This window comes from Amaricoccus macauensis, from assembly GCF_049800915.1.
GTDB classification, from domain to species: domain Bacteria; phylum Pseudomonadota; class Alphaproteobacteria; order Rhodobacterales; family Rhodobacteraceae; genus Amaricoccus; species Amaricoccus macauensis_A.
This window is the reverse complement of the sequence record NZ_JBNAFY010000008.1, coordinates 1-57671: the sequence shown is the minus strand read 5'-3', so window position 1 is coordinate 57671 and position 57671 is coordinate 1. Positions and strand designations below refer to the sequence as shown.

Here is a 57671-nt window from a genome sequence, read left to right as displayed (position 1 = left end):
GTCACCTCGATACGAACCTTGAGCGCGCCCCAATGGCGACAGAATGGCGCGATCCGGGCGCCCGCCGTCTCCATCTTGTCGTCGCCCTCGATATGGATCTCGAGGTAGACATCTGGCCGGGGTGCCGGATCGGTTCCCTTGTAGCCGGTGCGTATGAGTTCCTCCTCGACGCTCAACCCGTCGCGGTCGCAACGCGCCAGCGCCCAGTCGAGATCGACCTGCCCTGCGAAGACCGAGGAGCCCAGAAGGCTCGGCTGGAACCGCGCGCCTTCCTCGTTCATCCAGTCGGCGATCACGTAGTTGCAGCTGGGTGGAATGCCAGTCTCGGCAGCCTCGCGGCGCCAGGTCTCGATGGCCGCGAGGGCGGCAATGACGCCATAGGCGCCGTCGAACCGGCCGCCTTTCGGCTGGCTGTCGAGGTGGGAGCCGATCATCACGAGCGGCGCATCCGGGCCAGCGAGATCGATCCGGCCAAAGAGATTGCCGATTTCGTCCACCAGCACCGTGTAGCCGAGTGCCTCGAGCACCGAACGGAACCAGTCGCGAGCCGCCTGGTGGGCATCGGTCAGGGCCGGCCTGTCCACGCCACCATCGCCGGTGGCACCGAATGTGGAGACCGTCTCCATCAGGCTGTTGAGAAGATCGGCGTCGATGCGGGTGAGGCTCAGGGTTTCAGACATGGTCAGGCTCCGTGGGTGCGGCACCCAATGGCGAACGTGGTTCGGAATTGAGAAAGCAGGCGGCGAGCGCATGGTTGCCGCGGGCGGTGAGTGTCGGGTTCTCGACCCGGCAGCGGTCGAAGGCATGGGGACAGCGGCTGGCAAAGGCGCAGCCCGTGGGCAGGTCGATGGGGCTCGGCGGTTCGCCCTCCATCAGACAGTCCTCGGGGCTGTAGCGGCGCTCTTCAAGCGTCGGCGCGGCCGAGAGCAACGCTCGGCTGTAGGGGTGGCCGGGATCGAAGAACAGCCGCTCGTTCGGGGCCACCTCGACGGTCTCTCCCAGATACATCACCGCGATGCGCGAGCAGACCTGACGGACCATGGTAAGGTCATGGGAAATGAAGATGTAGGTGAAGCCGTGCTGGGCCTGGAGCCGCTCGAAGAGGTCGAGAAGCTTGCCCTGTTCGGTCTGGTCGAGCGCGGAGAGCGTCTCGTCCATGATGAGGAGGCGCGGCTCGAGGATCATTGCACGGGCGACATTCAACCGCTGGCGCTGACCAGCGGAAAGCCCGGTGGTGAGCGACAGGTAGAGGCTGTCGGGGAGCCCCACTTCCGACATCACGGCACGGGCGCGATCCCTGCGCTCGGCGGCATTGCCGATCCGGTGGATCTTGAGCGGCTCCTCGAGAATGGCACCGATCGAGGATTGCGGCGGGAGGCAGCCGTAAGGGTCCTGCAGCACGAGCTGGAATTTGCGACGCAGTTCGCGCAGGCGTCCGGGGCGCGCATTGCCGATATTCTCGCCTTCGAACAGGATCGTGCCGCTGTCAGGGCGTTCGAGCCCCGTCAGGAGCCGCATGAGCGAGGATTTTCCGCAGCCCGATTCCCCGACGACGCCGAAATTGTCGCCCGGGAAGACATCGAACTCGACGTTGCGCACAGCCTGCACCAGAGATTTTCCGGCGCTGCCGCGGTTGCGGACCTCATAGGCCTTGGCAATTCCGCGCACCGACATGATGGGACGCACCGCCAGCGGCTGCGCAGCCATCTGGCCCCTGCCCCCGTCCTGCCAAAGTGTCGGCAGCTCGGAGATAAGTCCGCGCGTGTAGGCATGCTCCGGATTCCGCACCAGCGCCTGCGGTGTCTGGCGCTCTACCACCTGTCCGTCATGCAGCACCATCACCTCGTCGGAGGCATCACAGGCCACGGGGAGCGAGGAGCAGATGAACAGGATCGCGGTGGAGAACTCGGCATTGAGCTCACGCATCAGCTTCAGGATCTGGGCCGCCACCGTCACGTCGAGGGGTTGGGTGATGTTGTCGGCGATCAGAAGGGCTGGGTCCGAAATCAGCGCATCGACGATCATCGCGCGCTGCATCATGCCCCCCGAATACTGGAAAGGATATTCATGGAAGCGCCGGTCGGCCGAGGGTATGCGAACCGCTTCCAGCAGGCGGATCGCCTTGGCACGTGCATCCGCCACCGAGATGCCGGGCCGCACGGCACGCAGTTTCTCGACCAGTTGCGCGCCTACCGTCATTGTCGGATCGAGCGCGCCGGCAGGGTTGCCGCCCACATAGGCGATGTCGCGACCGGCAAGCGCCTGCGCATAGGCAGTGTCGGTCACGAGATCGCGGCCGCGGAAGAGGATCTCGCCGCCGGTGATGCCAAGCGGTGGGGAGAGCCAGCTTGCAAGCGCCCGCGCCAGAACCGTCTTGCCCGAGCCGCTTTCGCCGATCACCGAAAGGATCGAGCGCGGCGCGAGATCGAAGGAGATGCCGTTGAGGATCTTGCGGCTTGCCCCGTCGCTTTCCACGCTCACCGAGAGGTTGCGGACGCTCAGAAGCGGCGCGTCGGTCGTGCCGTCGGCTGTGGCTTGTGTTGAGGTATCGAAAGCCATGTCATGCACCTCCGTAGATCGCATTGCGGGCTCGCTCGAGCGAGGCGCCCATGAGGTTGATGGAGGTAAGCGTGAGGACGAGGAACACACCGGGCATCGTGGCGATCCACCAGGCGTTCATCAGGTATTTCCGGCCATCCGCGATGACGTTGCCGAATGTGGGCGTCGGCGGCTGGACGCCAAGGCCCAGAAAACCCAGCACGCTCTCGAAGATCATCATCCGCGCGATGTCGAGCACGGCAACGAAGGCGATCGGTGGCAGGACGAGCGGCAGCAAAAGTGTGAACATGATCCGGAAATCAGTCGCGCCCAGCACGGTCGCGCCGCGCACGTATTCCTTCTTCCGCTCGGACATCACCGTGGAGCGCATGACTCGGGCATAGACCGGCCAGCCCGCGAGACCGAGCACGATGATGATCGAGGGAATGGTTGGGCGTGAGACGCCAAGGATGGTGATTGCGAGGATGATCATCGGGATCGAGAGCTGCGCATCGGTCAGGCGCATGAGCACGGTATCCGTCCGGCCGCCGAAGTAGCCCGAAAAGAGGCCCACCATCGCGCCCACAAGCAGCATCAGCACTGTCGTGGAGATGCCGATCAGCAGGGAATAGCGCAGCCCCACCAGAGAGCGCGCGAGCATGTCGCGGCCCAGCTGATCGGTGCCCAGAGGATGCGCCCAGCTCCAGTCCTCACCCATGAAGAGCGGTGGGGTGAGCTTGGCGCGAATGTTCATCTTCGTCGGGTCGATGCCGCTCAGTTCGGGGTAAAGCAGAGCGGCAAGCACGAGCAGGGAGAAGACGACGAGGCCGATCCTGAACTCGATGGAGGCGAAGGCGGCTTGCCAGATCCGGGACGAGACGCTGCGTTCGCGCGGCTGATCCGGGGCGACGGGAGCCATGTCGATGCTGCTCATCAGTACTCCAATCTCGGGTCGATCGCCGTGGCTGCGAGATCCACGAGGATGTTGATGAGGACGAAGACGGCCGCGGTGACGATGGCAATCCCCTGGATCAGCGGGAAGTCACGCTGCATCACGGCGTTGATGGTGAGCAGGCCAAGGCCCGGGTAGTCGAAGATGAACTCGATCACCAAGACACCACCCAGCAGCATGGAGAATTGCACGCCGAGGAGATTGAGAAGCGGCACGGAGGAATTCTTGAGCGCGTGGCGGAAGATGATCTGGTTGCGCGACAGGCCCCGCAGGCGTGCGATATCGATGAAGTTCTGGCTCATGACGCCCGCGACGGAAACCGTGAGCGTGCGGATGATGAAGGGTGCGATCTCCACCGCCAGGACCAGCGCGGGCAGGATTGTGTAGGCGAACCCGTTGTAGCCGATGGCAGGCAGAAGCTGGAGCTTCACCGAAAGGAACAGGGCCAGCACGATACCGAGCCAGAAGTTCGGCAGGCTCACGAAGAGCGACGAAAGATAGAGCGCCATCCGGTCGGGCCATTGCCCCGGCCTCAAGCCCCCCCAGACTCCGATCGGCACCGCAATCATCAGCGCGAAAACCATGGCCAACAGGGCAAGCTGAAGCGTCATCGGCGCGGTGTCTGCAATCAGATCGAGCACCTCGGCGCGTTCGCCGCGGGTCGTGTCGTCGAAGCTCGCGCCCCCCACTGCCGCACCATTGGCGGGCCGCACGAAGGACTGCCCGAGATCGCCCTGAACAACGCCTGCCATGTAGCGGGCAAACTGGACATAGATCGGGTCACGCAGGCCCATGTCGGTGGCGATCTGTTCGATCAGCGCCTCGGGCGCCATACCGCCTGCCATGAGCCGGACGGGATCACCGGGGACAACACGCAGAAGCGTGAAGATCAGGGCCGAGACCAGAAAGACAATAAGGGCCCCCTGCAGCAGCCTTCGCGCGAGAAACCTCAGAATAAACATCAGCGCAGCTCCGGGATCGTGGTGTTGCGATTGGATGTGAAGCCCCCGGCACTGAGGAGGGGTGCTGGGGGCTTCGACGGCGACTTCTACGGGGGGGTCAGCTCACCGTCGTCTCGGAGGCGTCGGACATGCCATCGGGGTAGATGAAAAGCCCTTCCACATCCGCGCGCATCCCGTGGATCAGCACCGAGGTGAAGAGGCTGAGCGCCGGGGTCTTGTCCGCCAGCAGCGGCATCAGGTTGGTCTGGAGGCTTTCGCGGCGGGCATCGAGCGAGGGGGCATCGCGCTCCGCATCAAGAGCTGCATCGATTTCCGGGTCCTCGATGCCGCAGATCCGCTTCGACGTGGAGTGGAAATGGGTGCGCAGGACCAGATCGGGCTCCGGTGAGCCGGTAGACCATCCGCAATCGACCATGTGGCCGGGGCCACCACCCGGACGGTCATAGAGACGCTCGTTCCAGGCCGCGACTTCCATAACATTGAGGGTGACCGGGAAGCCCTGCTCCTGCATGAGCGCGGTGATGACCTCGCCGTATTCCTTGGTCTTGGGGTAGAAGCCGGTCGAGGTGATGTATTCGAGCTCGGGTAGCCCCTCGCCGCCGGGATAGCCCGCTTCGGCCAGAAGCCGCTGGCATTCCTCGGGATCGTATTCCGGATAATTCTCCAGATCGATGTAGCCGAACTTGATCGGCGAGATGTAGTTGGATGAAGCCTCCCCGGCTGAACCCAGGATTTCCATGATCAGCTCGCGGTCGATGGCATGGCAAGCCGCCTTGCGCACGCGCCAGTCATCGAAGGGCGGCTTCGAGCAACGGAACCAGAGATACTTGTTCTCCACGGAGACGAGCCGGGAAATCTTGATGTCGTCTTCCTGCTCCAGGGTCTCGACCTGTTCGGGCTCGAGACGTTCAATCACGTCGGCTTGGCCGTTCATGAGCGAAAGCATGCGGGTTGTCGCATCGCCGACAAAGGAGAAGGTCACGCCCGAAACGGTGGGCGCACCGCGGAAATAGCCATCGAAGGCTTCCATAACCGTGTCATTGCCACGCTGCTCGACGAAGCGGAACGGCCCGGTGCCGTTGAGCCGCTGGGAGAGCACGCCGTTGGGGCCGTCGGCGATATCCGTCGCCGAGAGCATCGGCAGGTAGGAGGCGAGGAAGATGAAGAGTGAGGCGCCGTAGCCGCCCTTCGAGGTATCAACAATGACCGTGTAGTCATCAGGCGTGGTAACCTCGAACGTATCAGTGGGCCCAGGATAGACTTGCTTCGGTCGGTCGAGTTGGGCGCCGTATTCAAAAGTCGCTTTCACATCTTCGGCGGTGAAGGGCTTGCCGTCGTGGAAGGTCACGCCTTCGCGGAGCTTGATCTCGAGCCGGTGCGCGTCGAGTTCGTTGATCTCGGTGGCAAGCTCGTAAACCACCTCGTCGGGGTTTTCGGGTCGCATCGGGGCGCGGGTAAGGAAGCCCATCACGAAACCCTCGATGTTCGTCTGAGAGAGCGTGGTGTGTGCGGTCGGGTCCCAGTTCCCGGTGATGTTCTCGGCGGAAAGGAAAACCAGCGGCCGCGACTCCTGCGCTCGGGCCGAACTGAAGAAGAAGTCGGGGTTTATGATCGGTGCCCCGAGGGCGGCACCCGCCATCGCGCTGTTGCGGAGGAATCGGCGTCTGTCCATTCTGTTTCTCTCCATGTCCATGTTCGGTTCAAGGCTTGCATCGCGGCGAGGCATCAGGCGGCCTGCCCGGCGCGGATATCGTTCATTCGGTCAAGCATTGCTTTGTGCAGTTCGGGCGTGGCTGCGGCGATCACGTCGCCCTTGGAGCCGACGCGCAGATCCTTGCCTTCCCAGTCGGTGATCACGCCGCCCGCGCCGCGGATCACCTGCACGAGCGGCAGGAAGTCGTAGGGCTCAAGGCCCTTCTCGATCACCAGGTCGCAATGACCCGAGGCCAGCAGCGCATAGTTGTAGCAGTCACCCCCGAAACGCAGCAGGCGCACGGAGCGGCACAACAGTTCGAACACCCTCCTGTCGAGACCGGTGAAATGCGTGGGATCGGTCGTGTAGGCATAGGCCCGTGCGGGATCGGTACAGCCGCTCGTGGTGCAGGCGGCGCCGTTGAAGGTCGTTGCTTCGCCGGCGATCCCCGACCAGCGTTCGCCAAGCGCCGGCATGTCGATCTGTCCAAGCCGTGGCACCCCCTCTTCGAGCAAAGCCATGAGCCCGCCGAAAAGCGGATGGCCGGTCACGAAACTCTTGGTGCCATCGATCGGATCGACCACCCACACCCGGTCCCGGTCAAGGTGCACCGGCGCCTCTTCCTCTCCGAGAATCCCGTGATCGGGGAAGCGGAGAGCGATCTGCTCGCGCATGAAGGCTTCGATCGCCCGGTCCGCGATTGTCACCGGGCTGTCGTCTCCCTTGTGTTCGACGCTGAGCTTGCCCCTGAAGTGTTTCAGGGCAATGCGGCCCGCGCCATCGGCCGTTTCACCTGCGAAACGCAGCGCATCGCCCAATTCTGTCATTCGAGCCCACCTCAGGTCTTCAACTTCGCAACTGCAAACGAGCCTGTGTGGAAAATCCACGGGCATCCACAAAAAACGCACACATCACGAGCTAATTGCCCTGAAAGCCCACAAAATACGCACCATACAAGCTCGCGGTTTGCTTTTTTGTGCAGTTATGCGCATCTCTGGTGGCAATCGGGTCGAATCATGTGGACTTTCTGTGGTAAATCCACAAATCAGGCTTTCATATGTGGCAAATTCAGATTGATTATTGATCCAAACCCAGCCCGCGAGGTGAAGTACAATGTGGTCCCACGAACGACAGTCGAAAATTCTGGAGCTCCTGGGCACCGAGAAGAAAGTCTTCACCAACCAGCTCGCGCAGCTCTTTGATGTCTCGCGCGAGACGGTCCGACGCGATCTCCTGGACATGGAGCAGGACGGCACGCTGGTCCGGGTCCATGGCGGGGCCATGTCGGTGGAGCGCGAGATTAAGCCCGAACTTGCCTTCTCCGAACGCTTGGCGGCGCACGCCGATCAGAAATCCGCAATCGGCGCGATGGCCTGCACGATCATCCCGCGCGGCTCCACGATCTTCGTCGATGCGGGCACGACAACGCGGGCCTTTGCCGAACAACTGGCGCGCGAGGGGGATGTGCGGGTGATCACCAACTCGATCGAGATTGCCCGCATCCTCGGCTCCGCAGGAAACTGCGACACGCTCTTGCTGGGCGGGCGGCCGCACACGGATGTTCCGGCCACATATGGCGAGATGACGCTGTCGGAGATCGACCGGTTCCTGGCTGATTTCGCGGTGATCTCACCGGTTGGAATTCACCCGGACCGTGGCGCGACGGATTACGAACTGCACGAGGCCGAAGTGGCGCGCGCGATGATGCGACGTTCTCGCGAATGCATCATGCTGTGCCACTCGGAGAAGCTTGGCGCGGAAAGTCGGGTGTCGCTCTGCAGGCTCGACGAGATCGAGCACCTGGTAACCGACGGAGATGCGGAGCCATTGATCAACCTCACTCGAGGCCAGATCCACCAAACCACGCGCTCTCCGGCTCAGAAGCTCAGGGCGTGATCCGCTCTCGCGGCTTCCGTTTGCCCGGTCGTTCTCCTGGCCGGACAGGCTTCGGGCCTCGCACATGCTCTCGAAGCGGACGGGAGGTGCGCAATGCAGCACCACCGCGATTGCGCCAATGCAATTGCCCGCGAAGGTCGATACCCATGAGAGCGGAGAGACCCCGGTCTGGACCGATCGAAATGGAAGTATCCGGAAGATCGATGACTTGGACTTTACCGACGCAGTGGGGAAACCTTGAGCGAGACCACATACCGGCAAGCAGGCCTCCCCTGCACATGGTCATTTCGCCGCGAGAATATCACTCAATGTCGGAACCTCGAAACGAAATTGATCCAGAAATTCATTCTCGAGCGTGAGTTCCTTCAGGTAGGCCCTGAGAGTCTTGAGAAGTGCACACCCGGTCGTGACACCCTGATAATTGTGTAGCATAAGCATGGCATGCATCCGATCTGGCATTTCTGCCTCGAAGTCGAACCAATCGTAAGCGAAGACGATCGTGAAATCTCGACAAACCAGCGCACGAAAACTATAACTGTCTAAATCTTTATCTCGCCCGAACTCAAAAGATTCCCTTTTGAATTCCGACTTAACATGAAAGAATATAGATTTCGAATCATTAACTAATTGGCTGAGCAAGTCGAATAACCTGAAGTTATAATCATCTAATTTCTGACTGACATCACAGAAATATTTTGATTTCGGAGTGCTGAATTCATTTGATTCAGCCGCGTAACACTTTCTTACAAAGGATCTTCCCCCGTCACCACACGTAGTTTGCATCCATATATCGATGCCCACCAACGTTCCGTCGGGCACGGTGGCGACATCTCCGAGCCAACTGGCCAGTACTCCAATACTTCCCCCAGTAATCTGTGGGGGCGCAATGATAACCGGAAGCGGTTTGGAAATTGTCTTATGCATGTTTTGGTCTCCCATTAAGAGTTGAATGGGCGGTCAGCCGAAGGGCCTTCTTGCCGTCCCGAACAGCAAGTCGGTCCGCTGGATCCGACGCCAAAACCGAAAAGAGGCTCCAAGTTCAGGGGTGGTTAACGGAAGGTTAGCGCCCCGCAGGATCTGCGCCGCATCAGAGGCACAGGTTTATACCGGAATGGCAGCCTTTCCGGCGCGACCTGGTCCAATGATGGGATCTGTTCCTGCGATCAAGGCCCAAGGCGACCCTGATCCACCCGCGCATCGCACTTTCCTCAAGGGGTTTCGCAGCGAAACCACGCCCGCAAAACAGGTTTCGCTGCGAAACCTCTCCCAACATATGGGCAACGCCCCTGCCCCGACGCGAGATTTCCACAGCAATCAATTCACAGACCTCCCCCCATGTGCCATATTTCCCGTATCGATGCAGAAAACCTGTGCCATAAAACCGGCACGCAAAAAGGGACAATGAGGCATGAACCGCAAGGTGGACCCCCCTCCCCCGCCGTATTTCCATCTCGACCCGGAGCGCGCTGCCGCCAAGCTCAGCGCACCGGTGGACACCGCTCGCTTCGCCAAGGCCGCCGCTTTTGCTACCCGCGGCCGGCAGGATCTGGCGAAGAAAGGCTATGCGCCCGATGGCAAGAAGCGCCTGCGCCGCTTCTCCACCTGGGAGGTCTGCCGCTACCTCTTGCCCATCGCACCCACCCATTTCCGCCGGGTGCTGCGCCAGAACCCCGACCTGCCCCAGGGCGAAGGCTCGGGTGGCACTAAGTGGTTCACGCTCGAAGAGGTGGTTTCGCTGCGAAACCATCTGGCGAGCGAGGGCCTCGCCTCCAAGAACTACCTGCCGTTCCGCCCCGAGGGCCAGCCCGCCAAGATCGCCGCGGTGGCGAACTTCAAGGGCGGCGTCGGCAAGACCTCCACTGCCGCGCATCTGGCAATGGCCGCGGCTCTGGACGGCTACAAGGTGCTGGTGATCGATCTCGACAGCCAGGGGTCGATGACATCGATTCTCGGCGGCGAGGTGCCCGACGAGTGGAAGACCGTCTTCCCCGCCCTCGCCAAGGATTACGCCCGCCACCTCGACGAGGAGAACCGCATCCGCGAGGCCCAGGGTCAGCCCCCCCTGCCCTTCGACGAGACACTGGCCGAGGCCCGCACGCTCTCGGCCGACGACATCATCCAGAAGACCCACTGGCCGAACCTCGACCTGATCGGAGCGCAGCTCAACCTCTACTGGGCCGAGTTCCAGATCCCGGTCTGGCGGATGCAGGCGCGCGGCTGGCCGCTCTGGGATGGGCTCACCAACTTCCTCGAGAGCGAGGGCGTGCTCGACCGGTATGACGTGGTGATCCTCGACACCCCCCCTGCCCTTGGCTACCTCACCATCAACGCGCTCGCCGCTGCCGACATCCTGCTGGTGCCTCTGGGCGCCTCATTCCTCGAGTTCGATAGCACGGGCCGCTTCTTCGACATGCTCTATTCGACCTTTGCCTCCATCGAGACCGGCGAGAATGCGGCGCGGCGGGCGGCGGGCCTCGACGAGGTGAAGTTCGAATGGGACGTGGTGCGCACCATCATCACGCGCTTCGATCCGAACCAGCAGACCGACCTCGCCAATGTCATCCAGGCCTATTTCGGCGATCTGATGAACGCCTACCGCCAGGAGTTCACCGCACTGGTCGGCCAGGCCGGCGAACAGGTGAACGGCATCTACGAGGCCGATTACCGCGACTTCAATCGCGAGACCTATGCCCGCGGTCGCGAGGCCTTTGACCGGACCTATGCCGAGTTCAAGGAGATCCTCATCGGCTGCTGGTGGCGCGACCAGCAGATGGCCCAATCCGAAAAGACCGCAGGAGAGCCGAATGGCACGCAGAAAGCGGGTTGAGGGCCCGAGCGCCGAGGAGCTGCGCGAACTCGAGGCGGGTTTCGCAGCGAAACCTGCCAGCAATCCTTTCTCGGTTCCGCCCATTGCCCAAGTGGCCGGCGATGCCGCGGCCGCGGCCCAGCCGGTGCCGATCGCGGCCCGCGCGGAAGCTGCTCGCGACCATGCCGATGCCGAGCGATTGCGCGAGGCCGAGGCCGCTGGACGGCTGGCAGTGGCGATCCCGCTCTCGGAGATCGAGACCGACGAGATCACCCGCGACCGGCTGGCGCTCGACCGGGAGGAACTCGACGAGTTGAAGGCCTCGATTGCCGCGAACGGGCTGCGGCTGCCGGTGGAGGTGTTCGAACTGACCCCGCCGCGGGCGGGCCGCCGCTACGGGCTGATCTCAGGCTATCGCCGGGTCGCGGCGATGCACGAGCTGAAAGGAGCCGCTGCCGAGATTGCGGCTTTCGTCCGGCGTCCGGGCGATGCGGCAGAGGCCTTCGTCGCCATGGTCGAGGAGAACGAGGTCCGCTCGGAAATCAGCCAGTACGAGCGCGGGCGGATCGCGGCATTGACTGTGGAGCAGGGCACCTTCGCCGATATCGAGACCGCTGTGGCCCGGCTCTATGCCAGCGCCTCAAAGGCCAAGCGTTCGAAGATCCGATCCTTCGCGCTGATCCATGAGGAACTGGGCGACGCCTTGCGCTTTCCGCAGGATCTCAGCGAGCGGGGCGGGCTGCGGCTTGCCATGGCTCTTCGTCTGGGTTTCGCAGCGAAACTCCGCGAGACGCTCGAGACCGCACAGGCGACGGATGCGGAGACCGAGTGGCGGGCAATCCTGCCGGTGATCGAGGAGGCCGAGGCGCGGCCGAAACCCGAAGGGCAGGGTGGTCGCCCCCGGTCTGGCACCCCGATGCAGCCGAGTTATGGCGGGCGCAGCTTTCCGCTCACCGACGGCGTGGTGATGGAAAGCGGGCATGACGGGCAGGGCTTCGTCATCCGGTTTCGCGGCAAGAACGCCGATGCCTCGCTTGTCGAGGCGGCCATGGAGGGCATCGCCCGCGCGTTCGGGGGGAAAGGGTAGCGCATGCCAAGGGTATTCGGCACGGGATCAAGGTGCGCAGCACCTCCGTGCCGGCGCCTGCTGCAAAAGGGGGCAAGGTCGACAGGTTTCGCTGCGAAACCTCGGGGCAGGGGGCCACAACTTTGCTCGGCCTTTACCGTTTTAGGTAAAATTCCATTGCGATCTGTGGCTGGCCATCCCATTTTACCTTAAAAGGTAAAACCGGATCCCATCCCATGGCCGATGATGCAAGCGACCCCATCCTGATCGAGACCGGCAAACGCATCCGGGCCGCGCGCCTCGCGGCCAACCTCAGCCTCACCGATCTCGCGCGCCTCACCGGCATCAGCACAGGTGCCCTCTCGCTGATCGAAACCGGCAAACGAGACTCGCGGCTTACCACACTCGCCCGGATCGCCGAGGCCCTGCGGCTTGCACCGACCACGCTGCTTGCCGCTTCCGATGGAGAGGAAGAACCGCCTACACTGGAGCCTCCGAGCGGCGGCTATGACCTGGACGGCTACGAATGAGCGAGATCCATGTCGGCTCGGGTCTTGAGATACACTTATCGTTTGGCAGGGTCAGCGGCCGTCCGAGGGTGGCGCGCCCATTCGACTGTCCGGCGCGATTTACGGTGCAAACATGGCGTGCGACTGTTCGTGAAGATGCTGGCAGGGTGAGCGCCCGCCCCTGGGGCGGACGGGCGCTGGCCCGGCGGCGTTACACGCCTTGTTCCGGGCCGGGACCGACTGCCGCGAAGATCGCGAAAGACCTGCGAACCGACGGCCACGCATTGCGGGTATGGCCATGAGCGAAAGCGTCCCTGTCTATTTCGATAGCTTTCGCCTGGGCGAGATCGAGGTGGGTGAGGGCGGGGAACTTGATTTTACCTACAGCGAGACATGGCTGGCCACGCGCGGCGCCTTCCCGCTGTCTCTCAAGGTCCCCCTGCGTGCGGGGCCCCATTCCCCGGATATCGTCACGCCGTGGCTGGCGGGCCTCCTGCCCGAGGAGCAGCAACTCACCCTCGTCGCCCGGTCCCTCGGCCTCGCGCGGACCGATGTCCTGGCCATCCTGCGCGAGATCGGCGCGGACACGGCCGGTGCCCTTTCCTTCGGCGCTCCGAGCGATCGCGCGGCCTGGAGCTACACGCCCCTGACCGAGCTTTACAGCGAGGCCGATCCGAGTGCGGCCCTCGAGGCGCATCTGGAAGATCTCGGCCGCCGCCCGCTTCTCGTGGGGGAGGACGGCGTGCGGCAATCCCTCGCGGGCGGACAGAAAAAATCCGCCCTCGCGGTACTCGACCCCGATGGCCACCCCGTAATGCGCCTGCCGCGCGAAGGCGATGTGCTGGCGGTAGCGCGCGGGGGCGCCCCCTCTACCATCATCCTCAAGCCCGACAATCCGGCCCTTCCCGGCATGGTCGAGAACGAGGTCTTCTGCCTCCGGCTTGCCCGTGCCGCCGGGATCGCATCCGTGGAGGCAACCGCGCTCGCGGCCGGCTCCCGCTCGGCCATCTGCGTCCTGCGCTATGACCGGCGCATCACGGCAAGCAGCCGGCTGCACCGGGTCCATCAGGAAGATTTCGCCCAGACCAACGCTCTGCCGCCGGGCCTGAAATACGAGATGGGGACGGTTCCGGGCCTCACCCTCGCGGGCCTGCTGGAGACCGGGCGCGCCCTGCCGCCCGCAGATGCGCTTGCGCTGCTCGACCAGGTGATCTTCAACATTCTCGTGGCCAATTCCGATGCCCATGCGAAGAACTATTCGCTCCTCGTGCCCATCGGCGGAGGCCCCCGGCTGGCTCCACTTTACGATGTCTCGAGCGTGCTGCCCTGGGATCAGGTGAACCAGTATTTCGCTCAGAAGATCGCGGGGAGTAAACGCAAGCCCGGCGACACCGCCGCGCGCCACTGGGACGCCATATCGGCGAGCGCCGGGTTCCGCCCGGCGGATGTCCGGCGCCGGGTGCGCACGCTGATCGACCGGATCGTGGCAAACCGGGTGAAGACAGCCCGCGCTGTCACGGCACTTCCGGGTGTCGTGACCGGCCACGTCACGCAGGTTTCGGAGCTTGTGGAGCAGAACGCCCTGCGCATTGGCGGGCGCCTGCGGGAATAGCCCCGAGGGGGAGGAGGGTTTCGCTGCGAAACCCCAAGCGCGCGAACAGGAGGTTTCGCTGCGAAACCTGCGGGGCAGGGGGCTGCGTGCTCAGCCCTTCAGGATGGCGAAATAGTCTTCCCAACTCAGATGCGGCCGACCGGCTACGGCCTCGTAATCGCCGGGCCGGTCGTAGTCGCCACGCTGGATGCCTTCGTAGATCCCGGCAATGACACCACCGAGGAAGAGCCCGAGCTCGCGCGCGCGATCCTCGGCAAATTCCTCCGCCGTCAGCTCGCGGTAGCGCAGCGCGGTTCCGAAGGTGTCGTTCATATGGACCGCCAATTCCGCCTGCGTGATCGGTCTGCCGTTCAGGTCGACGGTCCGCCCGTCGTGATCGGCGCGCGTCAGCAGGCGGGCATAGGCATGGGCCAGTTCGGAGCGGGTGGTATAGCCGCATTTGCCCGCACCGGCGCAGTTGGCGATCTCACCCGCCGCACGGTAGCTCTCGATGTATTCGATATCGGGCTCGATATAGATCCCGTTCCGCCCGATGGACCAGTCGAGCCCGCTGGCGCGGATGTCGGCCTCGGTCTGACGATTGCTCTGCACCACGGGAGAGAAGCGCGTGCCTGCCTCGGGCCCCTGGATGCTGGTATAGACGATCTTCTTCACCCCCGCGGCGCGCGCGGCCTCGATCACGTTGCGATGCTGGCCGATCCGGTTCTCCGGCGCATCCATGCCGGAAACCAGCAGAACGGTATAGACACCGGCCAGGGAGGCCTTCAGATCATCGGGCCGGGTGTAATCCCCCGGACGGATCTCGATGCCCAGCCCTTCGGCCTTCTTCGGTGTCCGCGCGAGGCCGATGACCGGCCCGGCCTCGGGCATGGCGATGAGCTTGCGAACGATCTCGGCACCGAGATGCCCCGTGGCGGCGGTGACGGCGATGGTCATGTCGGGCTCCTGTCAGGGGTTGGAAGAGGGGAGGGTGGGAAGGACAGGCTCAGGCGTGATAGGCCCGGCTCACCGCGAAGCTGTCCTCGAACCAGTTCCAGAGAACGACCTGGCCGTCGCGCACCTTCGCGCGCAGGGCGAAGTTGAACTCGCCGGTCTCCCGACCGGAATGGGTGGTGATGCCGTTCATGCGGCCGAACACGGCCACCGTGTCACCCGAGGCGAAGGCATCCGTGTTCTCCCACAGGGTCGTCTGGAAGTTCTCCGAGAAGAGGCCGAGGAATTCGAAGACCTTCTCCTTACCTTCCCAGACGCCGATCCAGGGCAGGCTTTCGTCGCCGTCATTCATCCAGACCATGTCGTCGGCCATCAGCGCGGACATCTTTTCCATGTCGCCTTCGCCCATCGCACCCATGTAGGCCATCACGGTATCGAAGGAGGCCTGGCCCTGATCATCGGCGGCCTGTGCACGCGCCACGTTTGCGACAGCCAGTCCGGTGACGGCGGCAGCCGAGGCGGCAAGGATTTCTCTGCGGTTCATCTGGATCTCCGGTGTTCGGTGCCACGGCCGGCGGCCACAGGCTTCGTTGCGGGAGATATTGACCAAATCGAAACCTATCATAAGCTGCGATAGCTTAATAACACTGTTCGGAAAATTTGCATAATGCTCGACCACCTGCGGCAGATGGCGATCTTCGCCAAGGTGATCGACCACGGCTCGTTCCGGGGAGCGGCGCGCGAGTTGCGGCTCTCGCCGTCGGTCGTCAGCCATCACATTTCCGAACTGGAAGACCGGCTCGGTGTGGCGCTGCTCTACCGCACAACCCGCAAGCTCACTCTTACGCCAGAGGGCGCAAAGCTCCTGGCCGCAACCCAGCGGATGTTGGAGGCGGTCGAGGACGAGATCGCGGAGCTGTCGCTTTCGGCCCGCGAACCGAGCGGAGAGCTTCGGATCACCGCGCCGGCCGTGTTGTCGCTCTCGCCGCTGCTCGACTCCATCGCTGCGTTTTCGCAGGCCCATCCGCGCATTCGCCTGTCGCTCGATTTCTCGGATACCCGAAAGGATCTGATCGACGACGGGTTCGACCTCGCGATCCGCTTCGGACCGGGCGGCAAGACAACCGCCACCTCCCGCGTCCTCTTCACCTCGCGGCGCAGGCTGGTGGCGTCCGCGGGATACATGGCCGGACGCGAGCGGCCCGAAACTCCGCGGCAGCTTCAGGACTGGGACTGGATCGCGCTCACCCCGGTCCAGAACGCGCCCATGCCTTTTCGCAACCGGACCGGCGCGCAGGTCTCGCTGAAGCCGGAACCACGGCTTTCCACGAACGACGCCCAGGCCATGTATCGTCTCATGCGCACCGGGGCTGGGCTTGCCATCGTTCCCGAATTCCTGGTGGAGCATGACGTTGCCGTGGGCGACGTGGTTCATGTACTACCCGAATGGGAGCCCGATCCCATCGACGCCTATGCTGTCTGGCCAGCCAACGCACCGCGGCGCGGGCTGATCCGCCTGCTTCTCGGCGCGCTCGGCAGCGAGGCCCTCGCACCGGCCCTGCGCAGGTGATGCCCCGCCGAAACCAAGGGGGTTTCGCTGCGAAACCTCCCCGGTTTCAGCCGCACCCCCCGCCGGTCTGGGGCAGCCCGTAGCCATAGATCTCGTCGCGACCCTCGGGGCCCAGATCCCGGCTCGATTGCGCCAGCCCGCGCCGAAGCGCACTTGCCGAGCCGCCACCCGCCAGCCCCGGCTCGGCCGCGATCATCGCAGTCACGAAGGGGGCCGCGATCGAGGTGCCGCTCATGTAGCCCGCACCCGTGGGCACGAAGACATCGACGCCCGGCGCCGCGAAATCGATATGGCTGCCCTCGGGCGCCCGCGCATATGGCCCCTCCGCCGCATCCACCGCCGTCACCCCGATGGCTTGCGAGAATGCTGCCGGGTAGCGCGGCGCGGTGCCCGGTCCGCTATTGCCCACGGCTGCCACCAGCACCATGCCCCGGTCGCCCGCGGCCTGGATCGCCCGATCAAGGATCTTGTTGTAGGGACCAGCGAGGCTCACGTTGACCAGCCAGACATCGTTTGCCGCCAGCCAGTCCATGGCACGCGTCATCGCATCAACGCCTGCCACCGCATCGCCACCACGTCCCACCACGGCGGCACTGTAGAGCGTGGCGCCCGTGAGCCGCCCCTCGCCGCCGATGAGGGCTGCAATCGCCGTGCCATGCTCGGCTGCCAGCGCATTGCCACCCGTGAAATCCTCCTGCACCACGCGCGTGCCGCTCAGCGCCGGTGTGGAGGGGTCGAGCGCGCCGTCGATCACGCCCACGGCGGTCAGCGCAACGCAGCCGCCCTCGGGCCATTCCATGAGCGCGCCGGCATATTCGCGCGCAGACCCGCTCTCGGCCTGAAGCGTATAGGCGTGGTTGACGCCTGCGGTCGCACTTCGCTCCAGTGCCTCGATCTCCGCGATAGCCCCGAGCGGTGTCTGGTCCGGCGGAAGCCCGAGCACGAACTGCGTCATTCCCAGCGCCCCGAGCCGCTCGCGAGCCAGCACCTGGTAGCCCCGCGCCGTCACCCGCGTTTCCAACCGCCCGGCGGCCTCCTCGGTCGAGACCAGCGCCACGATCTCCCGGTCATCGACTACTGATGTCAGATCGCGGCGCACCTCCGCCTGGGAGGGCGGCGAGAGCGTGGGCGGCTCCGGTGCGCAGGCGACGGTGATGGCAAGAAGCGCACCCGTTCCGGCGAACCGCACACAGGACCACAGTTTGGACTTTACCGACTTCACTCACTCATCTCCCTGCCATCAATGATCTGTCGAGCCACCCCCGGTGGCGGTTCAAATTCACCCCGCGAAAATCTTTGCCCAAGGGCCGCGAAAATTGAACCGCGCTTTTGCCCCGCGCGACCAATATTCGTATACGGGCAGAGCAGGATCAGAATTCTGCCCGTTTCTGCCTCGCGCGAGGGGCGCGTTCGAGGCCGGACTGGAGGATATCGAAATGGTCACGAGACCGGACATGCCCGATGACGAGACACTTGCAGCCTTCGTGCGCGGCGATCTCGATCCTGCGGAGGCGGAGCGCATCTCCGGGCTTGCCCGCGAGGAGCCCCAGCTTGCCGCCGATATCGCGATGATCCGGGGCGTGCGCGCCGCGGCAGAGACGGAAGCGGCGGAGGTGAATGCACCGGGTTCGCTCGGGTGGTCGCGGCTCTCGCGTGCCATCGATGCGGAAAAGCCCGCTGAGGCGGAGACCGGGACGGGGCAGGGCAGGGGGCAGGTGTTCCAGCTTCGGCCCGTCTGGCAGCTTGCAGCCGCAGCCGTGGTCGCCATCGGGCTTTGGCAGGTGGCGGTGGTGCCGCTGCTCACCGAGCGTCCGGGGGACCTGCCAGGCTATGCGCCGGTGAGCGAGGCGCCCGTGGAGGGGTTCAACCTGCGCGTGGCGTTTGCGCCGGAGGCAACGGAAGGCGAGATCCGCGCGCTGCTGCAGGAGATCAGTGCCGAGGTCACCGGCGGCCCCAGCGCCATCGGACTCTGGACCCTCGGGTTCCGCAGCGAAACCGACCGGGCCGACGGGTTGACCGCACTGCAGGCTTCGCCTCTCGTCGAAAGCGCACAGGAGTAGCAGGCCCTCACGGGACTCCGACTGCAAGGTTTCGGAACGAAACCACGGGAAAGCGTGGCTGACTGTCAGGTGAGCAATCGAAACAGAATACGGGCGTCATGATCCTGTCCGCCGAAAAATACGGCGAGAACGCGCAAGATCTGCCGATCATCGTCGACATCGAAATAATAAATAGCGCGCCCCTTGGTGACATTGCGCACACCGCCACCGAGATGCGGCCGCCGCGTTCCCTGATGGGGAATGTCCCCCAGGGTCTCCATGGTATCCTCGATCTGAGCGAGCCGCTCACCAGCGCGGAGAAAGGCCGTATCCGTGCTGTCACCGAAACTTTCCGCTGTCTCGACAAGGAATTCGAATATCAGTTCGAGGTCGCGATCCACATCCGCCGAGCGAATGACCTCATAGGCCACGCTCGGCCCGTTTCCGCGCAATCATGTCCCGTGTATTGCGGCGCCCTTCCTCGAGCGAGACAAAGACGCCGGCGCGGCGCTCGTCGAGAATCTCCCGCAAGGCATCGGAAGCTTCGGATTGCTCGCGCAGCAACTCAAGCCCCTGCTGGAGAACCGCGCTGAGACTGGAATACCGGCCCTGCGCCACGAGACTGCGCGCATAGGCCTCCTGACTTTCGGTCAGCGATATCGAAGCCTTGATGCTCATGATGCCGCCTTTCTGATGCTACTCAGTAGCATATTACGGCGCGCAGCACGCCAGAGCAATGGCGGTGCCTCTACGTCCGCCCGAGGCAGTGTTTCAGGAGCTGCTTGGCGTGGTGGACGCGGGTCTTGATCGTGCCCACCGGCACGGCCTCGGCCTCCGCGATCTCCGGATAGGACATGTCCTCGTAGAAGGCCATGCGCACGGCCGTCCGGTGCGCGTCGCTCAGCTTCTCCATGCAGGCCCGGACCCGGGCGACATCGGACGCGTTCTCCATGACCTTCTCGGGAGAGGGCGCGTCATCGGGAATGGTCTGGTCCGGTTCGCCCAGCACCATCTTCCCCCGGCGGCGCATCCGGTCGATGGCCTTGTTGCGCGCGATTCCGAAGATCCAGGTCTTGGCCGAGGAGCGGCCCTCGAAACGGCCGGCATTGCGCCAGACCTCGAGAAACGCCTCCTGCATCACATCCGCCGCCTCATGGGCATCGCCCAGCCGGAAGCGCAGGAAGTGAAAGAGCGCGTCCGAATGCCGCTCGTAGAGCGCCTTCATCGCAAGCTTGTCGCCTGCGCCCACCTGCCGGATGAGGTCGGCATCCTCCATCACTTCACTCGGCTCCGCACCTGCACACCCATCCGGACACATGAAGGCTCCCTATAGCGCGATTTTACCGCGGCCCAAACCCTTCCTGCCACCTTTGAACCGCCGCGCCACCCCACGCGACAGACCCCTGCATCAATTCGTTTCACAGGCCCGCCCGATTCCGGCATGATGGACCTAAGCAGGAACGGGCCGGATATCTTGCAGGAGCCCGCACATGGCCGCCCAGACCACCGCCCCGAGGGAGGCGACGCTCGTCGATCCCGCCATCCTTCTGAACGAAGACCCGCATGCGGTCTTCGCCCGGTTTCGCCGCGAAACCCCGGTCATCCGGACAAGCGAGCACCGCTTCATGGTCCTGCGCGCCCGCGATGTGGCCGCGATCCTGCGCGACACGCGGACCGTGCAGATCGAGGGCACCGATTACGCCCGCTACAACGGGGTGCCCGAAGGCCGGGCCACGCGCTTCCTCGCCGATTTCTTCCTGTTCTCGAACGGTCAGGACCACCGCACCGGGCGCAGCCTCTTTGCCGCGAGTTTCTCCCATGGCGCGATCCGGGGGCTCCGCAGCGGGATACGCGCCACGGCCGAGACGATCACCGCCGAAATGCCCCGCGGCGAAAGCTTCGACTTCCTTGCGCATGCTGCCTCGCGTGCGCCGGCCGAAATGATTGCCGCCATTCTCGGCCTTCCGCGGGAGGAAGCCCCGCATTTCGCACGGCTGGTCTATATCGTGGCGAACCTTCTCGTCCCGGTCTATCCGGCCGAACGGCATGCAGAGATCGAGGCCGCGGCCGGTGAACTGCATGATTATGTTAGGCTTCACCTCTCGCGGCGGATCGCTGCCCCGCAGGAGGACATGCTGAGCCGTGTCGTGGCGGCCTGGCGCAAGACGCAGGCCATGAGCCTCGACCGGCTCGCCCACCAGGTGATGGGGCTGATCATAGGCGGCAGCGACACCACCCGCGGCGCCATCGCCATGACCACGGCGTTGCTTTTGGAACATCCCGACCAATGGGCCGCCCTGCGGGCCGATCCTTCGCTCATCGCGGGGGCGGTGAACGAAGGGCTGCGGTTCGAGCCCCCCATCGGCTCCACGGTCCGGCTGGCGGCGATGCCGCTGATGGTGGACGGTGTGGAGATCCCGGCGGGACAGATGATCGTGCTCTCCACCCTCTCGGCCCTGCGCGACCCGGAGGCCTACCCGGACCCGAACCGGTTCGACATCCGCCGCGAGGGCCACCCGCGCGACCATCTCGTCTTCGGGGGCGGGGTGCATCGCTGCATCGGCGAGATGCTCGCGCGGGCCGAAATCGAGGAAATGATCGGCGCGATTGCCCGGAATGCGCCAGGGATCGAGCTCACCCGTGCACCCCGGCTCGAGGGGTTTGGCGGTATCCGGCGCATCACGCCGATGGAAACGCGGATCCCGGCCTGAAGACAACCACCTGAAATCATTGGTTTAGATCTGCCCGGCCGTCGGCACTTCCCGGCGGCCGGCTCTTTTTTGCGACTTCCCGCGATTTTTTTCTGAACCGATCGCCGCCCCGCCACGACCCATGATCAGCGATGCACGAGATGAGGGGCCGGAGTGGCCGATTAGCCATCCGGTGAGCATCGCGGAAACAGAAAGTTTTGGAGATTGAAAATGGCGAAGCTCGAAAAGATCCTCCCGAAGGCCGCAACCGAAGGCGACGACTACATCGTGGGCACCGAATGGGCCGAAGTGATCGAAGGCCTCGGCGGCGACGACAAGATCAAGGCCAAGGGTGGTGACGACACCGTCCGTGGCGGCGACGGTGAAGACACGATCAAGGGCGGCGGCGGGGACGACGTGATGCTCGGCGATCGCGGCAATGACAAGATCTATGGCGAGTATGGCAACGACACCAACATCTGGAACAATGGCGACGGCACGGACAAGTTCTACGGCGGCAAGGGCTGGGACACCCAGATCGTCAACGGCTCGGCCGATCTCGGCGACGAGTTCCTTATCCAGGCCTACGGCGAAAAGGTTCAGCTCGACCGGGTCAATTTCGGCCAGTTCGGCGTCACCATGAAGGACGTCGAGGAGCTCAAGGTGAACGGTCTTGGCGGCGACGACACCATCGAAGCCGGCGAGGGCCTGGCCGATCTCATCAAGCTGAAGCTATCGGGTGGCGAAGGGCATGACTTCATCCGCGGCGGTGACGGCGAAGACAAGATCTACGGCGACGAAGGCGATGACCTCACGGTCGGTTTCCGCGGCAACGACAAGATCTACGGTGGTTACGGGGACGACACCAACGTCTGGAACAACGGCGACGGAACCGACGTGTTCAAGGGCGGCAAGGGATACGACACCCAGATCGTCAACGGCGCCGATGCCGCAGGAGACGCGTTCACCATCGAAGCCTATGGCGAGAAGGTCGAGTTCGCCCGCGAGAACCTCGGGCCTTTCGGGATCACCCTGAAGCAGGTCGAGGAGCTGCAGGTCAACGGCCAGGGCGGTGACGACACCATCGAGGCGGGCGAGGGCCTGGCCGATATCATCAAGCTCAAGCTCTCGGGCGGGGAAGGCAATGACGAGATCATCGGAGGCGACGGCAACGACAAGCTCTACGGTGACGAGGGTGACGATGAGCTCGAAGGTGAAGTCGGCGACGACAGCATGTTCGGCGGCGCGGGCGATGACACCATGGAGTGGGACAACGGCGACGGGTCCGACCTGATGGAAGGTGGTGAAGGGTATGACACCGCCGAGGTCGAGGGTGCGCTCGAAGCAGGGGATCACTTCGTCATCGAAGCCAACGGCGATCGAGTCGCTTTCGAGCGGGTCAATCTGGGCAACTTCACGCTCGACATTGGCACCACGGAGAAGCTCGAGGTCGATGGCGCTGGCGGCGATGACACGATCGAAGCCGGCAAGGGACTGGACAAGCTCATCGAGCTCAAGCTCTCGGGTGGCAAGGGCAACGACTGGATCGAAGGCGGTGACGGTGACGACTGGATCGATGGCGGCAAGGGCTATGACGTCATGACCGGTGGCGAGGGCGCGGACACCTTCGTCTTCAAGAAGGGCGAGGACGTGATCACCGACTTCGAGAAGGGCGTCGATAAGATCGTGATGGAAAAATACGACGCCTACTGGGAGTTCGAAGCCAAGATCGAGCAGCATGGCGATGACGTGACCATCGAATACGGCAAGAACAGCCTCACGATCGAGAATGTCGAGACCTGGGAACTGAACGAAAGCGACTTCATGTTCGTCTGAACGCTTCTCGATGGCTCATCTCACATCCCGGTCCGGAGCACCCGCTTCGGGCCGGTTTTCGCGTGCAGGATGTAAGGTAAAAAGGCCGTTGCGCGGATTGGAGGTAGAGTGGTCGGTAAAGTCCAAACTTTGTCGAAGGACTGGACAGGGCTGCTCGAAAAACGAAAACCCCACGCTCGGAAATACAAGCATGGGGTTTTCGGGAAAGCCCTGAAAGGGGATCTCAGCGCAGGGCGTGAACCTTGCGATCACCCACCGGCGCGTGGGATTGATGCAGCACGATACCGGCCTGGCTCAACTCGACCTGGGCCTCCGGATAAGCCGCCAGAGCCAGTTTGAGGCTCTTGGTGAACTCGGGCTTGAAATGTTTCAATGCCTTGAATCCGCTACCGAATTGCCCGTATAGCGCCGGCCACGAAACATTGGTCGGACCGTTGAGCCGGTGCAGTCTGTAGGCAAGCCAAATATAGACATCGAGCGCCATGCTCTTGCCGCTGATCTGGCGAATTGCAGCTTCCAGCACGGGAACCGGGTGTTCCTTCATGGCGCGGAAGAACTTGTCGTTGAGTTCGACAGTGTCTTGCCAAAGCTCGTTCTGGTTCGGCTCCGAGCGGGAGAAATGCAGCGCGTTTTCGACGAAGGCACCGTTGTGGCGAACCTCGCCGCCATCATCGCGTTCATGGAAGAAGGTCAGGTGGCATGCGGAGATCCGACGGCCCTGTTCACGAACCTGGCGGTAGGTGTTCCCACCGATCGAAAGCCCCATGCGGTCGAGCCATGCATTCATTGACCGGCCGATTTCAACGAAGCGGCTGTCGGTCTGTAGCGCACGGGTCTGGAGGTAGAGCAGGATCATCCGTGCGGTGGATCCGTAAGGGATTCCAATGGGATCGCCCTGTCGTGACTTACCGCTTTCAATGAGAAGCGTGATCCGGTGCCCGTCCCGGCGCCAGGTTTCGATCTTCGGATTACGGTGGGGGAGTGCCGTCAGGCAGAAACCGGAGTAGGTGAAGCCCATGCGACCGGTCTCGTCAGACATTACCGCAGACGCGATATCGGCGAGGACGCGATCTGTTCCGAGCAAATCCTTGGTCTGGGTCTTCCCGTGCTTCAGGATGAGCTCGTGGACATCACCCATGGGTCACCTCGGTTCTGGTTTTCGAATGTGGGCTGAGACTGCCTAAGCTTTTCCAATCTGTCTACTTGGACTCTACCGACCGAACTATTTGAGAATCTTTTTGTCTTTCTTTTTGTACAGCGTCGGTAGAATCCAGGGGATAAGCCGGTTTTCGTCGGGAAGGTCCAAATTTGGGGTCGGTAGAGTCCAGTGGATAATGGCTCTACCTTGTGGATAGTCGAAAACCGGTCGGTAGAGTCCAGTGGATAAGACTTTACTGGAAATTGAAAAAACGAATCACCTTGAGAACGAAGAAACTGGGGCCTTGCGCCGTGGAACGCTGCCGGTTGAACCCGACATGCGGGCCGGTTCTGATCCGAAGATCATGGGAGGACTACGACAGATTCCGAGCTTCGGTCGGGAAAGTCCAAACTTTGAGCACCCAATCCCGACTGCAGGGGCATTTGGGATCATGGGGTAGCATTCGGTTTGCTAACCGAGTTTGCGCTTTGAGATGAAACACTACCTCTGGAGGTTGGCGGATTGTTGCCGTTTGTGTTAGTAGCCGTCGGATACGTGCTTCCGGAAAGTTATTGATACGCGGAGAAATTTTTATGTGCTTTGCAGAAATGCCCCATCGTAACGATACAATGAATTCGGTATTGGGTGCGCTAATATAATGCTTTATGTAGAGATCTTCGTGTTCAGTTCGTGGTTAGCGTGTGTCCCAGATAAAGCGTCATCCTCAAGTCGTCGATTATCCCGGCGAAGTCGTTCATCTTCATCGCTCCAAACGGGAAGACGACAGCGGCGAGATTTTCAATTTGCGTGAGATCTTTCTGAAGATCTGGCGGGGCCGGTGGGTCATCGCCATCAGCATTCTTATCGCCGTTGTTTTGGCAGCAATGCTGATTTCGCGGTTTGAGCCGCGCTATTCGACATCTGCCACGGTGATGTTCGGGATTGAGCGCGCAAACATCGCCGATCTGAACGAGATTCTTGTTTCTCCCGAGTTCGATCAGGACACGTTGGAGAACGAGGTGCAGGTGCTGCGCTCGTCGAACCTGATCAATCGGGTGGTCGACGAACTGGCCCTCGACGAGAATCCGGAATTCAATCCCTATCTGATCGAGCCCGAGCCCGGGCTGGTGGATCGGATCGACGCATCGGTGAATTTCCCCGAATGGCTGCGGTCCTCACTGATGCAGGCAGGCTTTCTCACGGCGCCGGAAGAGGAACCCTTGAGTGCCGAGGAGCAGGCAAGGCGCGGGCGTCTTGCCGCGGTGGAGACCGTGCGGGAGAATCTCGCTCTCGCGCCAGTGGACGGCTCGCGGGTGATCGAGATTTCCTTCGTCTCATCAGATCCGCAGACTGCGGCCGATGTGGTCAATGCGATCGCCAACAAATATATCGTCGATCAGTTGCAGGCCAAGCTCGAGACGACGCGTTCCGCGACGATCTGGCTGTCCGAACGCGTAGATGAATTGCGCCAGCGGGTGCAGGACTCCGAAGAGGCTGTCGAAACCCTCCGTGCCGAGCTTTCGCTTGCCGCGGGCCAGAGCCTCGAGATCACACAGCAGCAGCTTGCCAGCCTCAATGCATCGTTGTCCGAGACACGCAGCCGCACGGCTGAAATCGAAGGGCGCTACCTGCGCCTGACCGATGCCCTGGCCGAGAATCGCGATCTCAGCGCGGAATCTCCGCTGATCCGGGAATACCGCGAAGAGGAAAGCGACCTGATCGCCCGGCGCAACGCGCTTTCCGTGACGCATCCGCAGCGTCCGCGCCTTGAGGCCCAGATCGAGGACATTCGCGAGCGGATGCGCGAGGAAGCCCAGCGGATCCTGACCACGGTCGAGGTCGAACTGGCTGCCGCCCGCACACAGCAAGAAGAGTTGGAGTCCTCGGTTCGGGAACTTGAATCCAAGGCGCTCGATCAGTCGCGACAGGAAATCCGTCTGCGCCAGCTTGAGCGTGAGGCCGAGGCCAGCCGACTGATCTACGAGAACATGCTCAGCCGACTGAAGGAAACCGCGGAGCAGGAAAGCCTGCAGAACGCGGACGCCCGAGTCCTGTCGCCGGCCGAGTCTCCGCTTTCCCCGATCTCGAGCCATGCCAACATGATCATGGCGCTGGCTGTGACCTTCGGTGCCGCGGCAGGGGTTGGCATTATCTTCCTGTTCGATCACCTCAACAACACGTTCCGGGTGCCTCCGCAGATCGAGGAGCTGACGGGGTATCCCGTGCTTGCCACAATCCCCGCAATCGGCTCGCGCACCAAGCGCGAGGAAGTGGTGCGGAACTTCATGGAGAAGCCGGCTTCATCGCTTTCGGAAGCGATCCGCAACCTGCGCACCAGCATCCTGTTCTCCAATGTCGACAATCCGCCGAAGGTGGTGATGTTCACCTCCTCCATTCCGGCGGAAGGCAAGTCGACCACATCGATGCTCGCCGCCATCACCAGTCGACAGATGGGTAAGTCCGCGATCATTGTCGATTGCGACCTGCGTTTGCCTTCGGTGGCCAAGCTTCTGAAGCGCGAGGAGCAGAACAAGCCAGGCCTGCTTACGGTGCTGGAAGGTGGCGCGAGCTACCAGGATGCGATCTATGAGGATCCCGAAACCGGACTTCATGTGCTGATGGCGCGGCCCAATGAGCGCCGGGTGCATGTGAATGCGGCCGACATTCTGTCCTCCCAGCGTTTTGGCGAATTGCTGAAGACGCTCTCCGAGGAATATGACCTCGTGGTTCTCGATACACCGCCTGCGGTGATCGTGACTGATGCGCGCGTCATGTCGCCTCTGGTGGATGCAGTAGTCTATATCGTGCGTTGGGATCACACGCCGCGCGAGGCGGTGCTCGAAGGTCTTAAGGAACTGCAATCCGTACGGGCGCCGATTGCCGGGATCGCGATGACCATGGTCAATGAATCCAAGGCGTCGGAATATTACCAGGACGGCTACAGTTACCAGAAGGGCCGCTACAAGGACTACTACACGAGTTAGTCCGGGTTCCCCGCGTGAAACCGTGGCCCGCAGAAATGGACATGGCCGAAGGGCCTATTCACTGCCGGCCACCCATGGTCATCAGCCAGAAATCGGGTGCCGAATGCCTGTAGAGAGCGTTCTCATCGTCTATGACTTCGCCGAGATCAACGGTGGCCAGGCCAAGGTCGCGATTGATTCCTCGCGCCTCTTGGCGGATCGGGGCATTGATGTCACGTTCTTCGCGGCTTGCGGGCCAGAGGATCCTGCGCTCGATCATCCGAAGATCACCGTAGAGAACCTTGGGCAGGCCGATATTCTCAACGAGAAAAGCCGTCTCAAGGCAATGGCGCGAGGCATCTGGAACCCGGAAGCGCGTAAGCGTCTCCGGCAGCGCGCGGCCAGCATGGATCCGGAGACGACTGTGCTGCACTGCCACGGCTACGCCAAGGCGCTTTCGCCTTCGATCGGGCCGGAACTCGTCTCGGGGCCGCTCAAGAGCGTCTATACGATGCACGAATACTTTCTCGCCTGTCCCAATGGTGGCTTCTACGATTATCAGAAGAACGAGATCTGCACCCGTAAGGCACTGAGCGCGAGCTGTCTGACCACGAACTGCGACGTGCGCCATCCGGCGCACAAAGTCTGGCGCGTGGCGCGGCAGGCGGCGACCTGGGGGCCGGGGCGGATGCCGCGCGGGCTGCGCGATGTCATCTATATTTCAGAGACCCAGAAGCGCGCGATGGCCGGATATATGGGGCCGAGAACCCGAATGCATCATGTGCCGAACCCGGTACCGCTGCAGGATCTGGAGCCGGTCCGAGCATCCGAGAACGACATCTTCCTCTTCATTGGCCGCTTCAATCCTGAGAAGGGCGCGGCAATTTTCGCCGAGGCCGCCCGAAAGGTCGGCGTACGTGCGGTTTTCATCGGTGATGGTGCGGAGACGGAAGCGATCCGCGCTGTGAACCCCGATGCCGAACTTGTAGGCTGGAAGTCACCCGCCGAGGTGCAGGACTGGATTGGTCGGGCCCGTGCCTTGGTATTCCCAAGCCTCTGGTATGAAGGTCAGCCGCTGGTACCGCTCGAGGCGCTTGCGCGTGGTGTTCCCGTGGTTTGCGGAACCTGGAGTGCGGCCGTGGAGCATGTGGAGGACGGGATCAACGGCATCCATTACACCGAGCCCGGTGCGGCGGCGCTGGCCGATGCGCTTGACCGGGTCAAGACACTCCCGAATTTCGATCCTGCGCCTGTGCGCGAAGCCGTTGATCCGGAGCAGCATTACAACCGGCTAATTTCCGTCTATAACGGATTGCTGGAACAGGACGTCTGACAGTGATCCCGGCACACCAGATATCAAGACTGGCGACCATCATCTGCATCGTAGGCTTTGTCGCGATGCCTTTGAGCTGGGTGCCGATCATCTCCACCGGCGGAATGGTCCTGGAAGTTCCGAATGTCGTCAGCGTGCTGTTTCTTGCGATCCTGCCTCTTGCGGTTCTCAACTCGCGAAGGATGTGGCGCATCAACCTGACCTTCGGGCTCATGTTTCTCTGGTCGCTGGTCTATGCCAGCGCAATCATCGTGCATCATACGCCGCAGGGGTTTGCCTATCTCTGGCTGCAGGTGATGCAGGCCGCCTTCGGGTGGACGCTGGCGCTTGCCATCGCTCATAGCGATATTCGCCTCAGCCGGGCGGCGCTCTGGGGGATTGGCTCGATCGCTCTGGCGCTGCTTGCCTCATCGTTATTAACGAATGTTAACCTGATCGCGGTGTTTACCGACTATCTGATCTCGGGCAACCGAACCCGGTTCATTTATCAAGGCATGCGAACGGTCTTCAATGCGTTCACCTTCCAGCTGTCGGATTTCGGCTATGTTGCCTCGCAAATCAATGCGCTTGCAAACACAGTCGCGCTCTATGCCATCATGGTATTCATGAATGATGGCGAGAATGGGACTTCTCCGGTTCTGAAAGCCGTTGCGCTTTTTTGTCTCGCGGTTGCCTTCGTGCTCTTCTCGGCCTCCGCGAACCTGGTCATCGTCTTCTTCCTGATTTGCCTGGGGCTGCGAGCCACGACGCGGGCGCCCCAGTTTGTCCGGGCAATTTTTCCGCTACTGGTCGTGGCGTTGATGATCCTGGCCTTTGGCCCTGTGACGGAATTCCTTGGCGGCAACCTTGACGCGGATACGGATTCTCGGGGCGCCCGGCTGGGGCAGTACAATTACGCCTTCGGTGTCATTTCGGAGAATCTCTGGGGCGGGATCGGCTATTCCGAATTTGGGGGGTTCACGGTCCACAACTGGGCGCTCTTCTCCTGGGCGGCGGCGGGATATGCGGCCTTCATGATCGTGTGTCTCATCTATCTCGTTCTGATGCTGTCGACCGTGCAATACGCCGCGGTGATCCGGAAAAGCACCGATGTCATTCTTGCCGTCCTTCTGCTCATGGTGATCCGAACAGCCGTTGGTGGCGGTGGAGGTATTCCTACGGGCAGCGCAATCGTCGCTTCCGCGGTAATCGTGGGACTTATGGAGCGGCACCTGCGCATGGCGCGACAGCCTTCGCCCGAGCCGGAACCCGATCACGATCCTGTTGCTGTTCCTGCACCCGGGAAGGGCTATTCAGTACCTGCTTGAACTGCCATTTAGGCGCGTAACTTTGGGCCAGGCAGACCGGCGGAACAGGAAGGGTGAAGTCACATGAATCGCAGGGGTTTCTTCGAATCCGGAGCGGCACTGGCAGGATTTGGCAGTGGGGCGCTACTTGCCTCTGGCGCCGCCGCGCGGGAAGTGCCCGGTGCCATACCTGGGCGGAAGATTCTCAGTGCCGGATCGGTATTGGAAATGCGCGCTGAGGAAGCTCTGCGGATCGGTGATTTCTGCACCTGCCCGAAGGGTACCTACAGCATCGTTGCGGCAAATACCTATGCGGCCAACGGGAGCACGGTGGTGGATCTCGCCGGCATCGAGGGCCAGGCCGTGCTTGGCGCGACCGAGCCGCTATCCGACATGGCGGAGATGCTCGAAGACACGCGCCCCTCAACCTGGTTCTCGGAGGCGGACATCGTTCGCACGCGCGCGGAGAACTACGCCTTCGAGGTTGCCCAGGCGGATACGTCCGGTGGTCTTCTGAGCAATTCTGGGGGCGCACAGTTCCGGGTGGCGGACCAGCCAATCGTGGCCTTCAATGCCTTTGGTGGTGGTGCGCATCGCGGCGGGATCGAGAACGCGGCCGCCCTCAAGCGCGCCATCGAGGCGCTGCGAGTGACGGGGGGGCGGATCCTCTTTGGCAGCGGCACCTACCGATTCAATCCGACCACATACCCAGCAACGGAAGCCACGGTCTGGCTGATCGGGGCCGGGTTCCGCGCCACCCAGTTCACCCCCTCCTACCATGGCGGGAGTGACCGAACCTGGATGATGGTCTTCGGCGAAGATGACGTTGCCAGCCATTACGGCTTTTCCGGCATTGATGTGGTGCCCCCAGAGCATCCCGAGCGCGCCCGGTTCAACGGCATTCGGGTCTGCTCGACGAACCAACTCGTTGTGCGCGATTGTTACGCACGTTTCGTCGACGGTACCGCCTGGCAGCTCGAACGCGCTCATAACAGCAAGATCGACTTGCGCACCTACAAGTGCGGCTCCTCTGAGGAGGGTGTGCATTCAGTCTTGATCACCGGCACGCTCGGAAATTTTGGGCAGGATCAGGATGCCGTCTTCAACGACGCGGTGATCGTCGGCTTTACCGAGCAGGACTATCTGGGCTGGAAAATCGAGAACGGCCTGGTGATCCGACCGGAAAGTTCGATGAAGGTGCATGGCGGCCCGGAAGCCACCCGTTCGTTGCATTTGCACCGGATCAACAATGGTGCGATGTCGGTCTACCCGACACTTGGCTTTGACAGCGAAGCTTTCATGGTGATCTCGGATGCGGGCAGTGCCGAGGAGCAGACCCTTCCGATCGAAAGCGCGTCCGAACCGACCCGGTTCAACCTGCACATCGTTTCCAATAACAACATCCGCAATTTCGGCCAGAAACCGGGGGCGCTGCTGGCGATCGACTGCGCCATGCCCTCCTCGCGGGTCAATGTCTCGGGCGACCTGCTGCGGAATGTCGAAACCGAAGGCGGATACAAATACGTTCGGCTGGCGGCACCAGGCAACGCCAATGCCGAGATCGACCTGAGTGACCTGAAATTTCAGGATGCCGATACGTCCAAATGGATCGAGGACAACCGAACCGAGTCTGCGAAGCTGATCTCGCGCCGTGCCACGGGTGTACATCTACATCCGATGATCGGGCTTGGCGGTTCCGGTGCGCCCTGGCGGATCATCGGCCAGACTGACTACATGATTGCCAATGGAGACCCTCAGGCGGGCGCGGCACCGCGTATGAGCCTGATCGGCATGACCGAGGCCAACCGGCCCGGCGGCACATTGCTCTATTCGCCCATGCAGCCGGTTTCCGCTACGATCGAAGGCGCATCCGGCCCACGCACGCTCATCGCCTCTCAGCGGCTTAACATTCCGCTACATGGGGGCAGGGGGGCTGTTGCGGTGCTCCGACGCATGACGCTGGGCGCGACCGGAATTGCGACATCTCATGATGAGGCAAATTTCTGGCAGGCGCGGCTTTATGTGGGCGATGCCGCGACAGACTGTGTGCTGAGGCTTGATCTCACGAGCCAGGCCCCCGGAGACGGGTTGCCTTCGAAGGTGCTTCCTGGCTGGCGACCCGAGGCACGGGGCCTCGACTTCCACCAGGGCATTGAGGGGCTGACCGTCGAGAGGGATCAGACTTTTACCCTGCGGCTTGAACCGCAGGGAAGCCCGCCCGCCCTCGAGGACATTACCGCCACGGTCTATTTCGAGATGCGGAACTGAGACCGAACGGTTTCCTGATTTTCTGAACACAGTGAAGCCCGAGCTGTTCGGCTTGGGCTTTCCTTTGTATGCGAAGGACCAACTCAGCCGAAGATGAAGTCGCTTCTGTCGATCTCGCTTCCGTCGATGTCTTCGAGCACGACAACCGTGTCTTTCCAGGTGATCTCCACATCCGACCCCGTATCGGTGACCGAGAGCTTGCTGAACTTGTTCGCGCCCCTGGTGATCTCGATCAGGTCCTCGCCGTCTTCGAAATCGGTAATCGTGTTGGCTCCGTGGTTTTCGCCGAAGATGAACGTGTCTGCATCCTTTCCGCCGGTCAATTCGTCATTGCCGCTACCAGCATAAAGTCGGTCCTCGCCCCTGTTGCCCCAGATGCGGTCATCGCCCTTTCCGCCATAGACCTTGTCATTGCCGGTTCCGCCATAGACGTCATCCCGGCCTTTCCCGCCGGCGAGATTGTCTTTTCCTTCATCGCCATGAAGTTCATCGCGGCCAGTCTTGCCCTTCAGCGTATCGTTGCCACCGTGACCTTTGAGACGGTTGGCTTCGCTGTTGCCGATAATGGTATCAGCCAATGCCGTGCCGGAGATATTCTCGATCCCGGTCAGCTCGTCGGTATAGATGCCCTTCTGAAGCGTGGTCGTGCCCGATTCCGCCAGCGTGACCTCGATACCCGTCGTATCAACGTTGAAGTAGGTGGCTGTGTCGGTGCCATCCAGCGCAGCGACATTCTGGTTTCTGCCGCCGCCATTGACACCGTCATTGCCGAGACCGGGGGCGATGACATCGTCGCCACCCTTGCCCCAGAGCATGTCGTCTCCCTTGCCACCGGAGACGTAGTCGTCGCCCTGATCGAAGCTCGGTCCGGCATCTGCCCAGATCTCGTCGCTCCCTCTGCCCCCATAGAGGGAATCGTCACCACCGGCACCGGCCAAGCTGTCATTGCCGGTAAAGCCGTATGCGGAATCGTCATTGCCACCGCCAAACCATTCGTTGTCGGTATTGGCGGTCTGGTCGCCGTAATAGAGGGCCATTCATTATCTCCGATGACCTGCCACTCCTGCGCCGGAGTACAGCAGTCTGCTCTTATTGTCTTGTAGGGAAATGGATTAACCCGCACCCGGTTCCAAGCTCCATGGCACCGGAAAATGCTCGGCAAGGACTGGCCTATCGGACAGCAAAAAGATGCCCGCCAGAAATGGCGGGCATCTGCGTTTTCGGGAGGTCCGGGAGGATCGGATCAGGCGAAGAGGAAGTCGCTTTCGCCGATGTCGCTCCACTTGGTGTCCTCGAGGATCACCTTGGTGTTGGCCCACTCGACCTTCACGTCGTCGCCGATGTCGGTCACGGTGAGCTGGCCGTAGTGGCTGGCGCCCTTGTTGATCTCGATCTTGTCGACGCCGTCCTCGTAGTCCTCGATCCAGTTCTTGCCGTGGCTCTTGCCGAAGACGAACGTGTCCGCATGGTCGCCACCCCAGATGTGGTCCTTGCCGCCGCCGGCGTAGATGTGGTCCTTGCCCTTGTTGCCATAGAGGTAGTCGTCCCCCTTGCCGCCGTAGACATAGTCGTCGCCGGCACCGCCGTAGACATAGTCGTTGCCATCGTCGCCCCAGACCTTGTCGTCGCCGTTGCCGCCGTAGACGGTGTCGTGGCCATCGCCGCCCCAGACCTTGTCCTTGCCTTCGCCGCCGGCGACATCGTCATTGCCGTCTTCGCCCCAGACCTTGTCCTTGCCGTCACCACCCGAGACCTTGTCGTCGCCCTCGCCGCCGTAGACGTAATCGTCGCCATCATCACCCTTGACGGTGTCGTGACCCTTGTTGCCGTAGACGTAGTCGTCGCCGTAGCCGCCGCTGACATAGTCGTCATCAGCCCCGCCGTAGGCGTAGTCGTTGCCGTCATCGCCGTAGACATAGTCTTCGCCGTTGCCACCATAGACGGTGTCGTCACCGTTGCCGCCGTAGACCGTGTCGTCGTCCTTGCCGCCGGCCACGTGATCATGGCCGTCACCACCCCAGAGGTAATCCCAGCCGTCTTCGCCCTTCACGACGTCGTTGCCGTCTCCGCCGCTGAGGTAGTCGTCACCGTCACCACCCTTGATGGTGTCTTTGCCTTCACCGCCATAGGCGTCGTCGCCATCGGCACCACCCCAGATCTCGTCATGGCCCTTGCCGCCATAGATGTAGTCGTAGCCATCGCCGCCGTAGATCTTGTCGTTGCCCTCGTCGCCGTAGAGCCAGTCATTGCCGCCATAGCCATAAATCTTGTCGTCGCCCTTGCCGCCCCAGTAATAGTCGGCTCCGGCAGTACCGTAGAAGTAGTTGTCGGCACCGCTCTTCACGATGAGATCATAGGTCCCGGTATCGGAACCGGTATAGGCCCCGGCCCGGACGTAGTAGTAGCCTGATGTGGCCGGCGTATAGGTTGCGAGTGCATCGTCGCCGTAGCCGCCATCGTTGTTCCAGGCGAGCCACGAGCCGCTCGAGTCATGCACGCTCACATATGGATCGAGCGAATAGGAGTTGAGGTGGAACTCGTACTCGGTGCCCGCGGTGAGATAGACCTTGAAGACGTCCTTGTCGTAGCCGACCTCGACCTCGCCCGTGACCTTCTTGCCGATGGGGGCATAGCCATAGGGGTCCTTGGTGTCCCCGACGTAATCCGCATAGTCGTCCGGAACGATGTCCTTGAGTGAATAGGTCGTGCCGCCGAACTTGTAGTATTCGAAGTTCATGAGCTCGTCCGTGCCCTCGTCGGCATAGTAGTGCGCACTGTCGGCCTGGCGCTCGGCCAGTGTCCGCGTGTCGGTCACGGTGACCTTGCCGCTATAGGCGTTGTAGCTGATGTCGTAGTCCGAAAGATCACCCTTGTAGACGGCCGTATCGTATCCGTCGCCGCCGTCGAGCGTGTCATCGCCGCCATAGCCTTCGATCTTGTTGTTGTAGCTGTTGCCGGTGATCGTGTCGGCCTTGGCCGAGCCGGTGATGTTCTCGATGTTCTTGAGTTCGTCGGTGTAGATGCCCTTGTCGACATAGGTGGTGCCGGAGTTCTTTAGTTCGACTTCGATCGGCGTGTAGTCGAGCGCGATATAGCTGACCGTGTCGTACCCGCTGCCGCCATCCACATCGTCATTGCCAGTGCCCGGCGCCAGGGTATCATCGCCGCCCTTGCCCCAGAGCATGTCATTGCCGTCGCCGCCGGACAGGTAGTCGTCTCCCTGATCGCCGCCGGGTGCGTCGCCCCAAAGCTCGTCATTGCCTGTGCCGCCATAGAGGTAATCGTCGCCGCCCGTGCCGGACAGGCTGTCATTTCCGCCGAAGCCGAAGGCGGAATCGCTGCTGTTGGTTCCGAACCACTCGTCGGCTGAATTGGTTCCGTAATATGCCATTGGATAGTCTCCCTGGGTCAAATCATGTTGCCAGTTGCGCGAAACCGGCCGCTTTTCGGCCGGGGATCGCCTGGATCACATGTCTGGGGGGTGGCCCTTCAGGCCGGGCTGGTTGCCCAAGCTCCCCGAGACCTGTGCCGATCTCCTTCGCAGCAAGTGATACCGGCAGAGGGACTTCAGGCGATGTGACAATCCTCACGTCTGCCCATCAAATATGCAGCTAATCTCAAAACACGATTTGGCTTGTACTATGTATCGCGTCTTCATCCAGGCAGTTGGTGTTTCCGTTCTGGAGTTGGATGGCGCGAATACTTGTACAGCAAGCCATTGGAATGATGCGGGATGAGATAATGACGGCAGGGATTCGTGAGAGCGGCGCAAAAATACATGATATGTCTTGGCATGCGGGGGTGTTGCAGGACGGGCTACTGGCACCCGAGGCTGATTTGAGAAGAACAATCGGGGACGAAGACAAGATGACTTTAGCGCAGGTATTTTCTTCCGGGGCGGGCAATTTCCCGAAATTCGCGGCGATCCATCACGGACCGCATCACCTGGCCTACGGGCAGATGCATGGCGATGTGGAGCTGATCGCGGCGCATCTTTTCGCTGAAGGTGTGCGGCCCGGTCAGATGGTGGGCACCGACAGCTCGAATCCGGTCACCCATTGGTTGACACTCCTCGCGCTGATGCGGCTCGGGGCCGTCACGGTGTCGCTCTCCCCGCGCTTCGAGGAGGAGGTCGCGGTGCTGCCAGGGCTTTCGATGGTGCTGAGCGACGCCGGGGAATCACGCGACTACGGGCCCTCGATCCGGCAGCTGCGGATTCAGTCCGGCTGGGTGGATGAACCGCCCGCCGAGGCGGTGGATCTGCCGTCGGTTGAGGTCGCCACGGCGGCGCTGGGGCGGATTTCTTTCACTTCCGGGACCACCGGGCGACCCAAGGCGGTCCTCCTCGACAGCGCGATGCTGCACACCCGTGTCGCGGGCACGGCAGCCCGCAGCCGGATCGGCGCGGAAACTGTGCTCTGGTGCGGGCTGGGTCCGGACAGTTCGTTCGGTTTCGTGACCGTGCTCGCAACCTGGCTCGCGGGGGGATCGATCATCTTTTCCCGCGGGGGCAAGGGAGGCTATCGCTATCTCCTCGAGAACGGGGTCAACCAGATCGTCGCCTCGCCCGCTTCGCTCAATGCGCTTCTGCGTGATGCGATGACCGGCGATCTGCCGCGGTTGAAGGCATCGGCCATTGTCGGTGGCGGAAGGCTCACCGCGGGGATGCGCGACCGGCTGCTGAACCGGGTCTGTGCGGAGGTGATGGTCAGTTTCGGCTGCTCGGAGGCGGGTGGTCTCGCCGTGGGTGACAGTGCCGGTCTCGATGCAGAGGGCGGCTATGTGGGGCAGATCGCGCCGGATGTGCAGGCGCGGATCGTCTCGGAGACGGGCAAGGAACAGCCGCCGGGCGAGACCGGGCATCTCTGGGTTTCCTCGCCGTCGATTGCACGCGCCTACCTGGGCGATCCGGCAGCGGACCGGGATCATTTCCGCGACGGCTGGTTCCGCACCGGCGACATCGCGCGGATCGCCGGGGATCGGGAACTGGTGATCCTCGGGCGGTCCGTGGACACTTTCAACCTCGGTGGCGTCAAGGTTCCTGGCGCGGATATCGATGCGATCGCGGCCGAGTTCGACACGATCGAGGATGCTTGCGCGGTGCCGCTGGGCCCCGGTGGGGAAGAGGCCCAGATCGCGGTTGTCATCGTGTCGAATGCGCCCGAACCCGATGCGCTGGCCGCCCGGATCCGCGCGCGCCTGCCGACGATCCCGCCCTTTCTCGTCGTATCGGTGCCTGCCATCCAGCGCAGCGCCATGGGCAAGGTCAACCGTCCGGCCCTCGGAAGCCGGGTCTCGGATGCCGCAGCGGGTGGGACATCCGAGATCGCGGTGCTTGGGAGATACTGACGGCTTCAGCCCGTCATTCGGCGCTGTAACCCTGCGGGTTCTGGGACTGCCAGTTCCAGGAACTCTGGCACATTTCGTCGACCGAGAACTCGGCGCGCCATCCGAAAGTCTGCTCGGCTTTTCCGGGGTGGGCAAACATCGTTGCGACATCACCGGGGCGGCGCGGAGCGATGTTGATCGGGATCGGTTTGCCGCAGGCCTTGCCGAAGGCAGTGGCCATCTCGAGAACGGAGGTGCCGCGCCCGGTGCCGAGGTTGAACGCTTCGCAGCCCCGGCCTTCGCCATCGCCGCCTGCGCACCAGTCCACGGCCGCGAGATGCGCCCGCGCCACGTCGACCACATGGATGTAGTCCCGCACGCCGGTTCCATCGGCCGTGTCGTAATCATCACCGAAGACGTTGAGTGCCTCGCGCCGGCCCACGGCCACCTGGGCGATGAAGGGCATCAGGTTGTCCGGTATGCCGTTCGGGTCCTCACCGATCCGGCCGGAGGCATGGGCGCCGACCGGGTTGAAATAGCGCAGCAGCGCGATCGACCAGGACGGGTCGCTGCGGGCGAGATCCTCGAGAATACCCTCCATCTGCAGTTTGGTCCGGCCATAGGGGTTGGTCACGCTGAGCGGGTGCTGCTCATCGATCGGCAGGTATTGCGGATCGCCGTAGACCGTGGCGCTCGAGGAGAAGGCGAAGCGCCGGCAGGACGACTCGCGCAGCGCGTCCAGCAGGACCAGCGTTCCGTAGACGTTGTTATGGAAGTAGGGCATCGGATCGACGACCGACTTGCCCACGGCCTTGAGGGCGGCGAAGTGGATCACCGCTTCGGGCTGGAACGCATCGACCGCGGACTGGATGGCATCCCTGTCGCGGATGTCTCCTTCCGTGAAGCCGAAATCGCGGTTGGTGAGTTGCTTGACCCGGGAAAGTGCCGTGGGGCTCGAATTGCTGAGGTTGTCGATGACATGCGCCTCATGCCCGGCATTCAGAACCTCGAGCAATGTATGGCTGCCGATATAGCCAGCGCCTCCGGTAATCAGGATCCGCAACTTAATTCTCCTCGCAACTTCGAAGGCATGTGCCCCACTCATGTAAACTACCGGACAGCCCCCCAGCCGCCGCGATCCCGCGAACCGGTATGAGGTCTCACTCCCAGATGTATATTTAGGGGATGTTAATCGGCAGTGCCCGGGATCGCGTCAATTGAAAAAGTCCGGGGGTGCCACCTGTTCCGGCCGCGGCATGAAACCGGCCACCCGGCTTCATGCGGCATGCTTGGCCTACCCGACAAGCGCCAGGTAGAGGTTGTCGATCTTTTCCCGGAAGCGGGCAACCGTGTGACGGTCTTCGAAGGCCTGGCGCGCATTCTTGCGCATGGCGCGCAGGTCCTTCTTCTTCAGCCCGGAAAGCGTGTCGCGAATGCTTGCGGCCGAGAGGTGGAAGACATGGCCCGTCTGGCCTTCCTCGATGAAGGAGGGCGGTGCGCCGCGGTCGCTGACGAGCGCAGGCGTCCCATTCCGGAACGCCTCCGCAACCACCAGGCCGAACGCTTCCCAGCGCGAGGGCACGATGATCGCGTCCGCGGAGCGGAAGTAGCTGTCGATGTCGCTATTGGCGACCCATCCATGCCGAACGACATTGGCGGATTCAGGCAGAACACCATCTTCTTCCGCCCCGTTGACGACGGCACCCCCGACGAGGTGCAGAACGATGTCCTGACGTTCCTTCAGAATGTCGACGAAGGCTTCCTGGAGGAGATCGATCCCCTTCTGGCGGTCGAAGCGGCCGACGAAAAGCAGGTGGATGCGCGGATCGTCCTCCGATCCAAATGCATCGTCGCGGGCGGCGTCCTTCGCATCCATCACGCAATTGTCGATGACGACGAAATTGCCCTTGTAGCCGTTGTCCCGGGCGAAGTCCTGCTCAGATGAGGAAATGCAGATGATCGAGTCCGCCAGGCTCGGAAGATGGCGCTCCACCATGGTCGCGACCCGATGGCGGAAGGTGCCCGGCTCGTATTGCTGGGCGGCCCAGCCATGGGAGCAGTAGATGATCTTCGATTTCAGCCCGATCGTCCGCAATGCCGCGAGCACGGGTAGCGTGAAGGTGCTGTGCGCGAAGACGATATCCGGACGCAGGGAGCGTGACGCCCGGATGGTGGACCAGATCAGCCGGAATGTCGGCAGGATGCCGCGGTCGGGTGCGGTGTAGGTCACCTTGTCAAGATCGTCGTCGAGATATTCCGTATGTCGCGACGGCGTTACGAAGACGTTGCGGATGCGATCCTGCTTGCCGATGCTGGACAGGACATTGAAATAGGTGGCGATCCCGCCCTTGGCTGTTTCACAGACATGGAGAACTTTCAGGCCGGCCAGACTTGCACGACGAAGACCGACGCTCCCGGCGTCGTCTGGTAACTTACCCGCAGATGCAACCGAATGCATGCGGGTTCCGCCTACAGCGTTTTGAAAAGAGAGCCGTCGTTTTGACGAGTCTCGAAGATATACACTATCATCCGGCATCAGAAGCACTCTGAGCAACCAAACGAGACACCTCGTTTCTAACTACCTTCACCACGCACGCCTACAGTTTTGTTGCACGACCTCATGTTAGCTACATTGAAGGCATGCAGACAATTTTATCGAATATACCATGGATTATGGTTGTCAACGAATTCCGATGTCATGGTTACTCCATGTGTGGAGCCCTATGTCTTCAATTATGTTAAAAATTTTTTGGGCAAGGAGGACGTCCACACGCAATATAGCCAATAATAGCAGGGTTTTGAGGACACTATCCGGGTCTTTTCAGTTTCACTGAAGCATTCCGGGCAACTTGCTCGGTTCGGCGCATTCTTGCTCATCCCCGTTTTCGAGCCGCACACGGGCCTCTGGTTCTATCCTTGATGCTCTGGGCCGGAATCCGCTGGTACTTTTGGGCGAACTGGTGGTGCTATTGCTAATGATGCAGAACGATGGAGGTTCCGCAGTTTAGCAAGCGTTCCTTAGGCCAGCGTTCGAATCAGAATATAATTCGCAGAAAGAAATAATTTTCAGTTACGATTGAAGATCTTCGCATCATGCGTCTGTGGCCGGCAGATCGAACGCAAATGTTCATCCTGCAGACACGATAGGCAATCCTTTGCCGATATCTCGTTTTTGATAAGCAAACTTATGCCGAGATTACCGCTGGTATAAGCGAGACTTTGCTCACAATACCTCAGCGTGTAGATTTATTAAGATTTAGCACGTTAACGGCTGCCTCACAAAGCAACGATCAGAACGATCAGGTTGCCAACGAGGGACCCCGCACTATGGCAGTCATTACAGGAAACGCAGCAAACAACACGCTCAACGGTACGTCGGGCAGAGATACGCTCAATGGCCAGGGCGGCCACGACAGGCTCGATGGTCGAGGCGGCCACGACCTTATCTGGGGTGGTGGCGGGAACGATACCGTCATCGGTGCCGCCGGCAACGATACGCTGAACGGCAATTGGGGCAACGACACAGTCTGGGGCGGCTGGGGCAATGATGTGCTCAATGGACATCAGGGCAACGACCTGCTGAACGGGCAGGGCGGGGCGGATACGTTCATTCTTGGCAGTGGGCTCGACCGGGTTGCCGACTGGAACCCGGGCCAAGGCGATCAGATCGATCTGCGTGGCGCGCTTAGCAACTACAATCCGAGCACGGACGATATCACTGATTTTGTCCGCGTTACCCGCAGCGGAAACACCTCCGTCATTGCCATCGATGCGAACGGAACCAACGGCGGCACGAATTTTCAGAATATCGGTGTGCTGAGCAATGCCAGCTATACGCACGTCAATCAGATGCTGAATGCCGACACGTTGATCATCCCGACCTCTTCTTCCGGTGGATCAACGGGCGGTTCCACAGGCGGCTCGACTGGAGGTTCGACCGGCGGCTCGACAGGCGGGGGCACGTCCGCGGCACCAGACGGCTCGGCAGCGGATTTCATGGACTTCCTTGGGGTCAATATCCAGATATCCACCAGCCATGCGTCATACAGCAACAACAGCCGTATGATCAGCGCACTGAACTACCTGAACATCGACAGCGTCAGAGTTGCGGCCGAGGCCCCCATCGACAACTCAAGTACCGGGTGGAGATACGATGCGCTCGCCAATGCCGGGATTGAGTTCAACTTCCTGATGCGACGAACTTTCCCGCAAGGCGGCGAGTCGTTGATGGACGACTACGTGGATTACTTCCGGGACTTCCTCCGGCAGCACCCCGGGAGCATCGAGTCTTTTGAGAGCCTCAACGAGGTTGGCAACTTCAACCTCAGCTACAAGGGGATGACCGGGAAGGCCGCCGCAAGCGCTTATCAGCGAGACCTCTACAACACTTTCGACGCCGATCCGGTGCTCGACGACATTCCGCTTCTCAACTTCACTGTCTATCGTTCGCAGGAAGACGCTCGGATGACCGGATATGGCGACCTGTCGAACTTTTCCGACGGTGCGCCCGCTCATTCCTACTTCATCTCACGGCTCAGCCCTTACGAAGAGATGCCTGACAGGTTCGACAATGTTCAGTTGCTTGACCGGAATAGCCCAGTCTACCTGACGGAAGCTGGCTACCCAACCAACGTTTCGAGAGGGAATTCTATTGCCGTCAATGAGACTGTGCAGGCAAAGCTGACCTTGAACCTGATCATGGACGCTTATGCCCATGACGTAGAGGCGATGTATCTCTACAACCTCTTTGATACGAACTCGAGCAACGCGTCATACAATCCTTACAATTTCGGTCTCTACAAGACGAATGGGACCGCCAAAAAGGCGGCTCATGCCATCCACAACATGACGACGATCATTGAGTCGAGCGGTGGAGCCGGCGGTACGGCCAATCTCGGCTATGATCTCCAGAACGAGGATTCTAAGACCCACTCCCTTACTTTGCAGAAATCGGGCGGCGTTACCGATCTCATCATCTGGCGGGAAGACATCATCTGGGATGTTCAGAACGCTCGTGAGATCAGTAACTCCACTCGCAACATCACGGTCGAGTTCGACGAGACGGTGAAATCGGTGGAGGTCTACGACCCTATGATTGGTACAGGCGTGCAGCGCCGCTACACCAATGTCGATGAGGTGAGCCTCCAGATCGACGACCATCCGATCATCCTCGAGGTCGATCTTCTCTGAGGCTACATAAGCAGGTCGGGATGGGCCTTTCCGCGATAAATTCCTCGCGGGCGGATCCGTCCCGATCCGCGACTTTCCGCTCGCCGGATCGCGGTAAGCGAGAGTTGATCTTCCCGGAGTGGCGGATTAACCGTATTGTGCAGTTGGCAAATATGCTTTCTTAACATTCGGTCCGGGGCGCTGTAGAACCCCTATGGATCGCTCGAGAAATGCCGAGTGATGCGCTGGACTGCCGGGGTCGTTTTGCTTGTCCGCCGTAGGATCAAGCAGGCAAGGTGTGCGCGAGAGACCTCAGCCGGGTGTTTGGCTGGGGAATAGGGTAAGAGGGGGCCGCGCGGCTTGTGTCTTTGGACATGCGCGCTCCTGACGGTTTGAGTGGTACGCGATGACAGACACGTCCTGGCTTCCCAATTTCATTATTGCTGGAGCGCCCAAGGCGGGCACCAGTTCCATGCATGCATGGATCGCCGACCATCCGGATGCCTTCGGATCGCGCGAAAAGGAAACCTATTTCTTTGTCGATCCGGGCACGCACATGTATCGCCCCGATGCGCATGTGTCCGGCGGACTCAAGGCCTATCGCGAGCAGTTTCCCATCCCCGAAGGCACTTCGCCCTCCATCATACTGGAATCAACGCCGGCCTATCTCTATTACGATATTGCGCTCGCGCAGATCCCTGATCTGCCCACGCAGCCGCGCTGCCTCTTCATCCTGCGTGAGCCTGCGGCACAGATATATTCGCTCTACACCTACTTCCGCGACAACTGGAGCTGGATCCCAGGCGACATGGATTTCGCCGCCTTTATCGCCGCTGCGCGCGAGGGCAGCCATGATTTCAATGGCAACGAGCTTGCCCGGAATGCGATTGCCTACGCGAAATACGTCGATTACCTGATCCCTTGGCGCGAACGGCTCGGCGCAGACCAGATGATGGTGATGACCTTCAATGAGTTTACCGCTGACCAGGCCGCAGCCACCAAGCGGGTCGCGGAATGGCTGGGTCTCGATCCCGCCTTCTACGACAACTACACCTTCCCGCGCGAAAACGAGACCTATGCCCCGCGCAACCGAGCGCTGCAGAAGGTGAACGTGGTAGTTCGCGGTCTCCTGCCTCGTGGGGCCATCTATGAGAACCTGCGCGGGATCTACCGCAAACTCAACACACGCAAGCCCACCGGTCCGGTCGAGGATGAAAAGGCGCTGATCAATAGCCTGCGCCCGGAATTCGCTGAAGCCAATGCAAGGCTGGCGGCGGAATTTGGTCTCGACCTGTCGGGATGGGATGTCGAACGGGCCGGGGCCGAGCCTCGCCCAGCAGCTTAACTCTTGATGTGAATGGATGATCTATGGGCCTGGTTGATTTCGGTAAGTCGCTCAGCCGCACGATGCAGGAAAAACTGGTCGCGCAGCGGTTCGTCTTTCACCACGTTCCGAAATGCGGCGGCACCTCGGTGGGTCGTGCGCTCAGGAAGCGCTACATCATCAGCCAGGCAACTGTGACGCCGGAGTCGAGCTTCCGCGCCTTCGAGGCTTTCACGGGCCGCTCTGACCGCGAACAGATGCTGATTGATGTGCTCGATTTGCGCGAGCAGATGATGCTCTACCACATGTTCGAGGATGTGCGTGGGATCTCTTTGCATGTCCGCTTCTCGAACGTGGCCCATGAGCGGTTCCACGAGACCTACAAGTTCATCACCGTTCTGCGGGATCCGGTGGCGCGGTTCATTTCGCATTACCATTGGAGCCACGGCAAGCCGCATGCCCATGCGCGTATAGACGAGGATTTCGAGGATTTCCTCGGAACCGAGCGAGCAAGGCGACTTGGGGCGACCTACGTGGAGTATTTCTGCGGAATACAGAAGGATGCCGACATCACCTCTGATACGGCAATCTCTGCCGCTCTCGATAACCTGAAGCGAATGGATGTGGTGGGCGATATCGGTGCACTCGATCGCTTCGAGAGCGATGTGCAGAATGCACTGGGCGTGCGGGTCAAGATCGGGCACGAGAATGCCCGCAAGAAGAAGCCCGGCACCCGGAGCGAGCTCGATGATCCAGCGATGCGTGCTCGGATCGAAGAACTCTGCGCCCCCGACATCGCTGTTTGGAATGGCATTTTCCCGAAGCAGCCTTACACATCATGAGTGAGTCCATACCGCGCGGCGAGGGCCGCGTCCGGATGCGCAAGCTGGTGAGTTGGGGGCTCGTCGGCCAGATCAGTTACGTGATCAGCCAATTCATCCTTTTGATGGCGCTTGCACGGTTCGCGAGCGTTGAGGAAGTGGGCCGGTTTGGTTTTGCAAGCGCGATCATCATCCCGGTTTTCTTCTTCTTTAACTTGGGCCTGCGCGTGAACCAGGCGACAGATGTCGCGCATAGGTTCAGTTTTAACGAGTTCGTATACATCCGGACGATTGCGACCGCTCTCGGCTGTCTCGTCATCCTGATCATCGCCTTCACCGTGCTTGATCCGGCAACGCGCCTGATCACCCTGGTTTTTGGGGCCGCGAAGGCCGCCGAAACCTTTTCGGACTTCTTCTATGGCGTGTTCCAGCGCGCCGAACGGCTTGACTATGTGGCGCGCTCCCTGGCCGTTCGGGGCTTCGGCAGCGCCGTACTTTTCACGATCATCCTTGCAGGCACAGGCAGCACCGGCCTCGCCTTCCTGGCAAACCTTGCCGTCTGGGTGGTTGTCGCAATCTTTGTGGATTACCTTCCGGCCCGGCGCATCGCTGTGCGAGATGGTGATATCGGCCCGGTGCGAAAGGATTATGTTCGGGAACTGGTTCGTTCTTCACTGCCGCTCGGGGTCAATCAGCTTCTCTCGGGGCTGCAGGGCAATCTGCCGCGCTATATCATCGGCTGGATGATCGGCATTGCAGCGCTCGGTCAGTTCACCGTGGTGAGCTACGCCATGCAGGCTGTCATGACGGTTACCAATGCCGTTGGACAGTCGATCTCTGCGCGCCTCGCCCACTACGTCGCGAGCGGCAACCGGCGCGCCTACATGAAGTTTTTCCATGTCTTCCTTCTCTTCGTCACGGTGGCAGGCGTGGCAGGAACATTGCTTAGCTACGTCATTGGCGATTGGCTGATCGAATTTGTGTTCGGGTCCAATTATGCCGGTCTCGGCCTGATTTTCGCGCTCTGTATCCTGGCGTCCGTCTTGCGAGCCTGTGTCATCATCCTGCAATCGGGACTGTTCGCATTCCGGGATTTCCACCTCAACATGATACTGCGGTGCTTTTCGATCGGGCTCATGTTTGCGGCTTGCCTCATCGGCGCTTGGTCGGGCGGACTTATTGGCTTGTGTTGGGGTATGATCCTCACATTCTTTGTTCATTCCGTAGCCCTCTGGGCGGCATTGCAGCGGAAACAGTTTATTGCGCCCGATTAGGCCGGGGATACATGATGCGTACGAAAATCTCGTTTGTCCTACAGGAGGCGCTCGGCTGGAAGACCTTTCGCGGTCAGCTTTCGGCTGTTCTGGAAACCCGTGACGATATTGAACCCCAGTTCATCAGTCCCTCCCCGCTGGGGTGGCGGCGGGCTTTCCTGAAACGCGCCTATATGCGCCCGCATGAGAAGATTTACCGTCAGATCGATCCAATCGTGGCACTTCAAGGCGGGCTTGGCGCGAAAATACGCGCAGAACTTGATGCTTTCGGTCCTTCCGCGGCCTATTTCGGCGGTCACTGGCTCGCAGGTGCGATTAACCAAGGGCCGCAAAAGATCCCCTTTGCCGTGGCGACGGACCACACCCGAGCCAGTATGCGGGTCAGCCTTTCGACCACTGGCTGGTCAGATGCCGATTTGGCCCGGGAAGCCAGACTCTTCCGCGACGCGTCCCATGTTTTTCCGATGAGTGACTGGACTGCGGCGTCTCTGCGGAAGGATTGCGGTGTGGACTCTGCGAACATCACCGTCATGTATCCCTCAATCGACATTTCGCGCTTTGTCCGGCCCGCCTATCAGGACGAGGGCAAGCTGCGCCTCGTCTTCATCGGCAACAATTTTTTGCGGAAGGGTGGGGACAAGCTTTGCCAATGGGTGGGTGGTCCGCTTGCCGGAAAGGCCGAGTTGCACGTCATCTCCGGCGATCCCGATGCCAGGGGCGATCTTCCCGGCGTGATCTTCCATGGGCGCGTGCCGAACGACAAGCTTGTCAAAGACGTGTTGCCAAGCATGGATGCGCTCTGCTTGCCGACGAAATCGGACATGTCACCCTTGGCCATCATTGAGGCCGCAGCTGCTGGGTTGCCTGTCGTGGCGAGCCGGATCGGGGCCATCCCCGAACTGGTCCTTGAGGGCGAAACGGGATTCGTGGTGAACGCCGAAGACGAGGCCGGTTTCATCGCGGCTCTTGAAAACCTGGCGGTTGAGCCAGAACTGCGCCGGTCAATGGGGCTTCGAGCTTGGGACCATGCTCGGAGTAGGTTTGACGCGAGCGTCAATTTCAACGCACTCATCGATCAGTTGATTGCGCTGGGGCAGGGGAGACCTCACGGGAAGACATGACCGAACCGCTCAGCATTGCGCGGTCCGGTCTGTATTCGCCTACGAGAAGATAAGCTCGTAGACCGCAAGTTCGTCGGGCACCGACAAATCAAGTGTCAGGGCGTTGCTGCCTACCGTCGTTACGCTGGTCGTGGTGGTCGGCAGGTGTCTCCGAACGGTCGTGGCCTCCCGCTCGAGTTCAAGGCCGACATCCCGATCGGGTATCGTATCTGCCGAGACCGTGTCGCGGTTCCAGGTCTGCGCATCGAGCCAGATTGCAAGCAGATAAGTGCCATCGGACTTCTGGAACATGTGATGGCCGATATCGGTCAGATTACCCGTAAGCGTATATTTTAGCGCGACGGGTGTGAACGGGGTCGGATCTCTGAAAAGGTTGAGGATGCGTTGGACAGCGGCATATGCCGGACGCTGTGTTAGGCCCGTTCCAACTCCGTCACCCACACTGTTCGCATTGTTCCGCAAGAGGCCAAACCCGTGGTTCGTAGTGTTGTCGTCGAAAAGATTGTAGATGAAGACCTTTTCGGTGCCCCGGATGAAGAACTCGAACAATCCCCTGATGAGATAGGCGGCACAGATCTCTGCGTTTGGACGGTGTGGGCCGGGGCCAAGAACGACGTCATCAGTTCGATGCCCATATTCCCCGACCCAGAGGGGGGCGTTGCCGGCGGCTTCCATCTCATGCTTGATGACATCGTCCAGATGGACCTGCGCCTCTTCCTGGGTGTTCCCCTGGGTTGGGCGTGAGCCATCAGTGTAATAGTGAAGGTTGGACTTGTCCGAAATGCTCCCCATTTCGCCGATACTGGCAAGCGCGGTGGATGATCGCCTGAAAACAGAAGGTGAAAGCACCGGAATATTCTGGGTGTCAGCGCTGCCCTTCACCTTGTTGTAGAGATACTCCTGATTTTCCCTTGCGCGAGCGGCAGCACCACTTGTCGCTCCGTTATTCCACTCGTTCGGCCCTTCAAAGCCAATGACATTTGCAAATCCCACACTTGTTCGAAGCGCATCGATTGCCCTGTCCACATCGGTCGGATCGTAAACTGGGCTGACCCCATTCACAGTACTTTTTGGCGAGACGTGGGCGAGAATCTTCATGCCGCGGGCTACGACGGCGCTCGCGCTGTCGATGGTGCCGGAAATATGATTTATTCCCGATCGCACATAGCGGACACCCAGATCATAGAGTGGCTGCTTCCAGATATCTGTGCCCCAATCATTGGATAGCCAGTTGAAATGCGTGTTGATCCCGATCATTTCGACGAGATCGTCTGCCCGACTGACTTTGGCATCCTCTGCGTCGTCACCAAGTGTTTCGGCATAAGGGAGGAATCCGGAGGGAACAGCGTGACTGAAATCGCTTCGTACGGACCGCAAGGTGAAGATGCTCTGATCCGAAGACCGCGGATTGAAGTGGGGGATAAACTGTCCGTAATCCGGCAGATCAAAGCCACCGGTACCTGTCGCGGGATTCCCGACCCAGCCTGCGTTCGTACCGAAATAGACTTTACCTGCAGGCCCATCGACGGCAACACGAATGACATCGCCCGCTGTGCGGTCGCAGGCCTTCGCCGCAGTATCGCCAAAATCTGCAGGCGCGGCGACCCCGCCATTCACCCGCACGAATGTGATCGCAGTATTCTGAACGGCGCCCGCTCCGGGGGTGGCTGGACCACCGGAATGGGTGAGACCCACATAAGCATGAGTGCTCGCGCCATTGTTCGCGGGAACTGCAACCTCGAAATATACTTTCTCACTGGACTCAATGCTGCGTGTAGCCCGGACGCCGGAAAGAACATCCGAAATTGTCGTCACCTGTGTGCCATAGGAGATCGAGATCTCGTCAGACCCCGTAGCCGGATCAAACTGTACTGCATTGGTAATCGCCGTAATCGTGATGGCCGAAGATACGCCCGAAACACTTCCGGCAGCGTTTGATACTGTCATCCGCCGCGCAATCGTCGCACCGAGGTCTGCAAGATAAGGTAGATAAGTTGTCTGCGTCGCACCGGAAATATCAACGCCGTTCCGCGTCCACTGATAGGTAACACTCGTGTTCTCACCAGTATGAACCGCGCCGGAAATTGTCAGCAGAGAGCCGACTGTGCCCAAGCCTTCCGCAATTCCCGCGGAGACAAGGGTAGGTGCTGTGCTTTTCGAGTAGGTTTTGAAGGGAGCATCATAGAGTTTGACGCCGCTCGGCAGTGTCAGGTCAGCATCCTCCGCATTAGAGGCTGCTACGCGAAAGCGAAAATCACCAGCACAAACGATTTCCCCCTCGGCAAAGCTTTCGGTTGAGGCCTCAAGCTCTTCCATGGACCGGAAGCCATGAATGCTGTCGATCAGCGCCCAGAACTGCTCCTGGCTGGGCTTCTTCCCAGTCACGAAGTATTCCTTGATTATATCTGTAGGTTTGGACAATTGTTCAGCTCACTAAAAAAGTGTTTTCAATTTCCCAATATCCGATGCCGGAAGCGTTCTTCACGGTCACATGAAAGCTGGCTTCGGCAGAGCCCATCAAATTCTGAGCCACTACGGTGATGAGTGTATTGGAGGCGAGATCATCCGTTCTGATCCGCAACAAACCTGAAGAGGCATCAATACTGGCGATGTCTTTCCCGGCGTTGAGACTGTAAGTAAGATTGCCCCCCGAGAATTCCTGGAACGAGCGTATAATTTGCTCTCCGGTTCCTTGATCAAGGACCAAATCCTTCAGGGTATTTCGTGATGTTGGCGCGGATATCTTGGGGGAAATGGAGTTGAGGTCGAGGACTAATTTCAACACAGCAATTCGTTCACCTTTTGAAGATAATATATTACAATAAATCCAGGCAAAATTGCCCTTGATTTTAATATATTGCGTAAAAGTAAAAATGACCTTTATCGCGTTACATGCGCAGCCCCGGACGAGGCCTGCCTCATGGTCAAGAAGAGTTTTCTGAACTTTGACAAAATTAATCAAACACTCTAATCAACCCAAAGTTGAACTTAGGTGGGGAATGAGTGACAGACGCATATGTTCATTTATGTCACGAGAAAATAGCGCCTTCAAATTTGCCAGCAATCTGTGCATTTGCATGTACAACGACCGCAGGTTGTGTTTTTGAACTCAAAAAGAATTTTTCTCTGGAAATTCTCGCGCCTGCAGCATAATCGTAAGGGTAACGGCGGCGTGATTTGCGAGCTGGCGCTGCAACTAATTCTATAGTGGGTATACGTTGGTTAATATAGTGCGTTGGGCTGTAGAGGTAGTTTTGGTAGCGTTTTCATGCCTTTATCATTATCTTGGACGCGATACTTCACTCCATGAACAACAAAATTTGATCCTGCTTTCGATTAGCGGCGAGAGATAGGAGGCGAGGCATGCGCGTTCTGATCGTTGGAATTAACTTCCAGCCCGAGATGGTCGGGATTGGTGTCTACACATCCGAAATGGCCAAGGCTCTTGTCTGTCAAGGCCATGCGGTAACAGTCGTTACCTCGCCTCCCCACTTCCCGGCATGGCGTGTTCCTGACGGCTACAAGTGGTGGAGATATAGTTCGGCCCGTACGAAAGACGGTGTGAATGTTATCAGATGTCCACTATACGTGCCCAAAATTCCTTCTGGAATGCGACGTATTTTGCATTATCTAAGCTTCGCGTTGTCGAGCTTCCCAGCAGCGCTGTTGAACGCCATACGATCAAGACCTGACATGGTGTTTGTCGTGGCTCCCTCGCTGCTCTCGGCACCTGGAGCCCGTCTGGTCGCCTGGATAACCGGAGCGAAAGCATGGCTCCACATTCAGGATTTTGAAGTCGAAGCTGCCATGGCAACAAGCGTTCTCAAGGATGCTGGCAGGCGAGCAGGCATTGCTCGAAGCTTCGAAGGCTGGGTTTTGGGTCTGTTCGACAAGGTTAGCACAATTTCCCCTGCAATGGTCACCCGCCTTTGCGAGAAAGGTGTTCGAAAAAACAGAGTCTATGAGTTCCGCAATTGGTCAGACACGTCTCATATCAAGCCATTGGAGTTCCCTTCCACATATCGCGAGGAACTCGGAATCGATGCGAGGCATATTGCGCTTTATTCCGGAAGTATTGCCAACAAGCAGGGCATAGAGATTATCATTGAGGCTGCCGGCCTTCTGAAGCAGCGACAGGACATTTGTTTCTTGATTTGCGGCGATGGGCCAGCCGTGCCGGGCCTTAGAGCAAGAACTGCTGATCTGCAGCTTAGAAACGTATTCTTCCTTCCGCTCCAGCCTAAGGAAAAATTGGGTGATTTACTTGGGCTTGCCTCATTGCACCTACTCCCCCAGATAGCAGGTGCTGCGGATCTTGTTCTCCCCTCGAAGCTGACCAATATGCTCGCTTCCGGGCGGCCCGTCATTGCAACGGCGCTTCCCGAAACCGGCCTCGGCAAGGAAGTTGAGGGGTGCGGTTTGCTGGTGGAACCAGGAGATTCGGCCGGTCTTGCCCGAGCAATAGAAAGACTGGCCGACGATGATGCTCTCCGTGCAGATCTCGGACATGCCGCTGTTCGGCGCTGTCATGAGCGGTGGGACAGCACAAGCATACTTGAGCGATTTGACGCAGTGTTGCGTGATGTCGTGTGTAATAATATTGAAGCTCAATCCCATTCCAAAGAAGGTATTAAAGTAACAAGTTCATGAAACGAGCACTAATTACCGGGGTGACCGGACAAGATGGCGCCTATCTTTCCGAGCTATTATTAGGAAAGGGTTACGAGGTTCATGGAGTAAAGCGTAGAGCGTCTTCCTTCAATTCAGGGCGTATCGACCATCTCTATCAAGACCCCCATGAGCAGGATGTTCGCTTCATCTTGCACTATGGAGATATGACGGACTCAACGAACCTGATCCGAATTGTTCAGGAAGTGCAGCCGGATGAAATTTACAATCTCGCGGCACAATCCCATGTTCAGGTCAGCTTTGAGACTCCGGAATACACCGCCAATGCAGATGGGATCGGGACATTACGGATTCTGGAGGCAATCCGGATCCTCGGCATGGAGAAAACCGCACGCTTCTACCAAGCCTCGACGTCCGAACTCTACGGATTGGTGCAAGAAGTACCACAGAAGGAAACTACCCCCTTCTATCCGCGCTCGCCCTATGCCGCAGCGAAGCTCTACGCCTACTGGATCACGGTCAATTACCGTGAGGCTTACGGGATGCATGCTTCAAACGGCATTCTATTCAATCATGAGAGTCCTTTGCGCGGCGAAACCTTCGTTACCCGCAAGATCACGCGTGCGGCGGCTGCGATCAGTCTTGGCTTCCAGGACAAGCTCTATTTGGGAAATCTGGATGCTAAACGTGATTGGGGTCATGCGCGCGACTATGTTGAAGGTATGTGGCGAATTTTGCAGCAGGACACTCCTGACGATTACGTTTTGGCAACCGGCCAGACACAAACCGTACGTTCCTTTGTTGAAGCGGCGTTCCGGGCGGTTGCAATAGATATCGAATGGTCTGGCGACGGTGTGGACGAGAAAGGTATCGAAAAGCGCAGTGGTCGCGTACTGATTGAGGTTGACCCGCGCTACTTCCGGCCTACCGAGGTTGACCTCCTAATTGGTGATCCATCCAGAGCGCAAGAAAAACTTGGCTGGACCTACACGTCGACCCTTGATGACATGGTGGCTGAAATGGTCGCGGCCGACATCGAAGTGGTGCAGAAGGAAAAGGATCGGAAGGACCGCCACGGGTAACGGTTTAGGCGCGCGTCAAGAGCGCTGTGAGGTTTGCATGAGCTACGAGTTGAAAGGTAAGCGTGTCTGGGTCGCTGGTCACCGCGGCATGGTGGGAGGCGCTGTTGTGCGGAGACTTGAATCTGAGGATTGTGAGGTTATTACCGCCGGGCGTGAAGTGGTTGACCTTGTAGACCAAAAGGCGGTCCATGATTGGATGGCCAAAGCCAAGCCGGATGTTGTTATTTTGGCGGCTGCCAAGGTTGGAGGAATACAAGCCAATAATATTTATCCAGTCGACTTTCTTTATGACAACCTAATGATCGAAGCGAACATCGTTCACGCGTCACATAAGGCAGATGTGGAGCGCCTGCTATTTCTCGGATCTTCCTGCATTTATCCCAAGCATGCGCCGCAGCCGATTCCGGAAGCCGCGCTCCTGACCGGTCCGCTTGAACCCACGAACGAATGGTACGCAATTGCCAAGATCGCCGGCATCAAGCTCGTTCAGGCTTATTGCAAGCAATATGGGCGGGACTGGATCTCGGTCATGCCGACCAACCTTTACGGGCCTGGAGACAATTACGACCTCGAGACCTCACATGTCCTGCCAGCTCTGCTCCGGAAGTTCCACGAAGCTAAGAAACGCGGCGACAAGGAAGTAGTGATCTGGGGCTCTGGAACTCCTCTACGAGAGTTCCTCCACTGTGATGACTTGGCTGATGCAGTAGTGTTTCTTTTGAGAAAATACTCTGGCTATGAACACGTGAACGTCGGCAGTGGAGTCGAGGTTTCGATCCGCGAACTGGCAGAAACGATAGCTGAGGTGGTAGACTACCAGGCGGACCTGACTTTCGACACATCAAAACCCGACGGCACACCGCGAAAACTAATGGATAGTTCACGACTGCACTCTATGGGGTGGGACCATAGCATATCTCTTAAGGACGGCATCCGTCATGCGTATTCTAAGTTCTCGATAAAAACGGATAATCAACAGTGAGGATAGAGGAATAATTAAGTTTCGCAATCCTTTTCAATAAGGTTATTAGGCCAATCTGTTTTGATGAGCTCCTTTCTCTCGCATGGTAGTATTTGATCAGTTTACCAGATCATGAGGAAGAACGGCTATGTTCCGACGCGAGTTTTTCCAAAATGGTTTGGCATTAATGTCTTTGCAATTTTACCTTCATTTTTCTCGGCCGTCTTTGGCAAACCCGCAAACCCGCGGTGCGCTATCCGACTTGCGCGCAAATGCGATCATACGAGCTGCCAGTCTTTCTCAAATCATCAATTCCCAAGATCTTTGCGAGGGCGACGTTGTAGATCTGCCTGAGGGTCAGTTCGAAATCGTTGCGGCCGGAACATATTTTACAAATGGTACGACCGTAGTTGATATCGCGTCAGGCAACTTGCAAGCTGTTCTCCGCGCAGGTCAAAAAGTAGGAAACTCCGCAAGAGAACTGATCTCTGATACTCGACCGCCGACGCTTTTGCTTGAGGGAACGCGCGTCGAGACGAAGAACCATGACTCTTACCAAGTTCTATCGAGTACAATCCCTGATCCCGATATTGAAACAGCCGGTGGCGTCAAGCTTGCGATGATCCCAAAGTGGGATAGCACAATTTTTCCATCCCAGATTGGAATCACAACTGGCCTCGAGTTTACACCGACTCAACGGCGAACCGGGTTACAACAACTAATCCGGTGTGCCATGCGGGAACAGAAGGAAGTGGTCATTCCCCATTCCGAACTGCCTTGGGCAATCGACGCTCCACTGCGGCTCAACGGCGCACGCAAACTTCTCATCCATGTTGATGGTGAAATTGAAAATACGAGAGACGCTGACGATTATCAACTGAATGCGGTATTCGAACTGGGAAATCAAAACCCAATAAATTGGACAAACAACAAAACAAAATTAAAATGGATGGAGGCTAATCCGCTGTCTGCCGGAACAGATCAGATCGTGCTTAATAAAAGTACGGATATTTCTGATAATTTGCCAGTTCTTTCCATCGGCGACATTGTGTATGTACGTAGCAAAGCCTATCGTGTCGGATTCGAGCACGATGCAGAACATCCTGCCTTTATGTTGTGCGCGCGTATAACCGGAATTGACAATCATTCGGGTGCGATTTTTCTTGACCGTGCGGTCTGCGAAAATGTCACGGACACGCTGATTGCCAAAGCAAATTCTTCAAATATCACTGATACAAGGGGCAATCCGATCTATGTAGCCGATGGTGTCCATATCACTGGATCGGGAAGGTTGAAATCAAAACATTCAGTATTTGTCCGCACAGCATCACTTGATTGCACTATCGACGTAAGCACATTGGTTGGATCGAATGTTTTATTTGGTAACATGTGGGCAAACAGTCGAGTACGGGTTGATAACGTAATCGCCAGTAGGAAAATAGCCGATATTGCGGGGTGTAGTCACGAAAGCAGTATTGAAATTGGAAAAGCTGAATTGTTTGGAACCGGGACATCTGGAATTCCTGCATTTGCAATAGCTGAAGGCGCACGCGATATGCGCTTGCATATTGATCAAACTGTAGCGGGAGAATGGAACCAGAATACTGCTTTCTTGTTGATTGCCAATAGTCGTCGCGTGCGCGCCGATTTGGGATCTATTTTTGCACCGAGGATGACCAGCGGAAATGGAATAACTGTAACCTGTGCGAGTGCCCCAAATTCCACTGTGGCAAGAACGGAAGATATTTCCATTAACTTGAATTCTGCTAATTTTGGTCAACCGTTTCGGGACGTTTACTTCCAAGATCAGGGAGGTGCACTACGTCGATGCGAAATCCAAACTGGCCATTTTGTCAGCAATCCGAAGATTGCTGGTATTGAATTGGAAGGCAATGACCATTGTATTGGAAGCTTAGTGCGGCATGAAGTTGGTAGCATACGGCTGTCGGCAAACTCTACGGGAATTCGAGCCCTCGGCTGTTATGCTGAAGAAGGTTTGACCGTAGAGAGCGGTGCCTCACTTTCCAATCACCAAATAAGGTTAACATCACGTACACTTACGCATTTAAAGCAGGGCGTAAAAAATTATCGTAGCAATGTTGCATCAAACTCCACCATTGAGAATGACCCTATTCTCGTTGGGGCTTTTCCCCCAAATGCACTTCTTCCTGGTGATGAGATCAATTTTCAGATCGAAGGCCGCGCCGATGGAACATCGGGGATTAAAAAAATCCAGATTGCAGATGACGATGGAGCAATCATGGGGCTAACTCTAAATCCCGATGAGGAAGGGAACTTTTCAATTTTTGGAACTGCAATAGTAATGTCTGACGCCGCCATTGCTTTTTCTGGTTCTCGAATGTTCCAATCGAACACTAAGGCTACCCCGCATAATCTATCAGAAACCTATTTAGGTAAGGAAGTGGCCGCGTCGTTGGATGCGATTTCAAAGTCGGTCAACCGCATCTGTGCGCTTAATACACCTATGTCCACAGTAAGAACGGGCAGATCTTTGCTAAAATCTGGTTATGGCCTTTTCTGCGAAAGGTGGGTCAACAGTAGCCGAGACAGCATCACCATACGTCAAGCATCTATTCGCGTGCACCGAGAGGGCTTTTTAACCTGAGAACTTCCTCTGATTGCCCGTCTTAACCGAGTAAAATACTACTCATCCCACAAGAAGTAGAACGTAGCGATGATTATGCACCTGCCCCCAACGTTAGGCCACCCGGGTCTGGAAAATCCGGGCTCTTGCACCTGCCCCCAACGTTAGGCCACCCGGGTCTGGAAAATCCGGGCTCTTTCACGCTGGCGGGCCGGATACGCCAGCGGAGTTCGTCAGCGTGATCGGTACCTTATAACCGATCGCGCTATGGGGTCGATCTTCATTGTAATATCTGCGCCAAGTCTCCATCTTTTCCCGCGCATCCGCAAGCGTCAGGAACCAATGCGTGTTCAGGCACTCCTGTCTGAATTTGCCATTGAACGCCTCTATGAAGGCGTTGTCCGTTGGCTTCCCGGGCCGGGAGAAATCCAGGACGACCCCGCGCTGATAGGCCCAGAGATCGAGATCTCGCGAGATGAATTCGGTTCCCTGATCCACCCGGATCACCTTCGGATACCCGGTGTGGGCGCAAGTTTCATCCAACGTCCGAACCACGTCTTCTCTGTACTGACCCAGTGAAAACCTGCTCATGCTACAAGGAGGAAAACGTAGCGATGAGTGGACCATTGGAAGACGGTATCAAGCGATGGACGGCGAAGCGCAAATCAGCGCTCGTCATTGAGATCATCCAGGGCAAGACGACGGTAGCCGAGGCCAGCCGGTCGTATGATTTAACGCCCTCTGAGATCGAGAATTGGGTGGATGATGCGCGAAAGGGCATGGAGAACGCCCTAAAAGCCAGTCCGCTTGATGTCCGCCAGCAATACGAGAAGCAACTTCGCGATCTGCAAGAAGCTTATGGCGAAGCCATGTTGGAGCTCCGCGCCAGAAAAAAGCTCCAGGCCTTGCTGGACGCGGAGGACGACAAATGATCCGCAGCGTGCAGCAAGGCCTTCTCGACGATGGAATTGTTGTGCCGGTGACCAAACTTTGCGCGTGGTTCGATGTCCCGCGCCGCACGGTCTATTACAAACCGACAAAAGCGGCGCCAAAGCTGGACGACAAATTCGTCGCGCCGATCAAAGCGCTGATCGAAGAAGAGCCATCTTTCGGATATCGCACCGTCGCTTGGCTTCTTGGGTTCAACAAAAACACCGTGCAGCGGATCTTCCAGATAAAGGGCTGGCAGGTTCGGAAACGATCCATTGGGGCCCGGCCACGCGTTGAAGCTTTGCCATCCGTTGCGGAACGGCCCAATGAAAGATGG

General features: G+C 59.7%; 44 protein-coding genes and 2 pseudogenes (1 of these 46 running past the window's edge). 25 read left to right on the top strand and 21 right to left on the bottom strand.

Going from position 1 to position 57671, the window contains the following annotated elements; all coding sequences use genetic code 11:
• The 6 genes from ACP15W_RS18070 to ACP15W_RS18045 form a co-directional block, all read right to left on the bottom strand.
• On the bottom strand, positions 1-680 hold the 5' portion of the coding sequence (locus tag ACP15W_RS18070) for a Zn-dependent hydrolase (RefSeq protein ID WP_424934336.1). It extends 607 nt beyond the left edge of the window; the window shows 680 of its 1287 coding nt (coding positions 1-680); the start codon lies at positions 678-680; the stop codon falls past the left edge of the window.
• Positions 673-2559, bottom strand: a complete 1887-nt coding sequence (locus tag ACP15W_RS18065) for an ABC transporter ATP-binding protein (protein WP_424934335.1) — start codon at positions 2557-2559, stop codon at positions 673-675. Before ACP15W_RS18065 ends, ACP15W_RS18070 begins: the two co-directional genes overlap by 8 nt.
• Before the next feature lies 1 nt (position 2560).
• Positions 2561-3472, bottom strand: a complete 912-nt coding sequence (locus ACP15W_RS18060; RefSeq protein WP_424934334.1) for an ABC transporter permease — start codon at positions 3470-3472, stop codon at positions 2561-2563.
• Positions 3472-4452 carry an ABC transporter permease gene (locus ACP15W_RS18055; RefSeq protein WP_424934333.1) on the bottom strand — a complete coding sequence of 327 codons (981 nt, stop codon included), beginning with the start codon at positions 4450-4452 and terminating at the stop codon, positions 3472-3474. Before ACP15W_RS18055 ends, ACP15W_RS18060 begins: the two co-directional genes overlap by 1 nt.
• A 97-nt stretch (positions 4453-4549) precedes the next feature.
• A complete protein-coding gene (locus ACP15W_RS18050; protein ID WP_424934332.1) occupies positions 4550-6124 on the bottom strand; it encodes an ABC transporter substrate-binding protein in 1575 nt (524 codons plus the stop codon).
• 53 nt (positions 6125-6177) lie between these two features.
• Positions 6178-6972, bottom strand: coding sequence for an inositol monophosphatase family protein (locus ACP15W_RS18045; protein WP_424934331.1), 795 nt, complete (start codon positions 6970-6972; stop codon positions 6178-6180).
• 286 nt (positions 6973-7258) lie between these two features.
• Here ACP15W_RS18045 and ACP15W_RS18040 point away from each other — a divergent pair, with 286 nt between their 5' ends.
• Complete coding sequence (locus ACP15W_RS18040) at positions 7259-8041, top strand: DeoR/GlpR family DNA-binding transcription regulator (RefSeq protein ID WP_424934330.1); 783 nt, start codon at positions 7259-7261, stop codon at positions 8039-8041.
• 282 nt (positions 8042-8323) lie between these two features.
• On the opposite strand, the gene ACP15W_RS18035 is transcribed toward ACP15W_RS18040, so the two are convergent.
• Positions 8324-8965 (bottom strand): hypothetical protein, encoded by a 642-nt coding sequence (locus ACP15W_RS18035; protein ID WP_424934329.1) that lies wholly within the window; start codon positions 8963-8965, stop codon positions 8324-8326.
• 484 nt (positions 8966-9449) lie between these two features.
• On the opposite strand from ACP15W_RS18035, the gene ACP15W_RS18030 reads away from it, so the two are divergent.
• The 4 genes from ACP15W_RS18030 to ACP15W_RS18015 all read left to right on the top strand — a co-directional run bounded on the left by ACP15W_RS18030 (position 9450) and on the right by ACP15W_RS18015 (position 14034).
• On the top strand, positions 9450-10868 hold the full coding sequence (locus ACP15W_RS18030; RefSeq protein WP_424934328.1) for an AAA family ATPase: 1419 nt from the start codon (positions 9450-9452) through the stop codon (positions 10866-10868).
• The gene (locus ACP15W_RS18025) at positions 10846-11934 is read left to right on the top strand and encodes a ParB/RepB/Spo0J family partition protein (RefSeq protein ID WP_424934327.1); all 1089 of its coding nucleotides are present in this window, start codon (positions 10846-10848) and stop codon (positions 11932-11934) included. Before ACP15W_RS18030 ends, ACP15W_RS18025 begins: the two co-directional genes overlap by 23 nt.
• Before the next feature lie 215 nt (positions 11935-12149).
• A complete protein-coding gene (locus ACP15W_RS18020) occupies positions 12150-12443 on the top strand; it encodes a helix-turn-helix domain-containing protein (RefSeq protein ID WP_424934326.1) in 294 nt (97 codons plus the stop codon).
• Between the two features lie 277 nt (positions 12444-12720).
• A complete protein-coding gene (locus tag ACP15W_RS18015; protein WP_424934325.1) occupies positions 12721-14034 on the top strand; it encodes a HipA domain-containing protein in 1314 nt (437 codons plus the stop codon).
• Positions 14035-14124: 90 nt separating this feature from the next.
• On the opposite strand, the gene ACP15W_RS18010 is transcribed toward ACP15W_RS18015, so the two are convergent.
• Positions 14125-14970, bottom strand: coding sequence for an NAD(P)H-binding protein (locus ACP15W_RS18010; protein ID WP_424934324.1), 846 nt, complete (start codon positions 14968-14970; stop codon positions 14125-14127).
• A 49-nt stretch (positions 14971-15019) separates the two neighbouring features.
• Positions 15020-15511, bottom strand: coding sequence for a nuclear transport factor 2 family protein (locus ACP15W_RS18005; RefSeq protein WP_424934323.1), 492 nt, complete (start codon positions 15509-15511; stop codon positions 15020-15022).
• Between the two features lie 123 nt (positions 15512-15634).
• On the opposite strand from ACP15W_RS18005, the gene ACP15W_RS18000 reads away from it, so the two are divergent.
• On the top strand, positions 15635-16537 hold the full coding sequence (locus ACP15W_RS18000) for a LysR family transcriptional regulator (RefSeq protein ID WP_424934322.1): 903 nt from the start codon (positions 15635-15637) through the stop codon (positions 16535-16537).
• Positions 16538-16583: 46 nt separating this feature from the next.
• Here ACP15W_RS18000 and ACP15W_RS17995 read toward each other — a convergent pair whose 3' ends face one another.
• Complete coding sequence (locus ACP15W_RS17995) at positions 16584-17759, bottom strand: S8 family serine peptidase (protein WP_424934321.1); 1176 nt, start codon at positions 17757-17759, stop codon at positions 16584-16586.
• Positions 17760-17973: 214 nt separating this feature from the next.
• Between ACP15W_RS17995 and ACP15W_RS17990 the strand changes: the two genes are divergently transcribed.
• The gene (locus ACP15W_RS17990; RefSeq protein WP_424934320.1) at positions 17974-18597 is read left to right on the top strand and encodes a hypothetical protein; all 624 of its coding nucleotides are present in this window, start codon (positions 17974-17976) and stop codon (positions 18595-18597) included.
• Positions 18598-18662: 65 nt separating this feature from the next.
• Here the strand turns inward: ACP15W_RS17990 and ACP15W_RS17985 are convergent, their stop codons facing one another.
• From ACP15W_RS17985 to ACP15W_RS17975, 3 genes are all read right to left on the bottom strand, one after another.
• Positions 18663-19007 (bottom strand): type II toxin-antitoxin system RelE/ParE family toxin, encoded by a 345-nt coding sequence (locus ACP15W_RS17985; RefSeq protein WP_424934319.1) that lies wholly within the window; start codon positions 19005-19007, stop codon positions 18663-18665.
• Positions 18997-19254 (bottom strand): ribbon-helix-helix domain-containing protein, encoded by a 258-nt coding sequence (locus tag ACP15W_RS17980; protein ID WP_424934318.1) that lies wholly within the window; start codon positions 19252-19254, stop codon positions 18997-18999. Before ACP15W_RS17980 ends, ACP15W_RS17985 begins: the two co-directional genes overlap by 11 nt.
• A 70-nt stretch (positions 19255-19324) precedes the next feature.
• Positions 19325-19852: an RNA polymerase sigma factor gene (locus ACP15W_RS17975; RefSeq protein ID WP_424934484.1), complete on the bottom strand. Its 528-nt coding sequence runs from the start codon at positions 19850-19852 to the stop codon at positions 19325-19327.
• Positions 19853-20066: 214 nt separating this feature from the next.
• Here ACP15W_RS17975 and ACP15W_RS17970 point away from each other — a divergent pair, with 214 nt between their 5' ends.
• Together ACP15W_RS17970 and ACP15W_RS17965 are read left to right on the top strand one after the other, a co-directional pair.
• Positions 20067-21287 carry a cytochrome P450 gene (locus ACP15W_RS17970; RefSeq protein ID WP_424934317.1) on the top strand — a complete coding sequence of 407 codons (1221 nt, stop codon included), beginning with the start codon at positions 20067-20069 and terminating at the stop codon, positions 21285-21287.
• A 210-nt stretch (positions 21288-21497) separates the two neighbouring features.
• The gene (locus tag ACP15W_RS17965) at positions 21498-23102 is read left to right on the top strand and encodes a calcium-binding protein (RefSeq protein ID WP_424934316.1); all 1605 of its coding nucleotides are present in this window, start codon (positions 21498-21500) and stop codon (positions 23100-23102) included.
• Positions 23103-23325: 223 nt separating this feature from the next.
• Here the strand turns inward: ACP15W_RS17965 and ACP15W_RS17960 are convergent, their stop codons facing one another.
• Positions 23326-24240 (bottom strand): replication protein RepA, encoded by a 915-nt coding sequence (locus tag ACP15W_RS17960; protein ID WP_424934315.1) that lies wholly within the window; start codon positions 24238-24240, stop codon positions 23326-23328.
• An 803-nt stretch (positions 24241-25043) separates the two neighbouring features.
• Here ACP15W_RS17960 and ACP15W_RS17955 point away from each other — a divergent pair.
• The 4 genes from ACP15W_RS17955 (at position 25044) to ACP15W_RS17940 (ending at position 32090) form a co-directional block, all read left to right on the top strand.
• A complete protein-coding gene (locus ACP15W_RS17955) occupies positions 25044-27224 on the top strand; it encodes a GumC family protein (protein ID WP_424934314.1) in 2181 nt (726 codons plus the stop codon).
• A 103-nt stretch (positions 27225-27327) separates the two neighbouring features.
• A complete protein-coding gene (locus tag ACP15W_RS17950) occupies positions 27328-28536 on the top strand; it encodes a glycosyltransferase family 4 protein (RefSeq protein WP_424934313.1) in 1209 nt (402 codons plus the stop codon).
• 2 nt (positions 28537-28538) lie between these two features.
• Positions 28539-29843 carry a hypothetical protein gene (locus ACP15W_RS17945; RefSeq protein WP_424934312.1) on the top strand — a complete coding sequence of 435 codons (1305 nt, stop codon included), beginning with the start codon at positions 28539-28541 and terminating at the stop codon, positions 29841-29843.
• A 63-nt stretch (positions 29844-29906) separates the two neighbouring features.
• Positions 29907-32090 (top strand): hypothetical protein, encoded by a 2184-nt coding sequence (locus tag ACP15W_RS17940; protein WP_424934311.1) that lies wholly within the window; start codon positions 29907-29909, stop codon positions 32088-32090.
• An 83-nt stretch (positions 32091-32173) separates the two neighbouring features.
• Here ACP15W_RS17940 and ACP15W_RS17935 read toward each other — a convergent pair whose 3' ends face one another.
• Both ACP15W_RS17935 and ACP15W_RS17930 read right to left on the bottom strand, forming a co-directional pair.
• Positions 32174-33127, bottom strand: a complete 954-nt coding sequence (locus ACP15W_RS17935) for a calcium-binding protein (protein WP_424934310.1) — start codon at positions 33125-33127, stop codon at positions 32174-32176.
• 206 nt (positions 33128-33333) lie between these two features.
• Complete coding sequence (locus ACP15W_RS17930) at positions 33334-35481, bottom strand: calcium-binding protein (RefSeq protein ID WP_424934309.1); 2148 nt, start codon at positions 35479-35481, stop codon at positions 33334-33336.
• Positions 35482-35957: 476 nt separating this feature from the next.
• Between ACP15W_RS17930 and ACP15W_RS17925 the strand changes: the two genes are divergently transcribed.
• Positions 35958-37439: a class I adenylate-forming enzyme family protein gene (locus ACP15W_RS17925; RefSeq protein ID WP_424934308.1), complete on the top strand. Its 1482-nt coding sequence runs from the start codon at positions 35958-35960 to the stop codon at positions 37437-37439.
• Between the two features lie 13 nt (positions 37440-37452).
• On the opposite strand, the gene galE is transcribed toward ACP15W_RS17925, so the two are convergent.
• Positions 37453-38481, bottom strand: a complete 1029-nt coding sequence (gene galE, locus ACP15W_RS17920; protein WP_424934307.1) for a UDP-glucose 4-epimerase GalE — start codon at positions 38479-38481, stop codon at positions 37453-37455.
• Between the two features lie 231 nt (positions 38482-38712).
• A complete protein-coding gene (locus ACP15W_RS17915; RefSeq protein WP_424934306.1) occupies positions 38713-39876 on the bottom strand; it encodes a glycosyltransferase family 4 protein in 1164 nt (387 codons plus the stop codon).
• An 869-nt stretch (positions 39877-40745) separates the two neighbouring features.
• Between ACP15W_RS17915 and ACP15W_RS17910 the strand changes: the two genes are divergently transcribed.
• From ACP15W_RS17910 to ACP15W_RS17890, 5 genes are all read left to right on the top strand, one after another.
• Entirely contained in the window at positions 40746-42608 is a 1863-nt protein-coding gene (locus tag ACP15W_RS17910) for a calcium-binding protein (RefSeq protein WP_424934305.1), read from the top strand.
• A 385-nt stretch (positions 42609-42993) separates the two neighbouring features.
• Positions 42994-43932, top strand: coding sequence for a sulfotransferase family protein (locus ACP15W_RS17905; RefSeq protein WP_424934304.1), 939 nt, complete (start codon positions 42994-42996; stop codon positions 43930-43932).
• 23 nt (positions 43933-43955) lie between these two features.
• Positions 43956-44753 (top strand): sulfotransferase family 2 domain-containing protein, encoded by a 798-nt coding sequence (locus tag ACP15W_RS17900; protein ID WP_424934303.1) that lies wholly within the window; start codon positions 43956-43958, stop codon positions 44751-44753.
• Positions 44750-46006 (top strand): lipopolysaccharide biosynthesis protein, encoded by a 1257-nt coding sequence (locus tag ACP15W_RS17895; protein ID WP_424934302.1) that lies wholly within the window; start codon positions 44750-44752, stop codon positions 46004-46006. Before ACP15W_RS17900 ends, ACP15W_RS17895 begins: the two co-directional genes overlap by 4 nt.
• Entirely contained in the window at positions 45919-47127 is a 1209-nt protein-coding gene (locus tag ACP15W_RS17890; protein WP_424934301.1) for a glycosyltransferase family 4 protein, read from the top strand. The genes ACP15W_RS17895 and ACP15W_RS17890 overlap by 88 nt, the downstream gene beginning before the upstream one ends.
• A gap of 39 nt (positions 47128-47166) precedes the next feature.
• Here ACP15W_RS17890 and ACP15W_RS17885 read toward each other — a convergent pair whose 3' ends face one another.
• Together ACP15W_RS17885 and ACP15W_RS17880 are read right to left on the bottom strand one after the other, a co-directional pair.
• Positions 47167-49512: a hypothetical protein gene (locus ACP15W_RS17885; RefSeq protein WP_424934300.1), complete on the bottom strand. Its 2346-nt coding sequence runs from the start codon at positions 49510-49512 to the stop codon at positions 47167-47169.
• Positions 49513-49552: 40 nt separating this feature from the next.
• Positions 49553-50089, bottom strand: coding sequence for a hypothetical protein (locus ACP15W_RS17880; RefSeq protein WP_424934299.1), 537 nt, complete (start codon positions 50087-50089; stop codon positions 49553-49555).
• Between the two features lie 401 nt (positions 50090-50490).
• Here ACP15W_RS17880 and ACP15W_RS17875 point away from each other — a divergent pair, with 401 nt between their 5' ends.
• The 4 genes from ACP15W_RS17875 to ACP15W_RS17860 all read left to right on the top strand — a co-directional run bounded on the left by ACP15W_RS17875 (position 50491) and on the right by ACP15W_RS17860 (position 56425).
• The gene (locus tag ACP15W_RS17875; protein ID WP_424934298.1) at positions 50491-51777 is read left to right on the top strand and encodes a WcaI family glycosyltransferase; all 1287 of its coding nucleotides are present in this window, start codon (positions 50491-50493) and stop codon (positions 51775-51777) included.
• On the top strand, positions 51774-52838 hold the full coding sequence (gene gmd, locus ACP15W_RS17870) for a GDP-mannose 4,6-dehydratase (RefSeq protein WP_424934297.1): 1065 nt from the start codon (positions 51774-51776) through the stop codon (positions 52836-52838). Before ACP15W_RS17875 ends, gmd begins: the two co-directional genes overlap by 4 nt.
• A gap of 37 nt (positions 52839-52875) precedes the next feature.
• Positions 52876-53820, top strand: a complete 945-nt coding sequence (fcl, locus tag ACP15W_RS17865; RefSeq protein WP_424934296.1) for a GDP-L-fucose synthase — start codon at positions 52876-52878, stop codon at positions 53818-53820.
• 127 nt (positions 53821-53947) lie between these two features.
• Positions 53948-56425 carry a hypothetical protein gene (locus ACP15W_RS17860; protein ID WP_424934295.1) on the top strand — a complete coding sequence of 826 codons (2478 nt, stop codon included), beginning with the start codon at positions 53948-53950 and terminating at the stop codon, positions 56423-56425.
• A gap of 177 nt (positions 56426-56602) precedes the next feature.
• Here the strand turns inward: ACP15W_RS17860 and ACP15W_RS17855 are convergent.
• A pseudogene (locus ACP15W_RS17855) lies at positions 56603-56971 on the bottom strand (integrase core domain-containing protein); the annotation flags it as partial.
• 47 nt (positions 56972-57018) lie between these two features.
• Here ACP15W_RS17855 and ACP15W_RS17850 point away from each other — a divergent pair.
• Positions 57019-57336, top strand: coding sequence for a transposase (locus tag ACP15W_RS17850; RefSeq protein WP_424934294.1), 318 nt, complete (start codon positions 57019-57021; stop codon positions 57334-57336).
• A pseudogene (locus ACP15W_RS17845) lies at positions 57333-57671 on the top strand (IS3 family transposase); the annotation flags it as partial. The gene ACP15W_RS17850 and the pseudogene ACP15W_RS17845, both read left to right, overlap by 4 nt.

Bases quoted from the DNA above. Each gene is read 5' to 3' on its own strand.
- ACP15W_RS18065 (WP_424934335.1), bottom strand. From the start codon at position 2,559: ATGGCTTTCGATACCTCAACACAAGCCACAGCCGACGGCACGACCGAC.
- ACP15W_RS18060 (WP_424934334.1), bottom strand. From the start codon at position 3,472: ATGAGCAGCATCGACATGGCTCCCGTCGCCCCGGATCAGCCGCGCGAA.
- ACP15W_RS18055 (WP_424934333.1), bottom strand. From the start codon at position 4,452: ATGTTTATTCTGAGGTTTCTCGCGCGAAGGCTGCTGCAGGGGGCCCTT.
- ACP15W_RS18050 (WP_424934332.1), bottom strand. From the start codon at position 6,124: ATGGACAGACGCCGATTCCTCCGCAACAGCGCGATGGCGGGTGCCGCC.
- ACP15W_RS18045 (WP_424934331.1), bottom strand. From the start codon at position 6,972: ATGACAGAATTGGGCGATGCGCTGCGTTTCGCAGGTGAAACGGCCGAT.
- ACP15W_RS18040 (WP_424934330.1), top strand. From the start codon at position 7,259: ATGTGGTCCCACGAACGACAGTCGAAAATTCTGGAGCTCCTGGGCACC.
- ACP15W_RS18035 (WP_424934329.1), bottom strand. From the start codon at position 8,965: ATGCATAAGACAATTTCCAAACCGCTTCCGGTTATCATTGCGCCCCCA.
- ACP15W_RS18030 (WP_424934328.1), top strand. From the start codon at position 9,450: ATGAACCGCAAGGTGGACCCCCCTCCCCCGCCGTATTTCCATCTCGAC.
- ACP15W_RS18025 (WP_424934327.1), top strand. From the start codon at position 10,846: ATGGCACGCAGAAAGCGGGTTGAGGGCCCGAGCGCCGAGGAGCTGCGC.
- ACP15W_RS18020 (WP_424934326.1), top strand. From the start codon at position 12,150: ATGGCCGATGATGCAAGCGACCCCATCCTGATCGAGACCGGCAAACGC.
- ACP15W_RS18015 (WP_424934325.1), top strand. From the start codon at position 12,721: ATGAGCGAAAGCGTCCCTGTCTATTTCGATAGCTTTCGCCTGGGCGAG.
- ACP15W_RS18010 (WP_424934324.1), bottom strand. From the start codon at position 14,970: ATGACCATCGCCGTCACCGCCGCCACGGGGCATCTCGGTGCCGAGATC.
- ACP15W_RS18005 (WP_424934323.1), bottom strand. From the start codon at position 15,511: ATGAACCGCAGAGAAATCCTTGCCGCCTCGGCTGCCGCCGTCACCGGA.
- ACP15W_RS18000 (WP_424934322.1), top strand. From the start codon at position 15,635: ATGCTCGACCACCTGCGGCAGATGGCGATCTTCGCCAAGGTGATCGAC.
- ACP15W_RS17990 (WP_424934320.1), top strand. From the start codon at position 17,974: ATGGTCACGAGACCGGACATGCCCGATGACGAGACACTTGCAGCCTTC.
- ACP15W_RS17980 (WP_424934318.1), bottom strand. From the start codon at position 19,254: ATGAGCATCAAGGCTTCGATATCGCTGACCGAAAGTCAGGAGGCCTAT.
- ACP15W_RS17975 (WP_424934484.1), bottom strand. From the start codon at position 19,852: ATGGAGGATGCCGACCTCATCCGGCAGGTGGGCGCAGGCGACAAGCTT.
- ACP15W_RS17970 (WP_424934317.1), top strand. From the start codon at position 20,067: ATGGCCGCCCAGACCACCGCCCCGAGGGAGGCGACGCTCGTCGATCCC.
- ACP15W_RS17965 (WP_424934316.1), top strand. From the start codon at position 21,498: ATGGCGAAGCTCGAAAAGATCCTCCCGAAGGCCGCAACCGAAGGCGAC.
- ACP15W_RS17960 (WP_424934315.1), bottom strand. From the start codon at position 24,240: ATGGGTGATGTCCACGAGCTCATCCTGAAGCACGGGAAGACCCAGACC.
- ACP15W_RS17950 (WP_424934313.1), top strand. From the start codon at position 27,328: ATGCCTGTAGAGAGCGTTCTCATCGTCTATGACTTCGCCGAGATCAAC.
- ACP15W_RS17940 (WP_424934311.1), top strand. From the start codon at position 29,907: ATGAATCGCAGGGGTTTCTTCGAATCCGGAGCGGCACTGGCAGGATTT.
- ACP15W_RS17935 (WP_424934310.1), bottom strand. From the start codon at position 33,127: ATGGCCCTCTATTACGGCGACCAGACCGCCAATACCGACAACGAATGG.
- ACP15W_RS17930 (WP_424934309.1), bottom strand. From the start codon at position 35,481: ATGGCATATTACGGAACCAATTCAGCCGACGAGTGGTTCGGAACCAAC.
- ACP15W_RS17925 (WP_424934308.1), top strand. From the start codon at position 35,958: ATGACTTTAGCGCAGGTATTTTCTTCCGGGGCGGGCAATTTCCCGAAA.
- ACP15W_RS17915 (WP_424934306.1), bottom strand. From the start codon at position 39,876: ATGCATTCGGTTGCATCTGCGGGTAAGTTACCAGACGACGCCGGGAGC.
- ACP15W_RS17910 (WP_424934305.1), top strand. From the start codon at position 40,746: ATGGCAGTCATTACAGGAAACGCAGCAAACAACACGCTCAACGGTACG.
- ACP15W_RS17905 (WP_424934304.1), top strand. From the start codon at position 42,994: ATGACAGACACGTCCTGGCTTCCCAATTTCATTATTGCTGGAGCGCCC.
- ACP15W_RS17900 (WP_424934303.1), top strand. From the start codon at position 43,956: ATGGGCCTGGTTGATTTCGGTAAGTCGCTCAGCCGCACGATGCAGGAA.
- ACP15W_RS17895 (WP_424934302.1), top strand. From the start codon at position 44,750: ATGAGTGAGTCCATACCGCGCGGCGAGGGCCGCGTCCGGATGCGCAAG.
- ACP15W_RS17875 (WP_424934298.1), top strand. From the start codon at position 50,491: ATGCGCGTTCTGATCGTTGGAATTAACTTCCAGCCCGAGATGGTCGGG.
- gmd (WP_424934297.1), top strand. From the start codon at position 51,774: ATGAAACGAGCACTAATTACCGGGGTGACCGGACAAGATGGCGCCTAT.
- fcl (WP_424934296.1), top strand. From the start codon at position 52,876: ATGAGCTACGAGTTGAAAGGTAAGCGTGTCTGGGTCGCTGGTCACCGC.
- ACP15W_RS17860 (WP_424934295.1), top strand. From the start codon at position 53,948: ATGTTCCGACGCGAGTTTTTCCAAAATGGTTTGGCATTAATGTCTTTG.
- ACP15W_RS17850 (WP_424934294.1), top strand. From the start codon at position 57,019: ATGAGTGGACCATTGGAAGACGGTATCAAGCGATGGACGGCGAAGCGC.